Raw genomic sequence first — 57,671 nt, 5'->3', positions numbered from 1 at the left:
AGAGTAATCAGAAAAACGGCTTTAGAGACGATGTACTCTACTCATCTAAACATCGATTAAATTAGTTCATTGACCAAGATACTATGCGGTGGTATAATCCTCCGTTATTACGAATTTAGTCCATTATTTTGATAGGTGAGTTATGAAACGTACATTCCAACCAAGCGTGATCAAGCGTAAACGTACTCACGGTTTCCGTGCTCGTATGGCAACTAAAAAAGGCCGTCAGGTCTTAGCTCGTCGCCGCGCTAAAGGACGTCATCGTCTTACTGTATAATTAGTAGATGACGATGAGCATGGCTAATAGTGCTTGTTGTGTTTCTATTATTTATAGATTGCGATAGTCAATCATCACAACTGACACGTAGCCATATATTAAAAGCGCCCACATCGGCGCTTTTTTTGTCTCTATATTTTATGATTCTTCTGATATTGTCACCCGCTCTGATACTAGGTTGTACTATGTCCAATACTGCTCCAGCTACCTTGACCGCCCGCTTCACTAAACAGCAACGCCTGCTGACGCCTGCAGCTTTCCGTGAGGTGTTTGATGCCCCAGAGCGCAAGCTGCACCAGAGCCATTTGATGGCTTTTATACGTACCAATGCTCACGAGCAGCCGCGAGTCGGTATGGCTATTACCAAGCGTAAAGTACCTACTGCGGTGGCGCGAAATTTAATCAAGCGTCAAATACGTGAGCAGTTCCGCGTAAAATATGCAAAACTAGAAAACAAGGATATTGTTTTCATTGTTAAAAAATCTATTAAAGATTTAGATAATAAAGAATTAATAAATGAGATAAATAATATCTTTAAAAAAATAGAAAAAAAATAAAATGAATTTCATTATTTTAAAAATAAATAAATATTTATTTTCTTTGATTTATTATTTTATTTATTTTTATCAAAAGATAATAAGTCCAATTATCCCTGCCCGTTGTCGCTATTATCCAACTTGTTCTAATTATGGTAAACAAGCGGTAGCGTGGCATGGTGTCTGGTCAGGCAGTTGGCTTTTGTTAAAACGTATTAGCCGCTGTCATCCGTTAGGCGGCCACGGCATCGATTTTGTACCGCTGCCCTTATCCTCTTATTTCTATCAATATTTATCCCCTATCGAGCTAGCGATTGTTAAAGCTCAAGGTTTATATGTTGGTAAAGACACTACAAGCTATGTTTCTCGCCTAAACCATATGATGAGACAGCCGTAAAACGTGTTAGTAACTGGATAACTTGTGGATATCTATTGAGTTACCCACAAGTTATCCACACTGTTGGTATCATTTAGGGTGGATTTTTAGTAAAATGATGCACATTTTATGTAAATGACTGCTAGTACGTTGTCACAGCGCTAATAGATAACGGCGATCCGTGGTCATGACACATGCCCTAATTTTTCATTCCCTAATTTTTTAATCTAGGAAAGGTTTATGCAAAAGATATTTCGGGTGATGATCATCATTGCGATGCTAATCACCGCTTATCTGCTGATTTTGGCATGGCGAGATGATTATGCCGATGCACCAGCTGTAGACACGGCACCAGAAGCTGCAACGTCAGTGGGTGCTGATATTCCCTCTACGACTGGCGCAGCAGGTGATATTCCGGTACAGACGGTGGATAACGTGACAGCCGATAACGGCATTGTGACGGCTACCCCTGCGAAAGATGCTGGGCTGATCACAGTCACCACTGATCGCTATGATATAAAAATCAATCCAGAAGGCGGTGATATCGTTTATGCTGCGCTTAAGCAGTATAACGCGACGCTCGATAGCGAGACGCCTTTTGTACTGTTAGAAAATAATAGTAATCGCGTCTATGTGGCTCAGTCTGGCCTGATTGGTCAAGATGGTATTGACACCGCAGAAGGTCGTGCCAATTACAGTCATACTGCTAATAATTACGTCATGGAAAAAGGGCAGCAAACGTTATCTGTACCGCTTACTTATAAAAAAGACGGCGTGACGATTACTAAGACCTTTACCTTTACGCAAGACAAATATCCGATTGATATCAGTTATCAAATTCAAAATGCCTCTGCCGCTGCTTGGCAAGGGCAGATGTTTGCTCAGTTAAAACGTGATGATAGTAAAGATCCTGGCATGTCTGACAAAGGCGCGCTAAGCATGGCGACGTATTTGGGCGGCGCTTGGGGCACCCCTGATGATCCTTACAATAAGCTGAAATTTGGTAACTTTAGTGATGGTGAGTTGACTACGACCAGTGATAAAGGTTGGGTTGGCATCGTGCAGCATTATTTTGTCTCTGCATGGACGCCTGAAAACTTCACGGGTAAGTTCTTCAGTCGTGAAACGGCTGATGAGTACTTTATCGGCTTTAACAGTCAGCCAGTCAATGTTGCACCAAACAAGCAAGTGACGTTAAATGCAACGCTATATGCTGGGCCAAAGGTACAGTCTGAGCTCAAAGATGTGGCAGTTGGTTTGAACAAAACTGTCGATTATGGCTTGCTATGGCCAATATCAAAAATCTTGTTTGCTATCTTGGAAGGCATTCATAAAGTCATTGGTAACTGGGGTTGGTCAATTATTCTACTGACTGTCTTGGTTAAAATTGCGCTGATGTGGTTCTCAAACAAGAGCTACTACTCAATGGCGAAGATGCGTGCCATTGCACCAAGACTCAAAGTGCTCAAAGAAGAGCACGGCGATGATCGTATGAAAATGTCGCAAGAGATGATGGCGATTTATAAAGAAGAGAAAGTCAATCCGATGGCGGGTTGTTTGCCTATCTTAATGCAAATGCCGATTTTCTTAGCGTTATATTGGGTACTGGTTGAAAGTGTTGAGTTGCGTCATGCACCGTGGATCTTATGGATTCAGGATTTATCAGCGATGGATCCATGGTTTATATTACCATTGCTCATGGGTGCGTCGATGTTTATACAGCAGCAGCTAAACCCGCAGCCCGCTGATCCGATGCAAGCCAAGGTAATGAAGTTTTTACCGATTATTTTTACCGCTTTCATGCTGTTCTTCCCAGCAGGTCTGGTTCTATACTGGACGGTGAACAACTTGTTTAGTATGACTCAGCAATATATTGTGAATAAAAAAGTCGACGAAGAGCAAAAGCGTCGTACCGTCAAGGTGCTTGATTAAGCAAAAAGCAGTCTGCTTTATAATGAATAAAACCATCGCACAAGCGGTGGTTTTTTTATACGTCAAACCTAATGTTTGCTTATGTTGATACGTGTTAAAAAGCGCAAAATACCGCTATTTAAAGTTTGTTTTGTCAGCCTGCGCCGAGCCGTCTATAATGGAGTTTTTAGTTAATGAGAATAAGTGTGGATTCTGTCAAAGCGGCGTTAGACCCAACTGATTCATCTGGATTGGCTACCATTGCCGCCATTGCTACACCGCTTGGGCGCGGGGGTGTTGGGGTTATTCGTCTGTCAGGCGCACGTGCTTATGCTATCGCTTGTCAGCTCACGGGTAAGTCGGCGTTTACCCCGCGTATGGCCAGCTTCTGCCGGTTTTATCAGGCTGATGGCACGACCATTGACGAAGGCTTGGTATTGTATTTTAAGGGCCCACATTCCTTTACTGGTGAAGATGTGATTGAGCTGCAAGGGCATGGCGGCATGATTTTGCAAAATCAGTTACTCGCGCGCGTGTTTGAATTGGGTGCCAAACAAGCCAGTGCTGGCGAGTTTTCTTACCGCGCTTTTGATAACGATAAGCTGGATTTGGTACAGGCAGAGGCTATCGCTGATGCGATTGATGCGACCAGTGCTGCCGCTGCCAGTAGTGCTATACGCTCGCTAAGTGGTGAGTTTTCACAAAAAATCAATGAATTGCTTGAGCAGCTTATTCATCTGCGTTTACATGTTGAAGCCGCCATTGATTTCCCCGATGAAGAAGATGTTGATTTTTTATCCGATGGCGTTATACAGGCCAATCTTGAGAACACGCAACAAAAAATCCAGCAAGTCTTGGCGACCGCAAAACAAGGTCAGCTATTACGTGATGGTATTCATGTGGTATTGGCAGGTAGGCCGAATGCAGGCAAATCAAGCTTACTAAACCGTCTAGCAGGACAAGAGCGCGCTATCGTCACTGACGTCGCAGGCACCACACGCGATACGCTACAAGAGACCGTAGTACTCAACGGTCTAACGCTGCACCTAACCGATACGGCTGGCCTACGTGAGACGCAAGACACCGTGGAGCGTATTGGCATTGAGCGCGCCCGTACCGCTATTACGCAGGCTGATATGTTGATGATGGTCTATGACGTGACCCGCGACCTTGAGGAAGAGAGTACGCCACTACAGCTGGCTGAGCAGTTATTTGGCAAGCTACCAGAGGCTAAGCGATTATTGATTATTGCCAATAAAAGCGACTTATTAAATGATAATAGCGATAAAAAAACACTTTCTGCTTCACAGATCGAAATAAAGAATCGTGGTTATGAACAAGTCAATGTTTCATGTGAAACAGGCGTTGGTATCGATACATTGGTCGAAGCATTGTGTGCTAAGGTGGGTTTTCATCCGCCCGAAAACAGTCTTATTGCCCGTACAAGGCACTTGGATGCACTCAGGCGCACGGCAAATTATTTGACAGAAGCGCACGAGCAGTTAACCGTCTTTCAAGCCGGTGAATTGGTGGCTGAAAGCTTACGTCAAGCTCAGCATAGTTTGGGTGAGATTACTGGTGAGTTCAGCGCTGATGATTTACTGGGTAAAATTTTTGGCAGTTTCTGTATTGGTAAATAGCTTTGTTAAATCTTTTTCTATTGGAAAATAATGGTTAAAAAGTTTCATACATTCATCCTAATTAGCGCTTCAATATGGCTTTAATGTTGCCGCTTTTAATATTAAGACAAGGAAAATAGTATGCATTGCCCGTATTGTAATGCGTCAGAGACCAAAGTGATTGATTCACGGCTTGCAGCAGAAGGGGCGCAAGTGCGTCGCCGCCGTTCCTGTAATAGTTGCCAAGAGCGCTTTACCACGTTTGAGATGGTAGAGGTGGTGATGCCAAGAATTATCAAATCAAGCGGTAAGATTGAGCCTTACGATAACGAAAAGCTGCGCCGCTCTATACTCTTGCCGCTACAAAAGCGTCCCATTACCATTGATGAGCAAGAGGCAATGATTAGTCGTATCGAAAAGCGTGTACGGCAAATGGGTGAGCGCGAAATTAGCAGCAAAGTCTTAGGTGAGATTATTATGAGCGAGCTTAAGACGCTCGATGACGTCGCTTATGTACGCTTTGCCAGTGTGTACCGCGATTTTCAAGATATCGATGCCTTTCACCAAGAAATTGCTAACATTCGTCCCAGCGAAAAAACGGACGACAACGTTAAATAGTTTTAACCCTCTGTTTTGTTATTTATTAAGTGTACCCTCTTTATGACGCTTTCAAACCATAAAATCTCAAATCATAAATTTTCAAACCATGAACAAGATCCCCAAGACCGCTATTTTATGATGCTTGCTATCGAGCAGGGTAAGCATGGTCTCTATACTACTAGGCCCAATCCAGCGGTAGGCTGTGTCATTGTTCAGGCAGAAGATATCGTTGGTCAAGGTTTTCACCCGAAAGCAGGGGAGCCTCATGCCGAGGTATTTGCGCTGAAAGAAGCAGGTACGCGAGCAGTAGGCGCAACCGCTTATGTGACACTGGAGCCGTGTAGTCATACAGGTCGTACGCCGCCTTGTGCGCTTGCGCTGATTGCTGCGGGTGTTAAGCGGGTAGTGATTGCAGGTTTAGATCCCAATCCACAAGTCGCTGGTCGTGGTGTGCGTTTACTAGAAGAGGCGGGCATCAACGTCACTATTGGTGTATTAACGCAGCAAGCAGAAGCCTTAAATCGCGGATTTTTGAAGGCGATGCGTACCCAGATGCCTTATGTACGGCTTAAAATAGCCACCAGTCTTGACGGTCGTACGGCGATGGCGACAGGGGAGTCGAAGTGGATTACAGGTGCCGCTGCTCGCGAGGATGTGCAAAAGCTACGTGCCCGCAGTGGCGCCATTATTACAGGTAGCGAAACCGTCATCGTTGATAATCCTCAATTAAATGTACGCTCAAACCAGTTAGGTATAGCGCTTGAGCAAGTTCCTGCTCCCAAGGTTGTCGTACTCGATAGGCGTCAGCGCTTAGCGCACAGCGTAGAGTCTGATTATCAGTTATGCCGTCGAGCGGATACGATTTATTGGCATGAGGATAACTTAACTGCGTTATTAAACAATTTAGTCAGCGAGCATCAGTGTTATGAAGTATTGGTTGAAGCTGGTGCCAGCGTGGCAGGCAGTTTTTTGAGCCAGCAGTTGGTCGACGAGCTGGTTGTTTATCAAGCGCCTTGTTTATTAGGCGCACAGGCGCGCCCGATGGTGAACTTTAATCCGCTATCGTTGGCGCAGCAGCTGCGTTTTGATATCGACAGTTATGAACAAGTTGGTGCTGATCTTAAACTGACCTTATTGCCTTTATGAAATGAACACTTATAAACAGCTTGCCCACAGTCTGTACTAAATATGTGCTAAGTGTGGATAAGTTAGTAAATTCAAGTGATGTTTCACATGAAACTGTGTATAACTTTGTTTCACATGAAACCAAAAAGACCTTAATTTATATAGAATATATATTAAATCTTTTAAAATCAATTACTTATTATTAGTCTTTAAGTATTTACAGGTTTATTCTTAGACTTTGCTCTACTGTGGATAACTTGGTCAAAACTTAGGTTTTTAACGGTGTATGGGTTGATTTTTCATTACTTATCCACAACTTATCCCATAGTGTGCTTAAAATAAACGCATGTTTCACCAAAAGATAGAGGCAGACAAACGCCTTCTTAATACATACTAATACGTTGTCTATCGCGGCAATATAATAATGAGATGAGGTTGATATGTTTACCGGAATTATAGAAAGTGTCGGAAAGGTCAAATCCATGCAGCCTACAGGTGGTGACATACGCTTGACGATAGAGTCTGATGATTTAGACTTCAGTGATGTGAAACTGGGCGACTCTATTGCTTCTAATGGTATTTGTTTGACGGTTGTGGATTTTGGCAGCAATCATTACTCGGTTGATGTCTCACGTGAAACAATTGCGCATACAGCGTTAGAAGAGCTAAAACCAGGTCATATCATCAATTTAGAGAAGGCGATGTTGCCAACCACCCGTTTTGGTGGTCATATTGTCGCCGGTCACGTCGATGGTGTCGGCGTCGTGTGTAAATTGCAAAAAGACGCGCGCTCTATCTATATTGAGATTGAAATACCGCAAGCGTTGGCGCATTATACAGCGACCAAAGGTTCGATTACGCTTGACGGTATTAGTCTCACGACGAATTTGGTACGCGACAATATCGTCTCTTTAAATATCATTCCGCATACCGCACAAGTTACCAATATTGCTCAGCATTGGTTGGTAGGCGATAAGGTTAATGTTGAAGTGGATATTGTCGCGCGCTATTTAGAGCGGTTGCTAACCAAGCCACAAACTGCAAGTGCGACAGCGCAAAATGCACCAAGTAACATCACTGAGACATTTTTAGCAGATAACGGCTTTATGAGATAGTAAGTGACATTTATCAATACATACTTTCTTTCTGGTTTAAATTGCAAGCCAATTTAAATCGCGAGTGTCAAAGATACCTATTAGGGCATGTCTTCATTTTGATAACGATGAAATGAGGGCACGCCCTAATCTTTAATAAGACTCTGTAATACCGATTGCAGCTTATTTTTATCGATAGGCTTGGTCAAAAATTCATCCATGCCTACCTCAAAGCAAGCATCGCGATCCTCTGCAGTATTATTCGCTGTCAACGCCACAATAGGAATATCATCCCCTTGCGCACGAATCGCTTGGGTCGCTTGTAAGCCATCCATCACCGGCATCCGGCAGTCCATCAAAATAAGAGCAATCTCTTCATGCTGCGCTTGCAGTTGACTCAACGCCTGCTGCCCATCTTCTGCGACCACGGTACGATAGCCAAGCTTGGTTAATATCTTACACGCTATTTTTTGATTGGTCGGACTGTCTTCTACCACCAAAATAAGCGGTGGCGCGGTCTCGTTGGTAGTTTTGTGGTCAGAAATATCTATGGTAGCGCCATCTACCTCGGTGACCAGCGCCCGACTCTCATTATCAAGATTATCATTATCAAGATTATCATTATCAAGATTATCATTATCAAGATTATCATTATTAAGATTATCGGTATCAAATTTGTCAGTATCAGTGCTTTGTGCGGTTACCAACGTCTGCCTGACTGGTAGTGTCAAACGCAGCAGCTCAGATAATAATAAAGCATTGTCTAGTGGCTTAGCCAAAAAACCATCGCATTGATCTAATAGCATAGAAGGAATGCGGCGCTCAGGCTTCATGCTCAATAGTGTCGTTGGTAGCGAGATATTAGCCAATAAGCGGCTCAAGCTCTTGCGTCTACTATCATTGATGTTTTTATCGTCCCCTGCTGCTGGCTTAGGGAATACGATTGCGTTGCTCTCATAATATTCATAATCTAACAGCAGAACGGGTGCCAGTGTTTGCCCATCTTTTGCGAGCTGTTTTGTTAACTGCTTAATAGTTGCACTATTGATAGTGGTATAAATAGAAGCTGGTATAGATAAGTAGTCACATAAACGTTGCAAATGCTCAGCACCAAGCGTTTGATTGACTACTGCAATCAGATGGACTTTGGTCAATTGCTCATTAAGGTGATAGACCGGCTGATAACTTGGACGACGACAAGGCAAATACAAATTGATGGTGCTACAGTCATTATCCGAGCTATTTGACTCAAGGAAGCCGCCCAATAATTGCGCAAAAGTATTGGCTTTGGTGTGTGCAAGATTTGCCTGCACAAGCGGTTGCTGTATTTGGTCATTAGCTGCAACATCAGTTTGCTTAACGTAAGTAAGCGGCGGTGTTTGTTTGCGCGAAGTGTTATCTACAGCTGTATGTTGCAGGCTAAACCTTACCCAGTTATGCGGGTTTTTTGCTGTCATGTCGTCATTGGTAACCAGTACACTGTCATTGACGCTTAGTGGTAAAGCTGCGTCAGCAAAGGCTTCGATCGTTAGGGAAACAGAGCCTGCAAGAGTAGAGGTGATGGCGTTATCCAGTAAGCTCAGTAAGACTTGGCAAAGGCGTTTGCGATCAGTGTCAATATGGCGCGGACAGTCAGGATCAAAAAAATAAAGCAGCTCAAGCCCTTGGCGCCGTGCATCCTCTATGACTAAGTCATTGATGTGTTGTCCCAGTTTATAGATATCAACAGATTCAATCTTAAGGTGCGTTTTTTTGACGTCAATCTCTTCCATGCCCAGCATGTCATTAAGACTCGTCAACATCGCGTCGCTCGACCTCGTTAACGTCTGTAATACAGTATGCTGCTGGATAGAAAAAGTATCAGTATTGACGGCTTCAAGGGTGTCGATTATCGTCTCTAGTGGTTGATGCAGCTCGTGATATATCGCGGGTTTAAGCTCACTAAGTTCATCAATCTTGCCTTGTAGCTGTTGATTTTTTTGCTGCAACTGAGTGTTCTGATTGACAAGCTCATTGACATTATTTAGTAGCACGGTAAAGCCATGTACTTGTCCATGTTCGCCAAACCATGGGGTAATATGCAATTGATAGGCTTGCTGGTTCTCTATACCGCGAACGTTTAGAGTGCGGGTAACGCGCAAGCTAGAGAGTTTTTGGAGCAGGAGCTGAACCGATTCATCGTCAGCTGAGACAAAATCTGTTAATTGGTAGGTGGTATCACTTTGGAATGATGTATCAAATACTCGCTCAAAACGTTGATTAAAAAAGCTAATCTGCCCGTGACGCATAATCATGACCATCGGCAACGGCGCTTGCTCAACCAAACGCTCAAGACGATGTTGCAAGGTTTGTATACGTCGATGGTTACTATGAAGTTGGTAACTGATACGACTGAGCGCGTGACCTAGACGCAAAAACTCAGACGTCGATTTTTTGTCAACAAACGGCGGTGGCAAATAAGCATCCTTTGCTTTGGCACTTAAATTATCGGTATAAACTATCAGTTGTTGCCAGTTAGTCTGGCGATTTAATGTATAAAGTAACGCCATAATAAAGAACATGATCGCCGTCATTAGCGGTAGCCAGTAGCGATAGGAGATCCAGTCTATTTCAAGGGGTTTATGGCGCAATATGATATAGAGCTTATGACCACTCTCAAGTTCAATCGTTCCTGTTAAGTTGCGAGGGTTGAGCGTATAGGCGCCGTAGTTGTTGCTATCAGAGGGCAATGAGGTAATGACATTAGGAAAGGTGACGGTGGGAAATGCACGCTCATTAGGACGGACATAACGATGGATATGAGTCTGCCCTGATGGCATCATAAAAATGATCTGATAACTAATGCCTGCAAAAGACGGCTCGCTCAGTATTTCTTGGATTTCAGAGTTTAGGGGCTGCGCGTGTTCAGTAACGGCATGCTGCAATGTTTCAAAGGTATCTATACTCCGCTGCTTATTGTCTGTCTTAATATCGTCAAACAACGCAAAGTAGTACAGTGACAACATGGTCAATAGTGTCAACGTATAAAAGAGCAGTAAGCGCTGTAAAGACTGAAACTGTTGCATAAAAGCATGACCCTAAGTCGACAATAAGTCGGCATGATGGCAGATCGTAAAATAATGATAAATCTGACAGGTTTGCGTGCTCTGGCTTATTTATGAATAAGTAGCTGAGCTTTTTACTATTATAAAGATAAATAGTGTCATTAGTAACGCTGGATTGTCACTATTACAATCATGGCACAACGTCGTAAACTCACCTATAATGGACGAATTAATCATACATAATGCACCACTATGACCACAATTGCTTCCACCTCTGATTTGTCTACAAATTCTACCCAGCCGCAACAGACATCTACGCTTGCTGAGCAGCAGCGTATCGCTCCCTTAAGAGTGATATTCGCGGGTACGCCTGAGTTTGCTGCTGTCAGCCTTGAGTCGCTTATCAACCAGCAGGACACACTTAATATAGAGATTGTCGCGGTCTATACACAGCCTGATCGCAAAGCAGGTCGCGGGCAAAAGCTATCAGCGTCTGCGGTCAAGCAAGTTGCTTTGGCCAATGATATTGTGGTTGAACAACCAGCTACCTTTAAAAAATCTAGCACCGAAGGCATGGCTGCGCGTCAGACTTTGCGCACTTATCAGCCAGATATCATGATTGTTGCGGCTTATGGTCTGATATTGCCGATTGGTGTATTGACCACGCCTACTTATGGTTGTCTAAATATTCATGCCTCATTGTTGCCACGCTGGCGCGGTGCAGCGCCTATTCATCGTGCTTTATTGGCGGGCGATTCTGAGACCGGCATTACCATTATGCAAATGGATAAAGGTTTGGATACTGGCGATATGATCTACAAAGTCAGCGCTCCTATTAATGCTGATGATACCGCCACGAGCCTGCATGATAAGATGGCTGAACTGGGCGCGGCAGCTATTAGTACCGTGCTACAAGACTTGGTACCTTATCAAGCGCAAGCCGTAGCTCAAGATGACAGTAAAGCCAATTACGCCGAAAAACTGGTCAAAACCGAAGGCGAAATCGACTGGACGCAATCCGCCACGGAGATTGAACGCCAAATTCGTGGCCTGACGCCATGGCCGGGCGCTTATACTTTTTTGGTAGGTCAGCGGGTCAAAATATTGGCCAGTTTGCCTGTGAATGCATCGCAGCAAACCAATGAGCCTGCTGGTACTGTGGTGAGCGTTGGCCGCAAAGCGATTCTAGTCGCTTGTGGTAAAGAGAGTGAAGCTGAATCATCAGCCGCCACTTTAGCCATCACCGACTTACAGTTTGCGGGTGGTAAGCCGATGACCGCCGAGCAAATTTGCCATGGCAACCAATTAAATGATGGTGACCAGTTCACTAAAGAATCAAACTAATTTTTACTTATATTTAACCTACTTGCACAAGGCGCTATCGATTAGGCGTCAAGGAAATCAAATTTAATGAGACAAACCAGCACTGCGCCAAGAAACAACAAGCTCAAACCGTCAAGCAACCTTATAATGAATGGCAGCGTGCGCGTACGCGTGATCCGCACTTTACTGGCTATTCAAAACGGTCAGTCGCTCTCAAGCGTCCTTGATCCATTATTGAATAGTTTGCATGATGGTGACAAAGGCTTTGCTCATGCATTGCTGCTCACGACATTGCGCCAGTGGCATGCGTTGGCACGTTTGCTCGATACTTTAGCAGACAACCCTATTGATGAGGTTGAGGTGCGTACCACCATTCAAGTAGGCTTAGTACAGTTGCTGTATTTAGAGGTGGCTGACCATGCGGCGATTCATGAAACTGTTGAGGCTGCAAAGGAAATTGAGTTTGCTCATTCTACTGGTTTGGTGAATGCTATTTTGCGCAAAGTCGCCAAGAATCCAAGCAAATTCCGTAAGAAGTGCGATAAAAAACACAGCCTACCGAATTGGCTCGCTTATCAGCTTAAGCAAGATTGGAGCGAGCAGTATGATGAGCTGACCCAAGGCTTGCGCCAGCCAGCACCGATGTTTTTACGAGTGAACTCGGCGGTTACTTCGGTAGAGGATTATCAGCATGCGTTGGATGGGGCAGAAATTGATGCAGACATCGTTGAGCTAACGACTGGTTTTAAGGTAGCGAGCTCGTCAGAGTCTGCCGCTGCTACAACGCTATCAACCAAAGGTCTCCGGCTACATCAAAGCACTGCCGTTAACGCTTTGCCTGAGTTTGCTTTAGGGGTTGCTAGCGTACAAGACATGCATGCGCAACTTGCTGCACCGATTATTAATCAAGCATTGATGGCTAAGCTTAGTGCTGAAAAATCTAATACGAAAAATACGAATAATGAGATACATATTCTAGATGCTTGTGCGGCACCTGGTGGTAAATTGGCTCACTGGTTAGAGCTTATAAGTTCTAAGAACGAGTCATCATTGTTTCACGTGAAACGAGATAATGCTGAAACGTCGTCTGCGACTGCTGATATCAAAGTAACAGCTATCGATAACGAAGCACCACGTATTGAGCGTATTCGTGAGAATTTACAGCGCTTAAATCTAAGTCAGCACGATTTGCAGCAAGCAGAGAAAAGTGTCGCACTCAATATCGTCTGTGCGGATGCGACCAGATGGCAGCATGGAAAAAACAAAAAAGCGGCTACCAATGAACCCGTCTTTGATGCAATATTACTCGATTCCCCTTGTACCGCGACTGGTGTGATTCGTCGCCATCCTGATATCAGTATCCTTCGTACCGAAGAAGACATCGAGCAAACGGCACTGTTGCAAGCAGACATCTTGCACAATCTATGGCCACAACTCAAAGCTGGTGGTTATCTGCTGTATGTGACCTGTTCTATCTTAAAGCAAGAAAACGTCGAGCAAATGCAGGACTTTATCACGCATCATAATGATGCAGTAGCGATTGAGTTTACCGACGATTGCAGTTGGGGTATCGAACAAGCAATTGGTCGTCAATGCTTGCCGATTGATAGCGCGAGTGGCGATGGTTTCTATTATGCGTTGCTTCATAAGACAATGGCATAAAACTGCTGAATAAACCGTTTTAAATATTGAATAACCTCATTATAGACAGGACAATCTAATGAAATATATCAGTACCCGTGGTCAGACAGCGCCGATGGATTTTAGTGATGTGCTATTGATGGGGCTTGCGCCAGATGGTGGTTTGATGCTGCCTGAGCACTATCCAAACATTGATAGTACGACCCTTGATGAGTGGCGCACGCTCAGCTATCCACAGCTTGCCATGGCGATTATGCAGCGCTTTGCCACTGATATTCCTGCCGCTGATTTGCAAGATATCATTGAGCGTACTTATACCGCTGAGGTATTTGGTTCTGATGAGATTGTCCCTGTGCGTAAGCTTGAAGATAATTTATATATTTTAGGATTATCGAACGGTCCGACATTGGCATTTAAAGATGTGGCGATGCAGTTCTTGGGCAATGCCTTTGAATACGTACTCAAAAGAAAAGACGCGCGTATTACCATCATTGGTGCGACCAGTGGTGACACGGGCAGCGCAGCAGAATATGCGCTACGTGGTAAAGACAATATCGAAGTCTTTATGCTGTCACCGCACGGCAAAATGAGCGAATTCCAGCGTGCGCAAATGTATAGTCTGACCGATGATAACATCCATAATATTGCCATCGATGGCATGTTTGATGATTGCCAAGATATCGTCAAGGCATTGCAGCAAGATGCCGAATTTAAAGCGGCTTATAACCTCGGTACCGTTAACTCTATCAACTGGGGTCGTATCCTTGCGCAAATCGTTTATTACTTTAAAGCCTATTTTGCCGTTACTACGAGCAACGATGAAAAAATCAGCTTTAGTGTACCATCTGGTAACTTTGGTAATATCTGTGCCGGTCATATCGCCCGAGAAATGGGACTGCCCGTTGACCGTCTAATCGTCGCGACCAATGAAAACGACGTACTAAACGACTTCTTTAATCAAGGTGCTTACCAGCCGCGTCCGACGGAAAAAACTTACGTCACCTCTAGTCCGTCAATGGATATCTCTAAAGCTTCTAACTTTGAGCGCTTTGTTTATCTGCTACTCGACAAAGACAGCGCTCGCGTTCATGAGCTATTTGAGGGGGTGAAATCCGGCCAAGGATTTGATTTGTCTGATTTGATGGAAGCAGTCAACAGCCGTTACGGTTTTGCTGCTGGCAAGTCGACCCATAGCGACCGCCTGCAAACCATTAAAGCGCTTTATGAGCAGCATGGTGAGCTAGTTGATCCGCATACAGCTGACGGTATCAAGGTTGCTAAAGAGCTACAGTTAGAGGGTGAAATCATTGTCTGTGCGGAGACAGCGTTACCCGTCAAATTTGCTGACACAATCGTTGAAGCGATTGGGCCAATAGACATTGCTCGGCCAGCGCATACCGAAGGCTTGGAGAGCTTACCACAGCACGTGGTGGTGCTGGATAACAACGCTGAGCTGGTCGCTGAGCAAATTCGTCAACATGTGACGCCAAATCCAGCCTGAATTAATGCTGGACTTGTTATTAGCTTTGTTTAACCATTAAACAAGCGTCCACATAAAAGTTACGCCATTGTAATAAAGTGTTTATGATTGTGTTATGGTAGATATAATTGTAATATTAGAAACAGCGTCGGCGACTCATCATTTTGCTAGACGCTTTTTTAGCAATCCCACCAGCCAATTACACTGAACAGCTGCCCTATAGGCGTTATGATAACCGTACTGTTAAGCCCTTTTATGCTTGTCATTAATTTTAATAATGCTCAAGGCTTAAGATTAAATAAAGGGTCTAAATGGTATTAATTGTGGCGACAACAGCGGTACATATTGTGGATATAACAATGAAGATGAGCTTAAAAACGATAGCAAAAGCACTGTTGATCACGACATTTAGTAGTGCCATGCTGATGACCACTGCCCACGCTAACAATCCACCACCAACCATCAAAGCAGATGCGCCCAATCGTTATATTGTCAAAAAAGGCGATACCTTATGGGACATTTCAGGACGCTATTTAGACAGTCCATGGCGCTGGAAAGAGATTTGGGCAACCAATAAGCAAATCAAAAACCCTAACCTTATTTATCCTAACGATATTCTTATTCTGTGCGTGATACAAGGTAAGACTTTAGTTGGTGTGGATACAGGTGAAGGCTGTGCTGGTATTGAAAAACAATTAACCGGCACATCAGTCACCACCTCCGTATCAGTCACGTCGACGGCCAATAGCATTCCGCCTATTCCATGGTCTGCGATCCAGCATTGGCTGGATAAAACGATCATTGTTAATCCAGCAGATTTTAATACCACGCCTTATATATTAGCGTCTAAAAAAGGTAACTTAATCACGGCAAGCGGTGACAAAGTTTATGCCAAAGGCGTCTCACTTATCGTTGGACAGCGTTATGGCATCTACCGTGAAGGCGAGATGTATGTTGAGCCAAAAACTCAGCAAGTCATCGGACTTGAAGTCACCCAAGTAGCGACTGGATTGGTTACGTCTACAGAAAGTAATGGCGTCACAAGCTTGCAGCTTACCGACAGCTACGGCAAAGAAGTCCGTGAAGGTGATCGCGTTTTTGTTGAGCTGAACAACTCTATCCCGCCCGTATTTTACCCAACGCCTGCAACCGTTAGCCGTGGCGGTATGATTGTTCGTGTCATGGACTCAATCAGTTCTGCGGCGAAGGGTAGTGTGGTCGCGATTAATTTGGGTCACACTGATGGTGCCAAACCCGGTGATGTATTGACTGTCTATCAAAAAGGGGCGTTGGTACGCGATACCAAAGATAATGATGCCTCTGTACGCTTGCCCAGTGAGCAGAGCGGCATGGTGATGGTGTTCAATACTTTTGATAATATTAGCTACGCCTATGTGCTTGATTCTGAGCTACCGCTCAACGTGGGTGATCAGCTACTACCACCCCCTTATCTATAAGCCAGACTTCTTAAGTCAGTTGAATCCGTAAATGCGAGTCAGACTATTATGACGGCAGTTTCTCCAATGTTATCCGACGAGCAGCGCGCAATATTGGCGCTGTGGACTGAGGTGAACGCGTCATTATCGGCTTATCATAAGCTTATGACTTCTTTTGGGGTAGCAGAGCTTGCTTGGCAAGCCAAAGTAGACGCTTGGCGGCAATTGGGTATTCATCATACGCATCTTGCCCGCCATGAACAGCCAGCGCAAACACAAGCCAGTATCGATAAAATTCAGCAAGCGCTCATCGAGGGGCGCTACGGTCTGCTATTTGCCGACCAGCCTGATTATCCCGCCCAACTCCTACAAATATATGATCCGCCGCCGCTGTTGTTTTATCGTGGCCAGCGCGCGCGTTTGCAGCAAGCACAAATTGCCATCGTCGGCAGTCGCAAACCCACCGCCCATGCGCAAAAAATTACTTTTGATATGGCACAATATTTAGCACAGGCAGGGTATATCATCACTAGCGGTCTGGCCATGGGTGTGGATAAGCGCGCCCATTTAGGAGCACTGGCGCAGACAGATGCTGATTATCAAGGTCGAACCATTGGGGTGATGGGCACTGGTATTGAAGTGTATTATCCCAATCATCATGATAAATTATTTGCGCAAATTATCGAGCAAGGTGGCTGTATTATCAGTGAGCTGTTGCCGGATACGCCGCCGCACAAGCATACGTTTCCACGGCGCAATCGCTTGGTGGCAGGTCTCAGCTTAGCCACTATTGTCACCGAAGCGACTATCCAAAGTGGTTCGTTGATTACTGCGCGCCTAACCTCGGAGCAGGGCAAGCAAGTCTTTGCGATTCCCAGTCATATTGATAATAGCAATGCTGAGGGCTGCCACCATCTGATACGTGAAGGCGCGACGTTGATTTATCATCCTCAGCAAGTCATTGAGGACGTCAATGGTCAGCTGGCTTATGGCAATAATGGCTATCGACCAACAGCACAGACGACCAACTCAAACCATAAGCCCTCGACTAACAGTCAGTCTGCTAATGCTGCAGAGACAGATTCTGTGCCAGCGGTGAGCCAACCGATACCGTCTAATATCAAATCTCCTAAAAGCGCTATCGTCGCCCCTGAGCATTTAACGCTGGTTTATGAGCAGCTTGATTGGCATGGACAAGATTTAGATGCGTTGTTAGTCAGTACCAAGCTTACGCCACCGCAGCTGATTGGACAATTGATGGAGCTTGAGTTACTAGGCGTCATCAGCGTGCAAGGTGGGCGTTATTTACGCGTATAGGCTATTTGGGTGTTTACAACGATAGCTATGCTTTGATATTTCTAATGGTGCTAAGGTCAGCCCAATTTTATAAATATTTAAATGTCGCTCACTTAGTCAGCTTCTCTCCTATGTTATTATTAATGCTTAAACTCCTACCTTTTCGAAGCCTTCAAGTCATGAAAAAATCCGCATCCTTTACTACTGATTCTGTCGTTCAAGCTGCCAAGTGGCTAAAAGAAGGACAGTTACTTGCTTATCCAACCGAAAGCGTTTGGGGGATAGGTTGTGATGCTTATGATAAGGCAGCCGTGCAGCGTATTTTGGATATCAAGCAGCGCCCAAAAGCTAAAGGTATGATTGTCGTTACTGACAGTGCTGAGCGTTTAGCGCCCTTATTAGATACTTTAGAAGACAGTCAGCGCCAACAAATCATTAATAGCTGGCAGACGGATAGTGACAATATAAAGCTACAATGCAAACAAGCGCACACTTGGTTGTTACCCATTCCGCAGGCGCTGATTACTACTATTCCTCCTTGGATAACCGGGCAGCATCGGACAGTTGCGGTCAGAGTTATCGCTCACCCCATTATCCGTCAGCTATGCCAGCAGTTGGTCAGCGCGCATAATCCCTTTGGACTGTTGGTTTCTACAAGCTGCAATCCATCAGGGCAACCGCCTGCTATGACTCTTACGGATGCTTATGGGTATTTTGACGAGCAAATCCGCTACTTACAGGCGGAGACGTTAGGCTATACCTTACCCAGTCAAATACGTGATGCAATCACAGGTTTAATCGTCCGTTAGAGCATGGCAATCAAGCAATAGATATTACTCTCTGATTTCATTATTGACAGAAATAAAAGAATGATGCAATATGAACTAAGAAATTAGCCAAACTATATGAAATATTAAGCGAATAAATACTATGAAACTAAATCCTGTGACCGAAAAATTTATCTTACATTGGGGTGAAATGGGCTCACAGTGGGGTGTCAATCGCACTATGTCACAGATTCATGCATTGCTTTATATCATCGGTAAGCCGCTCAATGCGGAAGAGATTACCGAGACGCTTGGCGTTGCGCGCTCTAATGTCTCAAACAGTATTAAAGAGCTACAAAACTGGGGGCTAGTACAGAAAGTATCGATATTGGGCGATCGTCGCGATCATTTTACGACTAATACCGACGTTTGGGAGTTGGCACGTATTATCGTCGTTGAGCGTCAAAAACGTGAGCTTGAGCCAACGGTGCAGTTCTTACAAGAACTTATGGACAGTCCTGAATTTGAGCATGAAAATAGCGAAGTAAAAGCGCGGATAAAGGATACCCAAGAGTTCGTCAACACGCTGACCACATGGTCGTCTGAGATGCTGAAGCTACCCACAAGTATCCTTAAAAAAGTCCTCAAATTGGGCGCTAGTATTAAAAAGGTTTTACGTTAATAGTAAGCTGTGTGATCTAAAATAAAAAATTTAAGTAACTATTTCTGTTTAGACAGAAATTTATGTAATAGATATAAAGTCCAGCTAAGTTTAAGTGATACGAGTTTCAATAAAAATATCAATGACAAATGGATGTGTAAAATGACAGTCAATCAAACACACGCTAATAAAGAGCAAGTCATTAAAAAGGCTATTGCTTCAATCGAGTGGCAAGACTTGCGTCAGTTAACGCGCGGTCAAATCGCTTACAATGTTATTTTGCCATATCCGTTCTTACTACTGTCTTGGTGGTTCGCCAGCCAATCATGGTATGTACTGGCATGCGGCGCTTCTTATTTGTTTTTTGCTGCTGCATTCCGTCAAGCGCACGATGGCTATCATCATAGTTTGGGGACAGGTAAGCGTACGACCACTGCCATATTATTATTGCTTAGCGTACTATTAATGACCAGCTTGCACAGCATTCGAGCCACTCACATGGCACATCATCGTGATCCGCTGGGCGATAGTGATATTGAAGGCAGTCTGGCAAATGTGTCATGGTGGCAAGCACTGCTCGGCGGGATAACTTATCGGCTCGCTATCTATCGGCAAGGACTGCGTTTAAGCAGCCGTCGCAATCAAAGCTTGGCTTGGCTAGAATTTGGCTTGATTGCTTTAGTCGTCTTGGTTGCCCTCGTACTGACCGTATTTACTGTCGCTGTTCCTGCTCTGACCATGTTAGCGCAAGTATTGATGTACCACATACTGACCATGATGTTGGCCAATGCTAGCGTTGGTATCATTGCTGTGTGGGGCGTGCACCATGATTGTGATGAGACAATCGCTCGCACCGAGCGTAATCCAGTGATCAATTTACTAACTTTTAACCTGTTATATCACGCAGAGCATCATTTTTTCCCTGCTGTACCATCCAACCATTTACCTGAATTAGCCAAGCGTTTAGATGAGGCAGCATCACACTTGACCAAAGCGCATGTATTGCCAAATACTGCTGTTGCGATGGACTTTATTAATCATCGTTGGAACAAATTAAAGAATAAATCTCAAAATAATAATGATAGTGAGTGTCCTATTCGTAAACGTTTTGCTTAATCAGTAGACTAAATGAAATCAAGATACTTATTACTTATCCACCCATTATCCACAGTAATTTCACTGGCTTTGCCAACGTCGTATTTATACTCAATTAACGACCAATGTTAATAGGATAAATATCATGAAAACGAATAACAATGTAGGTGCTTACCCTTACTTATCAGTGATTATTTTGTTTGCAGGGCTTGGTAGTATGGTTGGTGGAGTGATTGCAGAGCTAGGTTTGTTATTCATTTTTAGGAATGCGGATTTTGCGCAGATTGGTTATCAGCCATTGCTATATGTTGGTCTGCTTGGTTTTATTCCTGCTTTATTGACGGGTATTCTTGTCGCTTATAAGAATATATGGCGCGGTGATCATAAGAGTCTACGCACGACATTTTTGATTGGGTTTATAACGTCAGCAGGTTATATGGGCGCAATCATCCTATATTTAGGCATAAACTCATTGATAGAGGTTGGGGTGCTACTGGCCTTTATGATTGGTATAGGACTATTTGGCGCTATCAATGCAGCTATCGCTGGCTGTATTGCTTTACCAAAAGCATGTAAAAGTCGTTTTGATATAAAAGTTAAAAAAGAAGACGATGACTATAGCGAATTAAGTTTTACTAAACGATAAGCAAAAAATATAGGGAATAGGACATGAATATTTTAATCAGTGGTGGCTCAGGATTTTTAGGCAGTGCCTTTAGTAATGAGATTATGGCGCGTTACCGTGCCCAAAATAAAGCGCTGCACATTACTTGGCTGACGCGTGATAGCAGCCAAGCCCATCCGAATGATATCGACATGATGACTTATGATGAGCTGGCGAGCTCAGATAAAAGCTTTGAGGTTGTTTTAAACCTAGCAGGGGCAGGTATCGCTGACTCGCGCTGGAGCGATGCGCGCAAAGAGCAATTGCTCGCCAGCCGTATTAAGCCTACCGAATCTCTATTGGCATTTATTAAGCGTACCAGTATTAAACCCAAGCTAATGGTCAACGGTTCAGCGATTGGTTGGTATGGGACTCAAGGTGACAAACCTCTTACCGAAAGCAGTGGTTTTGAAACCGATTTTGCTCATCGATTATGTGATGAATGGGAGCAACTGGCGTTGACAGCAAACGATTATGGCGTGTCTGTGGCTATCGTGCGTACTGGTGTTGTCATTCATCCTAAAGGCGGCATGCTCGGTAAACTATTAACCCCGTTTAAGATGGGCGTCGGTGGACAATTGGGTGATGGTCAGCAAATCATGAGTTGGGTCAGCCGTGAGGACTGGGTAGGGGCAGCGATATTTATCATTGAGAAGCATCTAGCTGATGATGTGAGCACTCAAGCCATGCATGAAAACACCCAACAGACTACAAATGACACAACAGCGGTTGTGTACAACTTAACCGCACCCAATCCCGTGAACAATCATACTTTCACCAAAACACTGGGGTCATGGTTACACCGTCCGACATTCTTTACCCTACCGAATTTCTTACTTAAGCTGATGTTTGGTGAGATGTCGACGCTACTAATAGATGGGCAAAAAGTATTACCGCAAGCGTTATTAGATGCAGGGTATGAGTTCCAGCAGCCGACACTTAAACAAGCATTAGAACAGCAGAAGTCGTAAGTGAGTGGCATGTTTCATGTGAAACAGTATTATTAATTATATGATATGTTGTTTCATGTGAAACAACATAGAGGTTTTTATGAGTGATATTGAGTTTAGTACAGTCAAAACACCTAGCTATCCTAAAGGTAAAGTAATAAATCAATATGCACAATTTGGCGGGGCACTGGGTGGGATATTTCTATGGTTAAGCGTAGCAGTACCTGATGTCTTGTTTAATGACTATAATTTTGGTGGTTCCGAAATATTCAATATTACTAACGCCTATTTTATCACTGTATTTAATATAGTTTGGCTGCTAGGGTTTGCGCTGATTTTCTATATAATTTTTGGATTTATATTAGGACTGTTATCTTCATTATTTACAGGCTGGATTCTTGCGCAAGTAAATGCTCACTGTAATTATAAAGGCCTTCTTATCTCTTTAATTACGGGTGGTTTTATGGGCTTTGCCTTTCTATCTTTACTAGAGCTACCTCTTATTATGCAGGTTTTGACAGGTGGTATCAGCGCTGTGATTACGGGTCTTATCGCATTACCTAAATACAAATAAAATTTAAATAGTTATTTCACTTTTGACAGAAATAAAGTAAAATGAAATTATAATTACTAAACAAGTGGTTGCTTAATTTGAGTCGCTACTGCTTATCACAAAGCAAGGAGAACATCATGCGTCATCCTTCGTTAGCCAATATTGAATGGCAAGATTTGCGTCAGCTCAAGCCCACTGAGACGGTTTATAATATCTTTTTATCGTTACCATTTTTATTATTGTCATGGTGGAGCGCGTGGCAGGGATTTTGGCTACTTGCGCTGGCTGCAACGTTTTTCTTTTTTACCGCCGCACTTAGACAAGCCCATGATTGCTATCACCGTACTTTAGGTGTGAGTAAAGTCGCCACAAAGCTCATGCTATTTATGCTGAGTATCACTATGCTTTGTAGTACGCATGCCATTCGGCATACTCATCTTAATCATCATAGAGATCCGCTGGGAGAGAGTGACGTTGAGGGTAATTGGGCACGTCTGCCTTGGTATAAAGCGATATTAGGCGGCGGAATTTTTTCGATAGCGATTCAGTGGTTTGGCTTAACGCATGGTAGCCGCCGCAATCGTATTCTTGTTGCCCTTGATATGTTGCTTATTTTCGCAGTGATTGCCACCGCTTTTATCACGATGCATCCTATATTGATGTATCACGTATTGGTAATGATATTGGCCAATACGATGGTGGGGTTCTTTGCTGTATGGAGCGTCCATCATGGCTGTGATGAGATAGTATATGCCCGTAGTGAGCGTCATCCATTGATTAATTTACTGACTTTTAACTTGCTCTATCACATCGAACATCATCTGTTTCCAGCGGTGCCGACCAACCATTTACCGATGCTGGCCAAGCGTTTAGATGCTATTGCCCCGCAGTGGACGCAGCAGCCAGTAATTCCCTTTTTAGCCCCAGTCAATCAGTATCAAGAGTCTAGGGTGACTGAAAAATCCAATGCCCATTCGCATCACTTTGATGTTTAGCCATAGTCGGTTCAATATAATTTGGATACAAGGAAGGCGAGTGAAAGTACTACAAATAGTAGACTAAGCGAGCCTGACACCGTATCTGATTTATATAGGATTGACTATATCACTCAGAAAGGAGTCATAAGATGATTATTCAAAATCATATCAACAGTTATAGAGAGCAAGCACATTTATCCATCACCATGTACTACGACGATGCATGCGTCATATGTAGCACCGAGGCGCACAATATGCAAGTGCGTCAGCCGGAGAAGATACGCTTAGTTCCTGTGAAAGAGGGGCTTGATAATTTAGCCGCCGCAGGATTTAGCCGTGAGGATGCGATGACTTATATGTGTGTGCAAGACAGCTACGATAACTGGTATACGCACATGGATGCCGTACGACTGCTCTACAGAACGGGCGGCGTGAAATGGTCACCCTTGTTATTTTTGCCAGTGATCAAACAACTGGGTGACTTTGCTTATCCGTATGTCGCGCGCAATCGTTATAGAATTCCGAATTGGATGACCAAGTTGCTCTATGGCAAAGCGCTGATGCAAGCTTGTGACAATGGCGTCTGTAAAATAGCACCAGACAAACGTTAAAGGGCTTTTATTGGCCACTATTTAGTTTTGTGGCAATAGCACTTTAGAGGCAAAGCATATGAAGTTTTTGTGGAAAAAAAGACAATACATTCAGAGCATCCAGCTTTTGACGTAAGATAGCGTTATCTTTATCTGATTAGACCTTACTATGTGGTTCTTCATCGTTTTTACTCAGTTGCTAGCTGTTATGACCAGCGTTCTTATTTGCTGGTTTGTAAAGCCAAAAACTACTGCTGCAAAAGCTGCACTGGTAGCAGCTGTCTTTGTTATTAATAATAGTGCTCTCATTTATGGTTTGACTGAGTTTTGGGGTGAGCGCTTTCATGTCTATCTAGTCGTCAGTATTTTGCAAGGTTTTATGCTTTATGCTGGTCTGATAACGGCTGCGGTGGCGCTACTCGTTTATCAGCTTTTTAAGCGAAAATCTCGTCCAATACTCTTGCGTACCTTTGCCATTACAGTTTATGTCGCCATTGTTAGCTTAGCGGTATTTAATGCTTATTCGCCCGTCGTACATCGTTTAACAGTCACTATAGATAAGACGCTGGATAAGCCAATGGATATCGCGCTTGTCTCTGATACGCATCTGGGCAGATGGTTTGGCAATCGACAGATAAAGAAAATGGTAAGCCTTATCGATGCGCAACATCCCGATGTCGTGGTTATCGCTGGCGACATTATGAATGACAATACCATTGCTTACGATAATACGAATATGCATGAGCAGCTATCAAAGCTAAAGGCACCGCTTGGCGTTTATGCGACTTTAGGTAATCACGATTATTTTGGTTATGAAAAGCAGATCACTCAAGCGGTGGAAGAGGCTGGCATCAAAGCGCTTGATAATGAGAGTGTACTATTAAATGACTCAGTATGGCTGGTAGGGCGCTCAGATGACATCGATCGTACCAGACTGTCAGCTGAGGAGTTATTAACGCAAGTACAGACAGATAAACCAGTGCTATTTTTAGAACATCGTCCTAGCGCGATGGATGAGGTCAGCGCCCTGCCAGTCGATTTGCATCTGTCTGGGCATACCCATGGCGGGCAGATATTCCCGTTAACGACGCTGATGGATTGGTTGACACCGCTAAACTATGGCAGCAAAAAAATAGCCGATACGCAGTTTTTGGTGACCTCTGGTTATGGCATCGGTCCCGTACCATTTAGACTGGGTACGCGTTCTGAGGTTTGGATAATTACGTTGCAGTCTGGTGTATGAGCTATTTAAATAAAAAGTGTTACCCTTATGATAAAGCCTCTACCATATCTAAATGGTAGAGGCTTTTATTTGCTGTTAGGCTGGTTAATAGCTACTTTGCTTGTCTGGTTAGCTAAAAACATACTGCATTGACACCATCATACTCAGGGATTCTTCATGCGCTACGCATTTTTCATTACCATTTTTGCGCTATTGCAGCTCTTTAGTGTCGGCGCTGCTCTAAGCGTGCAATGGTGGTTACAACCTTGGCAGACAGCAGGTTTGCAAACTTCGGTATGGGTCATCATATTTGTTATTACTAATGCTTTGCTGCTACTCAGTGTCAATAGAGCATTTGCCAATAGCTATCGCTGGATCAGTGGTTGGATGTTGGCCATGCACTTTATGCTATTGACGGCTTTAGTTACCAGCTTATTTTATGGTGGCTATTGGCTAATCACATTGCTAACCGGTGATGTGCTGGCTACATCGGCTACCGTCGATTTTGGGTTGCGCATATTGGCATTGGCAGTATTTATCGGGTTATTTGTTTATGCTCTATACAGCGCTTATGCGCCTGTGGTGCGTGAGTTATCTATTGATATTGATAAGCCTTTGGTCAAGCCGCTACGTATTGCGGTCGCTAGCGATTTGCATATCGGGAGATTGTTTGGGATTGGCGCAATAGATAGGCTGCATCGTCTTATTGTGCAGCATAAAGCAGACATATTGCTGATGCCAGGCGATATCATGGATGACAATATACAGGCATTTACCACATATAAAATGGCAGAAAACTTGGCTGAGTTATGCAAAAGCCTGCCGTATGGGGTCTATGCAACTTTAGGCAATCATGATTTGTACGGGCACGAGCAGCCAATTGTCCAAGCGTTGCGTACTGCTGGCGTGCAGTTGTTAAATGATGAAGTTATACGCCTCACGCACCAAGGGCAAGCGTTTTGGTTGATGGGACGCTTCGACAATCATAAGCGTCAGCGCGTCCCGACGACTGAGCTACTGGCGCAGGTCAATAGCGCTGAGCCGCTGATATTGTTAGACCACAGACCAAGTGATATTGCTGAGCACAGCCAAATGCCGATTGATTTGCAGCTCTCTGGGCATACCCATAACGGTCAAATATTCCCCGCCAACTTCATTGTTAGTTCCATCAACCGCTTGGGTTATGGCTATGAGGTCATCAATGACAGTCACTTTGTGGTGTCATCTGGTTACGGCTTTTGGGGCATTCCGTTTCGACTGGGCTCGCGCTCAGAGATTTGGCTCATCACCCTCACTGGTCAGTAGGTCTTGCACAAAACAAGCAAACGCCTTGATAATATAGCTTGTCTGATTGCCAAGACCTTGATGGACACTCATCAAGTTAATAAAACCATGCGGTGCGCCTAGCACTGTATAGGTTTCTACCTTAACGCCTTCTTTTTGCAAAAGCTCAGCATAAGCCAGCCCTTCATCTCGCAAGATATCTAATTCCGCAACGACGACATAGCTGGGACACAGGTGCGCATTGTCACCGTGCATGACTGAGATAAGCGGGTGAGACTGCGCTAGACCACTATGCTGAGTGTAGGCAGTATTAAAGACGTTTGCATCGTTGTGATCGAGCAGCAAGCCTTCACCATAAAGCTCCCAACTCGGATATTCAGCCTCATAATCAGTGACCGGATATAGCGGTAATTGGGCTAAAGGTCGCGGCAAATCAGCCAGTGAATTTTTAAAAGTATCATTGGCTTTTTTATCAGTCTCAGCAGTTTGATTATTATCTTGCCATAGTGCATCGATAGGCTTAATAACCTGCTGCGCAACCAGTGCTGCCAAGCAACCACCCGCACTATCACCAGACAATACGATGCGCGATGGCAATGCACCAAGTGACTGAGAATGTTTAGCCAACCAAGCATACGCCGACAGACAGTCTTTAAGGGCTGTTGGCGCTGGATATTCAGGTGCCATGCGGTAGTCGACGCTCACGACTGCCCAGCCATTTTGGGCGCAGACCGTATGACAAAACTCATGGTGCGTGTCGATATCACCAATACAAAATCCGCCGCCATGAAAAAACAGCATGGCGACTTCATCCGCACTTTTTCCCTCATTATTCTGCTTCGTCTGCTGGTAGCAGCGCACGGTCATGTCACCACCGTCAGCGTTGGCAATGGTTCTATCTTGCCAGCTGACGGCGTTCTCTGAATTTCCTGAGACATTCGCATTTTGTTGCCAAACGCTAGGCGCTTGCAACGACACCGCATCTGTACCAAATTTCTGCCGTAGGTTGGGTAGCTTATCCAGTGCTAATGGGCGCTTGAGCTTATTACTGACCGCAAGTATCAGGCGCAGATGGGCGTCAGCGAGGGGATATTGCTCCGCTGTAGACGCTTTTAATTGGTGATTAACTCGTTCGAGTAGCGGCGTTGGCAAATTATCCAGCCCTTTTAGCGTATGGTGCAAAATATGATGCTGGTGCGCATTTTTAGCGGCTGTTGTTTTGACGGTCTTAAGCGTTTTTGTCAATAAAGCATTGAGCGATGGCACTGGTAAAATAGGCATAAACCCTCTCTTGTAATCGATGTTTAAACAAAGTTAATCGGCTTTATAAGTGAACGATTAATATAGCAGTTAATCATAAGATTTATATGAGGGTCTGTTGAACATTCAAATATTAGGACTGCTGATCGCTAAAATCGCATCAAACTAGGCGTAAACCGACGAGAATGTCGAGACCTTAGCTAGGTTTACAACAACGTTTGGGGTGGTTTTAGCATCAGCCCTTTGGGGCAGGGCTATTTTTTGCCAATACATGGCGAAATTATCTAACCTGGAATGACTAGGCGTCAAAAATTTCACTGCGTATTGTCTAAAAAATAGCCACTGCCAGTGCCACATTTGAGTGTTCAACAGACCCTACATTCCAATCTATCTTAAAAGCTGTTCACCATAAAGTTAAGCGTGGCTCGGTGACAAAAACATCATCATTTGTACCCGTCATTTATCTTAACGTTGAGTGCTTTTTATAGTGTTAGTGACGATAATCCCTACGCCTTGCAATGATTTATCCTGCTAAAACAAAAAATTCCTTAGGTTAGGCTTGAAATTTATGCTCATCACCTTTATCAAGCAGCTATTGAAGCGCATTTACAAAAAGAATGAACGAAAACAGTTAGGCCATTAATAACAGCACAATGACCAGTGTTTGGTCAGTTTATCGTGCCTTAAAACCAACCTTTATTATTAATAATCCTAAGGAGCTACCATGAGCGAGCAGAATAACAATCACGAATCCCCTGAGCACAATGTGTCGCATGACAATATTGAGCATGCTGAGAGTATTTTAGAAGAAACCATGAAAGAATTTGATCCAAAAAACAACTCAGACGCTGATGCCAATGAGACGATCGAAAATGACATCGATATCGACACCTTTAAAGCGCGTATCGCTGAGTTAGAAGGCGAGGTTAAGCAGGCCAAAGAAGGTACCGCCCGTGCCAATGCTGAAGCCTATAATGCGCAAAAACGTATGGAACAAGAAGCGGATAAAAGTAAAAAATTCGCCTTACAAAAATTTGCCAAAGAGTTGTTAGAAATCGTTGATAACTTAGAGCGTGCTATCGAAAGTGCGAATGCAAATGATCCAGTCGCCGAAGGGGTGCAACTGACTCACAAAGCATTGGTCGCTGTCTTGAATAAAAACGGCGTAGAAGTGGTTGAACCACAAGGTGAAAAGTTCAACGCTGATTTTCATGAAGCGGTAGGCATCGACCCAGACGCTGAAGCGGATACCGTCGGTACAGTACTGCAAAAAGGTTATAGCTTGAATGGCCGCCTCTTGCGTCCTGCGATGGTTCGTGTCGGTCAATAGGACTTAACACTTGATTTTAAATGGTTAAACCTTACTTAAATTAAGGGTTTTGACAAAAAATCACACAAAAGACTGTGTTTGCGTGGTTATTGACTTGAAAAAATGTACGGTCAAACCGATATAAAGCAACAAGTGACCGGCTATGGTCTGATATGCAAAGGTTTGATATGTAAAGTTCCGTATGGTTCATACAGCATGGCTGAATAAGTGCAGGCAACCCATACGGTTAGCAATACAAACATTTATATTTAAAAACAAATTAGGAGCAATTGATTATGGGTAAAGTAATTGGTATTGATTTAGGTACAACCAACTCATGTGTGGCAGTGATGGAAGGTGACAAGGTTAAAGTCATCGAAAATGCTGAAGGTACTCGTACTACACCATCGATCGTCGCCTATAAGGATGACGAAATTCTCGTTGGTCAGTCAGCCAAGCGTCAAGCCGTCACCAACCCAAACAATACTTTGTTTGCGATTAAGCGTCTGATTGGTCGTCGTTTTGATGACAAAGTCGTGCAAAAAGACATCGGCATGGTGCCTTACAAAATCGCCAAAGCAGACAACGGTGATGCATGGGTAGAAGTCAACGGCAAAAAACTAGCGCCACCACAGGTTTCTGCTGAAATCTTGAAAAAAATGAAAAAAACAGCTGAAGACTATCTTGGTGAAAGCGTGACTGAAGCAGTAGTAACGGTACCGGCTTACTTCAATGATTCACAGCGTCAAGCAACCAAAGATGCGGGTAAAATTGCTGGTCTTGATGTAAAACGTATCATCAACGAGCCAACAGCAGCGGCCCTTGCTTATGGCATGGACAAAAAGCAAGGCGACAGTACGGTTGCTGTATATGACTTAGGTGGTGGTACTTTTGACGTATCAATCATCGAAATCGCTGATGTCGATGGCGAGCAGCAGTTTGAAGTACTAGCAACCAACGGTGATACTTTCCTTGGTGGTGAAGACTTTGACTCAGCATTGATTGATTACTTAGTAGACGAGTTCAAAAAAGACCAAGACGTTAACCTAAAAGGTGACTCTCTTGCGATGCAGCGTCTAAAAGAAGCCGCAGAAAAAGCGAAAATTGAATTATCAAGTGCGCAAAGTACTGAAGTAAACTTGCCGTATATCACTGCTGATAGCAGTGGTCCTAAGCATTTGGTCGTGACTATCAGCCGCTCAAAACTTGAGAGCTTAACGGAAGCGCTAGTACAACGTACCATGGGTCCTTGTAAGATTGCCCTTGAAGATGCTGGTCTAAAAATCGGCGATGTCGATGACGTCATCTTAGTTGGTGGTCAGACTCGTATGCCATTAGTACAACAAAAAGTACAAGAGTTCTTCGGTCAAGAGCCACGTAAAGATGTGAACCCTGACGAAGCAGTCGCTGCTGGTGCGGCCATTCAAGGTGCGGTATTGTCTGGTGACAAAACTGATGTCCTATTGCTTGACGTAACGCCATTGACCCTTGGTATCGAAACAATGGGTGGTGTGATGACGCCAGTGATCGAGAAAAACACCATGATTCCTACTAAGAAATCACAGGTATTCTCAACCGCTGAAGACAACCAGCCAGCAGTAACCATTCAGGTGTATCAAGGTGAGCGTAAAATCGCCAACCAAAACAAACAGCTTGGTCGTTTTGACTTGACGGACATTCCACCTGCGCCACGTGGTCTACCGCAAATCGAAGTCACCTTTGACATCAACGCTGACGGTATCATGAACATCTCAGCAACGGACAAAGGTACTGGTAAAGCACAAAGTATCCAGATCAAAGCGGATTCTGGCTTGTCGGATGAAGAAGTTGAACAAATGGTTCGTGATGCAGAAGCCAACGCGGCTGAAGATGAGAAGTTCGCTAACCTAGCGCAAGTACGTAACGAAGCAGATGGTCGTATCCATGCGGTACAAAAAGCACTAAAAGAAGCTGCAGATAAAGTCACTGATGAAGAAAAGTCAACAGTAGAGACGGCTATCACTGAGCTTGAAGCAGCGGCAAAAGAAGACGACCATGATGACATCAAAGCCAAGCTTGAAGCGTTAGACAATGCTTTCTTGCCAGTCAGTCAGAAGATTTATGCTGATGCAGGCGCTGGCGCCGAAGGTATGGATCCAAGCCAGTTCCAACAAGGTGCTGACGGTGCAGCAGATAGCAGCCAAGCCGACGATGACGTAGTCGATGCTGAGTTCACTGAAGTAGACGAAGATAAAAAATAATACGGCTACTAACTAGTTAGATTAAAAAACGCATCCTTCGGGGTGCGTTTTTTTATGGCTATAATTTCTGTTTGTAGGGTCTGTTGAACATTCAAATATCCGCAATACCGTCGCGTTTTTAGGATATTTTGACTATATAGCTGATTTAGGGTTTAAACGCACTCACGGTCAGTACTTCATACGTCAAATTGACGCAAGGCTGGCCACCTTCGTTTTGTGCAGAAAAATGCTGCCAATAATCTGACTCAAACTGTTGTAAACGCGCTTTCGTCCATCTAAAAGGTTGCGTGTTCCTTGACGATACTTGCGTTTGACTGGTTGAGACACCCGTAAGTTTCATATGCTTCAACACAGCATAAGGGCTGATAAATGGTAAGTCGAAACGCTCAATTGAAAGCTCGATATGCTCAAAGCCAGCATTCGTTAATACTGACTGCCATTCAGTGATATCTGGGTAATCAAGGCCTTGACCCGTTAGCGCTTTAATTTGCAAAAAATTATTGGGCGTAAAGGTGCTGAAGAGTAGTTGACCTGAAGTCTGTAGACGGTGTGCTGATTGCGTGACAAAATTCAACGGATTATCAAACCACTGCACTGCATTGGCACTGACTATCAAACTGTGTATTCCTTCCAAGTCCATGGTTTCACCATCGCCAATCGCTATGTCAGCCGTTGGTAAAATTGATTGCAAGGTAGCTGCTTGTTCAGCGCATAATTCATTGATCAGCCAATGCTGACTTTGAACATGTTCAGCCAGTAGTCGTGTCATTTGACCGGTACCCGCACCGACTTCTAATACACTGCTTTGTTTGGTATGAGCAATGTTTTCTAGTAAATACTGACAGACTGTCTGCTGAATACTGGCATGCTGGTCATAGTCGCTGGCACTGGCAAAATGGCGAGCGATGATTTGTTTCCTAGCACTGAGGTCATTAGGTATGTCGAGTGTTTTCATACGGCTTATTACATCCAAGTAAGTCCATTATCGGTCGATAGTAGGACTGACATCTCGGTTAGATGACAGACTTATAATTGTTCTATCAACTGCTCGCAGTCTTCGTTGGTTAGTTTGGCATTCATGACCAAGCGAATACGAGCGGTGTTCGCAGGAACGGTAGGTGGTCTGATGGGCAGCGCGTAAAACCCTGCTGCTTGTAATTGTTGCGCTTTGGCAATAGCACGTCCATTATCGCCCAGTATATAGGGGATAATGGGTGAGTCGTAGCGGATATGTTGAGTGATTGGCGAGGTGTGATGTCGTTGTGCAATGGCTTGACTGAGCTTTACAGAGATCTGAGCCAAGTGGGCACGTTGGTCAATGAGGTTTGGCATTTTTGCTAAAATAAAGCGCGTCCAGGCGTGATTGATGGGCGGTAGGGCGGTGCTAAAAATCAGCGGACGCATGGTGTTAATGAGCCATTGCTTGACGATGTCATCGCACAGGATATAAGCGCCAACTGACGCAAACGCTTTACCAAAGGTACCGACCAAATAATCAATATCCGCCAACGTCTGTGTTTCTTCTGCGAGCCCCAATCCGGTATCTCCTAAGACACCAATGGCATGTGCCTCATCGACATACAACTCAATGCGGCTGTCTGCGGCTTTTAGTTGTACCAATTGCTGTAAGTCGGCACGGTCACCATCCATACTAAATATACTCTCGGTGACAATGATGATGCGTTCAACCGTCTCGTCTGCTTGTTCAATAAACTTGGCTAAATGCTCGTAATCGTTATGACGGTAACGACGATAGGTGACAAGTTTACTTTGGCTCAAGCGCATCCCATCGATAATGCTGGCATGCACTAGCTTGTCAGCCAAAATGAGTGTTTTGACTGGCAAAGTTGTTAATGCTGGCAAGATACCTAGGTTGGCGTGATAGCCACTATTTAAGACCAGCACCGACTTTGAATCGGTCAAACTCTGTTTTTCTATGGCGCTTTGATACCAATTTTGCAGTTCTTCTTCTAGGGCTTCTAACTGTATGTCGTTGCCTGTCAGTAGGCGTGAGGAGGTGGCACTCATTTTAGGTCGCTTCACCACTGGTAACTGTTGTATCTGCTCAAGGAACTCAGTTTGCAGCTCAGTATCACCACCCAAGCCTAAGTAGTCGTTACTGGCAATGTTCAGCAGTGTCTTGCCTTGGCTGACGACATAGCGCCCTTGATGTTCTAGGCTTGGCAAACAACGATATTGCTGCTGGGACTTCAAATGGATCAATGATTCGTGCAGCTGCGCCACTATAGAACTTGCCATATTGAAATATTCCTTCTTTTATTTTTGGCTTTTTGGCATGAATAGAGTGCTTGATGAGTAGGAAGTATTGCACAAATTGGCTACTTGTAACAAAAAGTTTCATATCTAAGCCTTTGTAACCCACACACTGATAAACACTTTCAAATCTTAACTTTCGTACCATTAAACACTGACAGAGTGTCTGAAATAGTTTGTTACTATGTATTCATCGTTAGCAGACAAGGCGATAGGGCCATAAGGCCAATATAAATAAATAACTTGTTTGTCCACATAAGTTGAAGGAGCTAATAATGAAAACTCTACAAAAAACTCTATTTGCACTAGCAGCTGGTTCTTTACTAACGGTCAGTGCACAAGCAGCGGTCTCTTATGGCAACGGTTATACCGGTCAACCATATGTAGGTGTCAAAGTCGGTCAGTTTGACTTAGACGTCGATAATGCTGATGACCCAACTGCTTATGGTGTATACGGTGGTTATAACTTCGATCCTAACTTTGGTATTGAAGCAGAATATATCGGCTCAGATGATGCTGATTACCGCAATGGCGACCTTGATGCCAAGACTTACGGCGCATACGGTACTTACCGTTATCAGTTTCCAAACACAGGCCTCTATGCCAAAGGTAAACTCGGTGTCGCCAAAACTGAAGTAGAAGGTGACTATACTGCTGGTCCAGTGAGAGTGTCAAACTCTACAAGTGACACAGGTATCGCTGGCGGTGTCGGTCTAGGCTACTCAGTAAACCCTGACTTCGGTATCGAAGCTGAATACGCGATGATGGACAGCGATGTTGATGCCAAGTTGCTAACCGTTGGTGCACATCTAAAGTTCTAATTCACAAAGTTTAAAGTTATAAAGTTTTAAGCCATCGGGCAGATGGCTGATTCATTATAAAAATAAGAGATAGCTATTCTTATGGTCGTCTCTTACCATCACAATCCATATAAAAGCAATTAATAAAAAAATCTTAGGAGAATACAATGAAAATTCTACAAAAAACATTACTCGCACTAGCCGCTGGTTCTTTAGTAAGCATGGGTGCACAAGCCGCCGTCTCTTATGGCAATGGTTATACTGGTCAACCATACGTAGGTGTTAAAGTCGGTCAGTTTGACCTAGACGTCGATGGCGCTGATGATCCAACCGCTTATGGTGTGTACGGTGGGTACAACTTTGATCCTAACTTCGGTATCGAAGCAGAGTATGTCGGCTCAGATGACGCTGACTACCGTGGCGGTGATATCGATGCTAAAAGCTACGGTGCGTACGGTACTTACCGTTACCAGTTCCCAAATACGGGCCTATATGCCAAAGGTAAATTAGGGGTTGCTAAAACTGAGATAGAGGGTGACTTTACCCGCAATGTTGGTAACACTGAAATCAGAACTGAGACTTACTCAGAAAGTGATACGAGTCTTGCTGGTGGTGTCGGTCTTGGTTATTCAGTCAACCCTAACTTTAGCGTAGAAGCTGAATATGATAAGTTAGGTAGCGATGCAGATCTTATGACAGTTGGTGCACATCTAAAATTCTAAATGCTTGCTAGTCAATTATAGAATAAAAAACGATCGCTTTGGCGGTCGTTTTTTTTGTACGAAAAAAATACGGTTGAAGTCACTAAAAAAGAATGCATTAAAAATAATCTTCTGCTAGAATCGCGAATTCAACAATAGTTCAGCTCACTTATGTGCTCTGTTATGTCCACTCAGGCTACATTTTAGTTTTATTTAATAGGAAGACAGATGAATACTTTACAAAAAGCTTTGATCGCATTATCAGTTGGTTCTTTAATGAGTATTAGTGCGCAAGCAGCCATCAACTATGCTGGTCAGCCATACGCTGGTGTAAAAGTTGGTAAGTTCTTGGTAGATGCTGATGATCTAGACGATCCTACTGCTTATGGAGTTTATGCTGGTTATAACTTTGATTCTAACTTTGGTGCTGAAATTGAGTATGTAGGCTCTAATGACGCTGATGTAGATACAGGTGTGAGTGGTATTAAAGGTGAATATGACCTTAAAACTTATGGTGCTTATGGTACTTACCGTTATCAATTCCCTAATACTGATATATACGCCAAAGGTAAACTAGGGTTTGCTAAAGCTGAGATTGATGTCTCTCTAAGCGACGCTTTTGGAAACTCTGATAGCGATAGTGATAGTGATAGTGGTGTCGCTGGTGGTATTGGTTTGGGTTATAACTTCAACCCTAACATGAGCATTGAAGCTGAATATGATTATGTTGCTGAAGATGTTACGCTATTAACTATTGGTGCAAATTATAAATTCTAGTATAAATCTATAATTTTAACTTTGATATTTATAGAGTTGAATCAGTTAAACAAAAAAACGATCACATATGTGGTCGTTTTTTTTGTTTCAGGCTTTCATGAGCACTTATTGAGCTTTTGTTTCTACTCAGGGAAGCGGTAGCAGTATATTAATGATTTTTAAGGCATTATCACGCTAGAAATGTGCTACATTGAAAGCTAGAATGACAAAGACAGGGAATATATCAATGATGGAGACTCTCTGGATGATTGAACCGTGGCATTGGCTGGTATTGGGTTTTGTGCTGCTGATTGTTGAGATGTTCGTTCCGACATTTGCCAGCCTTTGGTTTGGCGCTGCTGCTATCATCGTCGCGGCACTGTCGTGGCTATTACCTATTTCGTTAACTATCCAGATTGTGATTTGGCTGATACTTTCTGCGGTGTTTTTATTGGCATGGTTTAAATTTATTAAACCTCTGTCAGTGGATCGTACCAAAGCGGGATTGGGTGGCAGCGTCATTATCGGTGAGACCGGTATGATTATCGTGCCACCGCAGCCTGAGAGAGCGGGCATGGTACGGTTTAGTGTGCCTATCGTTGGGGCCGCTGAATGGATGTGCCGCACGCAAGGAGAACAAGTGGCCGTCGGTGATCGGGTAATCGTGACCGATATCGTTGGTAATGAATTGGTTGTCAGTAGTATGAAGTCGCAGGCAGCGATATCTAAGAGTACGCAAATATAATAACAGGGGTGGAATGTGGAAAGTTTTAGTATTGTCATGATCGTTTTGATCGCGCTGGTAGTGTTTACCGTATTTAAAGGCGTGCGGATCGTACCGCAGGGGTATAAGTGGGTCGTGCAGCGTCTCGGTAAATATAGCCAAACCCTAGAGCCTGGACTCAATATTATTATTCCTTATGTCGATAATGTCGCTTATAAAGTGACCACCAAAGACATCGTGCTCGACATTCCCTCACAAGAAGTGATTACCCGTGATAACGTGGTTATTATCGCGAACGCTGTCGCTTATATTAATATTGTGCGCCCTGATAAGGCAGTATATGGTATCGAAGATTATGAATATGGTATTCGTAATTTGGTGCAGACGTCTTTGCGTTCCATCATCGGTGAGATGGATTTGGATAGTGCATTATCTAGCCGTGATGAAATCAAAACCAAGCTAAAGCATGCCATCTCAGAAGATATTGCAGATTGGGGTATTACCCTAAAAACCGTAGAGATTCAAGATATTAACCCATCGCAAACCATGCAAGCGTCAATGGAAGAGCAAGCGGCGGCAGAGCGCCTACGTCGTGCGACAGTGACCCGTGCTGATGGTCAAAAGCAAGCCGCTATCCTAGAGGCAGACGGTCGCCTAGAAGCCTCACGCCGTGATGCTGAAGCGCAGGTAGTACTGGCAAAAGGGTCAGAGGAGTCGATTCGTTTGATTACCGCGGCAATGGGCACAGAAGAGATGCCAATTGTCTATTTACTCGGTGAGCAATATATCAAGTCGATTCGTCAGTTAGCTGAATCTAACAATGCAAAAATGGTGGTATTACCGGCTGACATCCTCAGTACAGTCAAAGGGATGGTAGGCGATAAGCTTAAGGTTTAGTGCTTAAATTATGAATCATATCATTCAAGCTTAAGCTTGGTAGTTAACAGCCTTTATGCTAAACCAAAAAAAGACCTCGCTTGAGGTCTTTTTTATTGCTCATAATCAACTCAAGAACCAGTCTAGTTAGATAACTTTAGAAAAGCGATTTTGCTGCTTATTTGTCAGATACTCATCAAACACCATCGCGACGTTGCGACCAAGCAGGCGACCTTTTGGTAAGACTCGAATTCCAGCAGCATCCATATCGACGAGCTTATCGTCTTGCATCTCACCCAATTGCTGAATCTCATCAATGAAGTAAGTAATCGCATCGATACCGAATTTCTGATTCACGTCTTTAAAGTCGATATAGTCATGACAGAGTAGCTTCATAATCACATATTCACGCAAGCGATCTTTAACCGATGTCTTGATAACTTTTACTGCTGGCATGACAGCAAGATTGCTTTTTGCCGCATCGATATTGGCTTGATATGCTTGTAAGTCTGTCTCATTTTGCAAAATGTAACGGGTATTGGCATTGGCAATTTGACTGATGGATGAGACGCCAAAGCCTATCAAATCGCAGTCACCCATGATGGTATAGCCTTGAAAGTTACGATGTAGCTTACCTTCGCGCTGCGCTATGGCTAACTCGTCATCAGGCTTAGCAAAGTGATCAATACCGATATATTGATAGCCCGCCTCGGTCAGCGTATTGATGGTATTGCCGAGCATCCCAAGCTTAGCCGCTGGCTCTGGCAGGTCTGCTTCTTTGATTTGACGCTGGGCCTTAAAGCGTTCTGGCAGATGCGCGTAGTTAAAGACTGATAGACGATCTGGTGACATCTCGATGATGCGGCGTACGGTTTTATCCAAGGTCGCAGGCGTTTGATGCGGTAGGCCATAAATCAGATCCACATTGATAGAATGAAAACCAAGCTCTCGCGCTTCAGTGAGCACATTTTCGATCATTTCTGCCGAATGCACGCGATTGACCGCGATTTGTACCGTTTCGTCCAAGTCTTGCACCCCTAAGCTGATGCGATTAAAACCAAGATTGCGTAGCGTTTTTAAGGTGTCATCACCCAGCTCGCGCGGGTCAATTTCAATAGAGTAGTCGCCTTCATCTTCAGGTAAGAATTCAAATTGTGTCTGCAAAAACGCCCACAGTTGACTCATCTCTTCATCACGTAAAAATGTCGGCGTGCCACCACCCAAATGCAGCTGCTTAACGAGTGGTTTACTGCTGCCCTCTGGCGTGGTCAATAAGTGTCGTTTGTGCTTAATTTCCGCGATGAGATATTGCAGATAATCGCCTGAGTCGCTGTTTTTTTTAGTGATAATTTTATTGCAAGCACAGTAATAGCAAAGATGGCGACAGAATGGAATATGAAAATAGAGCGATAATGGCGCGCGCGCTTCACGATTCTGCAGAATTTTTATTTCTAAGTCATCAGGGATTGGGGAGAACTCTAAAGCAGTCGGATAAGAGGTGTAACGAGGCCCTGAACGATTGTATTTATTAATAATCGCTTCATCAAATGCAGGTAGCTGCTTGGTCATAATACTGCCGCGCGTACTGGCATAAGGGTTGTCTGGCTGCATAACAGGGCGTGTGGTCGTCGGCTGCTCTCCGGCACGATTATAAGGTTGCTCAGTGTTTGGTTCGGTATATTCTGTCATGCGGCATTCCTCGTGTTGACCATATATATTGCTGTTTATTTATCACAAAGTGCACAGCCATATTTATGTCTAAATAGATAGACGCTAGTATAGCAAATCCTTGTGAACAGTAGGGTGTTTGACCCTTGTTAATCTTCTTAAGATTTCGTTGTTGTCTATTCATTGTTTTCTAAAAAGACCGTTAGTTTCTGCCGCTCACTGGCTGTTAACTCGTCAGCGATATCTATCAAAAATACCTGTTTTAGCTGCATTAATACTTCGTCTACGCTTGTCAAAATGCTACTTTTACTGGGTTTGCCCACTTGATGTCGCTGATATTTATGGTTCAATAGAGTATGCCTTACGCCGTCATTATCAAGCCTTGAAGCCATAAGTCTGCGTTTAAAAGGGGAGTTAGGGTAAGTGGAGATATACCAACTGCCGACCACCATATCTATTTTAATTTGTGGTAATAAGTCAAAGACGTAGAGCATCTGCCATTCTGACTTAACCTCACAACATAAGAGGTAGCGTTCATAGTTTACTTGGGCATGTGGCAATATGGGATTTTCGATTTGATTTTCAAAACTGTTGTCTTTGATGATTTTATAACGACCATGCGGTGTGGTTTGTATCTGCGAAGCATTTTGACTGTCGTTATTTTTTTGATTAGTGTCTTCTTGGTTATAAGTGAACAGCAACGGCGCGCTGGGCACTAGGCCACCATAACCCACATCAACCAAATAGTTTTGGCCATCGATGCTCACCATAATGGCCATGTGCGTGCGAGCATTGTGCCTCTCAAGCTGATTGTTGATGGTCACTACCCCAGTAATGATTCTCGCCTCATAACCCAAGTGGCGCAGCAGCGCCAAAAATAAGCCATTAAGCTCATAACAGTATCCGCCAGCACGGCGCTCAATGAGCTTGTCATAGATTGAGCGGTCTTCTAAATCAACGGGTCGGTCTACAAGGGTGGTTAAACTTTGAAACGGAAACTGGGTTAAATGCGTAAGCTGTAGGCGTTTTAGGTGTTCTAAGTCGGGTATGATTGGCTGATCAATCTCTGATGCTGTAAACCCAAGTTGTTGCAGATAATGGCTGTAATTAATATTGGTCATAAATAATCCTAGCGTAGTTTCTTTTAAGGAATATCTTCATTTAGATGGCTACAGTGAATGAAAAGTAATATCGATACATCAGGCACTGCTGACATCCATTTTTCTTGCTTGCTGTGCCTGTGTAGACAGAGGCTACAAAAAATTGATATCAGCAATACCGTCGCGTTTTTAGGATGTTTTGACTATATATTTAGATGATTATAGATTGAACTGAAAACATACCCCCGAATAATATTAGCAAAAAACCCCAGAATTTATCTGAGGTCTTGTGTATACGTTTACCGATAGTTACTGCAAATGATCCTCAGATTATTCTCTTAATTCAATCTTATCACCAACTGCTTGCGCGGATATCTCGCCAGCACTAAAGGGGACACGAATCCAATCTTTGGCAGAGTAGCGACGCGTCTGATCACGGTGATAAGGCCGCGTGCTATCTGCTGATTGTGAGTACGCTAATAACGCTTCTACGATCGGTCCTTTGTCATCAAAGGTCACTGTCTGCATATAGGTGGGGCCATTAATAATGGGGCCGTAAGTACCGTCACTGTTTGTTGTGGTTGTCGTCTTAACGCCATTTCTAATGATTTCTCTACCTCGAGACTGTGCGACATTGAAAGCCCCTTCACGACCAAGTCCGCCATGCATAGAGATTTTTTCGTTACTCTTACCGGCATCAATCACGTACTGCAAATCAGCCAAACTTGCATCGAGGGCTATGTTTTTGCTAGTAAAGTAAGCAATCGAATCACCTAGGGCGGTACGCGTATTTTCGTTAATGATGAGATCGCGTGGCGTATTGACGGGGTCGTTGACGTCGAATTTGACCTCAAATGCGGTGTCAGTGGTTTCGATGAAGTTGACATTGTTCCAGAACTCTCTAAAGACGTGTGCACCTTTGCTATCAAGGTTGTCACGGCGGTCCCAGTTGCTTAAAACCGTACAGGCTTGCGTGGCATCGATACTGCCGCCACTGGATAGCGGTAACATAGCGTTGTCATTACAATCTGCCAATACATCATCGAGTACCAGCTCCGCCACGTAGCTACGGTTGCCATAGACGACTTCTTGCATATTTTCCAGATTAAAAGTATTGCCGCCAAGCTCGTCTTTATTGCTTAGTCGATCCAATATTTGAGTAAGTCCCATGCGAGTACGCATCAGTAGGGGAACGCCATCTACGGGATTAGGCCCTAAGAAAGGTACTAAACGCCGACGTAATAATGGCGAGAATCCGGTCAATGGCTCCTCAGGATTGCTCAACCAGTAGCTGTCATTTGAGTTTTCGACATAGTCATCACGAATCAAAAATGGCAAGTTTGAGCGACCAAAAATACCCGCTTGTGGCGAGTCCGCATCAGTGCCCCATTCGCAGGCAGCATCGCTACCGTTTAGTGCTGGCAAGTCTGCTGCGACCAAAGCCCCAAGGAAAGGCCCTGCATTGGCACTACAGGCTTCTAGCTGCTCTTTAGTCACATGCGGCACGGTTGAGATATCAGCATAGAGCGCCTTGCCGTAACGGTCAGTCGCGATGGTATTGACGAACCCAAGACCAAGGGTGTCCTGCATTCTATCGACCAGATCTTCTACACTAGTGGCTTGGTTCATACTGCGCCATTGATTTAACGCACGTGGATTTTCTGAAGCGGCATCGCGAATCGTATAAGCCAGATTGTTAGCGCCCCACGTTGGCAAAAGATCACTAAGGGTATTGGCCGCTAGCATAGGTCCATATTGTGATAAGTATATGGGTCGGACTAGGGTCTGATCATCAGGGAGCTGGATGGTCACATCAACGGCTTCAATATCACGCTGCTCAAGGGCACCATCACTGTTTTTATAGATATACTTCATCGGATCACCAGCCACCAGATTGAGCTGGTAAAGGGTGAAGCGTTTGGCGGTAGAGACGGTATGGCTCCACGCGACGTCCTTATTAAAACCAATATTAGGGAAGGGTTGACCTTGCTGACCGACCCCCATCACGTCAAGCTTGCCTGGCATTGTTAAATGAAACTCATAAAACCGCTGAACGCCTTCCCATGGCTCATGAGGATTGCCATACATTACGCCACTGTCAGTGCCGGTGACCTCGCTACCAAAGGCATAAGCATTACTACCACCATCCATCACATTAATCGTCGTCATATCGAATTTTGGCGCGGATTCTACGACTGGATCTATGTTAGCGCTACGCATTCTAGAGCTGCCCATTACGCTATTTTCTACCGGCGGTGTCGCGGCCACAATCGCGCCGACGAAGTTAGAAAGCCCACCGCGTAGATTGGCTTTGCCATAAAGTGTGAGCAGATCATTGATATCGATTTCGCGTACCCACTCGGCACCCGCACAATCGGGATCAATATTGTCAACGCCTGTATCACGCAGATAGCGACTATAACCTGCCGCATAGCCTGTTACAGCATCGATAACCTCTGGATCTTGCGCCGCTAAAAAACTGCTGCGCCTCTCTGGAGAGTTATACCAGGTATAAAATACATCGCTGGCCATATTGCCTTCATCGCCCAAATACAGCATGCTCTGACCACTACGATTTCATGTGCGAGCGAGCAGATATTATCTTCAGCGAAAGCATAGCCGACACCATAACCCAGCCCCTTATAATCCTTGGCAGTAATATGGGGGATACCAAACTGGGTACGCTGAATATCGGCCTCATATGTCGCGGCAGGGGTATCGATATCGTCATCGTTAAAGCTATTGTCATTATCCGAGCAGCCGAATAACGCTAAGGACACGGCCATTGTGAGTAGCGTGAGCGTGGGCGCTCGCTGATTTCTAATCAATATATTCATTGTTTTCACCATCCATGGTTAGTTTTTACGATTTAAGGCGCTGATAATCCATTTATCTAGCATGCTTTAAACGCTCAATAAATTGCTATTGTTGCTTTTAGTGTACAAATACTCACTAATCATATACCCAAAAGAAAACACTTTGGTAGTCAGTTAACAAAATTATTTGTCAGACAAAAATAAAAGTTAATAATTATTTTATTCTTTTAAATCATAGTGTTAATAATTAAAAAACCAATAGGTGAAATTTATTAAAAAATAAAAGCGTGAAATAGCTAATCAATATCTCGATATTATCTGCGCTGTTTTCCTTGTTTGACTGTAATTTACCTCCTTTTTATCACTATTTTTAAAATGAGGGCACGGTCTAGGATGCGTACTAGAAAATAGACGTTTAGCAGCAATCAAGCCATTCGAATGATAAAAAACACGACATTTGCGCGTTGATAAATAATGCTCTATTATCAATAGCTCCCTGTATCAGGAAACGCTGATGTCGTTTGCCCAAGTCTATACCCGTTCAGTCGTCGGTTTGCATGCGCCAAAAGTCATTATTGAGGTGCATTTGTCACAAGGCTTGCCCGCATTGACCATCGTCGGTCTGCCAGAAGCTGCTGTGCGCGAGAGTAAAGATAGAGTGCGCTCAGCGATTCTTAATTCTGGATTTCAGTTTCCCAATCGTCGCCTGACGATTAATCTAGCACCAGCAGACCTGCCAAAAGATGGCGCACGGCTGGATTTGCCTATTGCTATTGGCATCTTGGCAGCCAGCGATCAGTTGGATCCAGAGGTACTAGCAGGGTTTGAGTTTATCGGTGAGCTTGCATTAAATGGAAATTTGCGGCAAGTCACTGGCAGCTTGGCCGTTGCTAGAGCCATAAAGGCGGAAGTGTTGGCGTCCAAAGTATTACAGACAGCAGATAATGATGAATCAGAATTGACGGAGCAGGATAAAGAACCACAAACGCCGCAGTTAATCGTGCCGCTCGATAATGGTGCTGAAGCTAGCCGTGTCGAGGGTGTAGAGATATTGGCAGCGGATAGTCTAAAAGCCGTTTGCGATCATCTGCAATCTTTGACCAATCCAAATGCTACTTATGAGCGCTTAGCGATTGTACCGCCAGCTGCGATAGAAAAACACACGGGTTATAAAGTGGACTTGGCTGATGTCAAAGGCCAACATCATGCGAGGCGAGCCTTAGAGATTGCCGCTGCTGGTGGACATTCGCTGTTGTTTACAGGCCCTCCCGGTTCAGGTAAGACGTTGATGGCCTCGCGGCTACCGACTATTTTGCCAGATTTGAGTGCTGAGGATGCGTTAGAAGTTGCTAGCACCTATTCGGTCGCAGACAGTGATTATGATTATGGGACAAGGCCATTTCGCCAAGTTCATCACACCATATCAGCCGTGGCTTTGGTCGGTGGTGGCTCACGTCCCAAACCGGGTGAGATTACCCTTGCCAATAAAGGCGTGTTATTCCTTGACGAATTACCGGAGTTTGATCGTACTGTGTTGGAGGTGCTGCGCCAACCATTAGAGGCGAAGCAAATTACCATCAGTCGTGCCAACTCGCAGATGACCTTTCCAGCCAACTTTCAATTGGTGGCAGCGATGAACCCGTGCCCATGTGGCTATGATGGTGACGGCTCAGCAAGATGTCGTTGTCGTCCCGAGCAGATTAAGCGCTATCAAGATAAGCTATCAGGCCCATTACTCGATCGCATTGATTTGCATATTACTGTGCCGGCGCTACCTATCGCCGACTTGCAAAATGCTCAAGCGGGTGAAACCTCCGAGCAAGTGCGAATTCGGGTCGCTGCCGCCCACAAACATCAATTAAAGCGGCAAAAAAAGGTCAATAATGAGCTAAGTCCTAGCGAGATTGATCAATATATTCAACTAGGAGAGGGCGAGCAGCAGTTATTGCAGTTGGCTCAGCAACGCTTGAATTTATCTGCTCGTGGTTATCATCGAGTTTTGCGCGTTGCTCGTACCATCGCAGACCTCGCTGACAGTACCGATATCACAAGTGCCCATGTGTCTGAAGCATTGAGCTATCGTAGTAAGTAGCTGGCGTGATGTTCAGTAATTTATCATTTATCCTTGTAAAAGATAATCAACCAGTGTGGCAAAGTCATCAAACGCTGCGGTAGGATTGAGCTCACGAATATCCTGCCCATAGTTATAACCATAAGACAGTCCAAGAGTGTCCATATTAGCGTTTTGTCCTGCCAATATATCGTTTCTTGAGTCACCAATCATGACTGCTTGTGCTGGAGTTACATCTAAAGCGTCGCAAACATGCAGTAGCGGCGCGGGGTCTGGTTTTTTAACAGCTAGACTATCACCGCCCAGCACTTCAGCAAACAAATCCTGCCAGCCAAAGGATTGTAATATTTTGGGAACAAAGCGAATCGGCTTGTTGGTCACTAATGCCAACGTATAGCCTGCATCTTTCAGCTTCTTTAGTCCGCTATCGACATATGGGTAGGCAACAGTTTTGCTACCGCTAATATTATTGTAAGCCTCAAAAAATACCTGCTCGGCATGATCAGCTTCCTCGACCGTCAACTCACCTTCTAACACCTCTACCTTACCCACCATCGCGCGCTCGACCAGCATTCTTGAGCCATTGCCGACCCAATTACGTATGCTGTCAATAGGGTAGGTCTCTTTGCCGAGCGTGGTCAGCATCGCATTGGTCGCATCAGCCAAATCTGGTACGCTATCGATTAAAGTGCCGTCGAAATCAAAAATTAAAAGTTGCTTATCCATTATTCCTCACTATTGAAAGTCGTTATATTTATTATGTTTGGTATATCGTGCCATACCTTAGCACAGTAGTGTTTTGAGACCAGTCAATTTAGTTATTTACTGTTCTTAATATCATAAACATCAGCAGTCACTCGATATCTTTGTAGCGTTCACGATGCTCTTTTTTCATTTTTAGATACTCTTTGTTCTCGCGGCACTCATCCCATTTTTGTTTAAAAATACGCGCGGACTCTGCTTTAATCGGATCTTCCTCTTGCCGTGGTAGCTCTGCACGACCATGTGCGCCGCTTTGGCCTTTTTTATCATCAGGTACTGGGCCTTTATATTTTTTACCGCCTTTATGATTGGCATAGCGACGGGCGCGGGTATAACCCATTTGGATAAATTTGCGCGCCATATCGGCACCGACAAAGTCATCGGCAGCCAGATAATCTAAAAACATTTGATAAATTGTCTCGCTGCTTTCAGTTGCAATATCAGGCGTGGCGAAGCGCCAGTGCGGCAGTATCTCAGACTTATAAGGCTCTACCAATAATACGCCTTGCTCACCGCGACCGACGCGATACAGCTCAGGCTGCGCCCGCAAGTCTAGGTTTTTATAATCCAAATCATAATCAAACTCTCTCATCGCTTATCCCTATTAGCATTTATCTGTCTTATTTAGCATTATCATTGCTATCGAGTATACTGAGCACTGCCGTCTAAAAAACAGCACAGAAATGTTATGCAACCGTGACAGTAAGCGTTTAGCATAAGTAGCATAGCGAACAGAATCAATCATTGAGCAGGTTTGAGTAGGTTAAGGTCATGACAGTTAATAAAAATATCCTAAATAAAATCAGCTTAGCTGGCGCGACTTTTGCGATGTCGTTAAAAAGGGTACTTATGATATCAGCGCTGCTGCTGATAAGTGTGCTAAGCACCAATGTTGCCCATAGCGCATGGTTTGAGCGTTTGGTTCCGCAAGGTGAGACCTATACGGTACGCGAGATAGATCGTGATTTGGCATTCGTCATTGATGGTTTTATTTATGACGCGCGTACTTCTTGTTTTTTAGCCGTGGGCGATCGGGTGGTGTTTTTTGAAGGCCGTCACGGTATTGATTACCGTGCCACTATTTATGACTTGGATTCACGCGAGCGTTGCGAGGTGTTGTTGCGTCGGCGACTCTGATAACAGATGCTATGGATCAAACAATAAATGCTATTAACGACAGCCATAAAAAAAGCCCCAAACATTGCTGTTTGGAGCTTTTTAGAATTCTTAAACGAATGGTGGCTCGAGGCAGGTTCGAACTGCCGACACACGGATTTTCAATCCGTTGCTCTACCGACTGAGCTATCGAGCCGTCTTCGTTGAGGCGCTATTAAACTAAATATAGACGTTACTGTCAAGTGATTTTTGCATAATAGGCGATAAAAAGGCATAAATAGTCAAATATAAGGTTTTAACCTTAAGATTAATCCTTAACGCGCAGTAGCTCATACTCGCTCATAATACGATGAATATCCGCATCAACAGGGACGAATTCACGCACGCCTTTTTTTACTTCGGCATCATAAACCAGTTTAATAAACTTGGCATCGATAGCACGACCACGATTTTGGCTATGAACAGTAAGATATTGCAAGCGCTTGGCATTGGTCTGTCCATCGTCAAAGCAGGCAACAGCAGCGATGGGCTTATCATTGAACATACCGACGTAAAGCGTTTGACCACGCTTAAAACCCTGCTCAACGAGGCTTAATACCTCGAGACCACTTGGCTGGTTATCATCGCTGTCATACAAATCATGCAAGCGCTCCGAGAGTTCATTCTCACGTGCAGGTTTTTTGATAAGTGGCGCATCCAAACGGTTGATGGCAATCGCTTCTAAGGGCATAATCGGTTCCTATAATGTGAGACAGCACAATGTCATGGAGTGTAGGGCCGTAGAGTATGGGTTCTCAGAGTCGGCGCGAGTAATGATTGATAAAACTGAATCCACTATTTTAGCAGAATGACACGATTTTGTGCGTGGTTTACTGCTCGGTCGTGGCAGGAGTGGTTAGGGTTTGCTATGATGATGATAGACAGTGCTTTATGTGCATAAAGTCTAGGGCGTGTCCTCAATCCAAGCGATTGTATCTAAATAGGCTAAAAATGGCTAAACTTTACCAAACATCGTCAAATAACTGATTAATATCCCGATATTATTTGCGCTATTTTCCTCGTTTGACGGCAATTTATCTCATTTTTATGACCATTTTTAAAATGAGGACACGCCCTAATATTTTGGCTTTTTTAATAAGAATTTTTAGTAAAAATTCTGAATGTTCAACAGACCCTAAGCTTAATTGTTTTATTTTTATTTGTTTTAGACGCTAGTAAGAATGATTTGGGCGCTTTTTCGTCCTATTTTATTGACCGCTTTTCATTAATAGAGAGTAGCCATGACCGCCAATTCAACAACGACAGCCAATACAACTGGGCAAAACCAATCTTCCAATGTAAACCTACACGGTCGCCCTGAACGTATCGCCACCGTTGAGCGTATTACTGCAGAGACGCAAGTTACCTGTACCGTTAATCTTGATGGTACGGGTCAAGGCACGGTAGACACTGGCGTGCCATTCTTGGATCATATGATTGATCAAATCAAGCGTCACGGTTTGTTTGACTTAGATATCAAATGTACCGGCGATACTTTCATTGATGATCATCATAGTGTAGAAGATACGGGTATCACGCTTGGTCAAGCCTTTAATAAAGCTTTAGGCGATAAGAAGGGCATTCGTCGTTATGGGCATTTTTATGCGCCACTCGATGAAGCCTTGACGCGTGCAGTCGTTGATCTATCAGGTCGTCCGGGTTTGCATATGGACATTCCTTTTACTCGCTCACACGTGGGCAAATTCGATGTGGATCTATTTAGCGAATTCTTCTACGGCTTCGTCAATCACTCGTGGATGACGGTGCATTTAGACAACCTCAAAGGTAAAAATAGCCATCACCAGATTGAATCAACCTTTAAAGCCTTTGCTCGTGCGCTACGTATGGCTTGCGAATATGATGAGCGCGCTTTGAATACCTTGCCGTCGACCAAAGAGGCGTTCTAGATGAGTAGAGCTACAAAGATTGCACTATTAGATTATGGCATGGGTAATTTGCACTCTGTCAGTAAAGCACTGTCGAGCGTTGGCGCAGAAGTCTCTATCACTAATGACCCAAAAATCGCAGCGGTGGCGGACAAAATAGTCTTCCCCGGTGTCGGTGCCATGCGCGACTGTATCGCTGGCATGCATGAAGCAGGCATTGATGAGGTTGTACGTCAGGCGATATTCAACAAGCCTGTCATGGCCATCTGCGTCGGTATGCAGGCGTTATTTGAGCAGTCATCTGAGAATGGTGGTACAGATTGCCTTGGTATTTTAAAAGGTAGCGTAGAAGCGTTTGACCCGACGTGGCAAGACGAACAAGGTGCGACTATTAAAGTCCCGCATATGGGTTGGAATACCATCAGCGGTATGGATGTTGATCATCCATTGTGGCATGGTATCGAGGACAACGCCCATTTTTACTTCGTGCACAGCTATTACTGTGCGCCTGCCGACAGCTCACAAGTGGCGTCTATCTGTGATTATGGTCAACCGTTTTGTGCCAGTATCATTCAAGACAATTTATTTGCGACCCAGTTCCATCCAGAGAAAAGCCACACTGCAGGTTTGCAACTGCTCAAAAACTTCGTCGAATGGAATATTTAGAGAGACGCTAAACGTGAAATGAATATTTATTTTAGTATGAGGGTAGATTATCAATTGTATAATCTGCCTTTTTTATGTTCAGTTATAAATTTTTAGCTATACTCTCAGTTATTTTCTACTTGCTTATATTTGGAATACTCTAGTGGATTTCACCACCTTTAAAATCGATATTATTGAAGTAACCGGACTGGCTAAAGATGCTCTGCATATCTATGTCGGTGTCGGCGTCTATCTTTTGTGTCTGCTTGTGCTGCTGCCTATTATTAAAAAGCAAGGTATTAAGTCCTTTATAGCTTTAATCGTCGTCACGGGTATTGCTTTATTGGGTGAGTATTTAGACAACCGCCATATCATTAGACCGAGAGGGCTTTTTGCATTAGGAATGGTAGACATCAAGGCAAGTCTCCATGATTTGATCAATACTTGCCTGATACCTTACGTGCTCTATGGGTTGAATAAATGGACTAAGATTTTTCGTCCCACCGCACCTGCGCCACCCGTTAGATTATTAAAAAAACGATCTTAGTTGATTATCATAAAAATAAGGTAAATTAATGCGGTTGTTTCTCAAACCTGAAAGAGGCGCTATGACTATATCTATCTCCACAAAGTTTCAGCCTTACGCTGCTAACCTTCTTCTGGTAGTAACCGCTTTGCTACTTAGCTTTGGCAGTTATCATTCGGCAGTAGCTGCTCAGAATGTCATTAAATCGACAAACCCCTCCATTAAAAAACCATCAGCCCACGCAACACCTGTACCTGTCAAATTACTTGATACTAATGAGTTAAATCGAATAACGCATTTGTCAGTAGGCAAAAAAGATCAATTTTTTCCAGCTGGCAAAGTACTCAATGACTATCTTAAAATTGAATTAATAGATAAAGCCTTTTTTGAGAAAAAACGTGCGCTCGCTGTCGATTATTTATCACATAAAAACGCGATTAAAAAACAAGATGGCGTTATATCCATTCAACTGGTTAAGGACTCTTTGAAACTAGTAGATATCGATAGTGACGATGATGGCGAAACGTATAGATATATCGGCCAAATAGATGCCTTAGATCAGCATCTGGTTGAAGTACTGCGTTGGGAGAGTCAGAACTATCAAATGTTTGATCAAGTTGAAGGGTTCTTAACTCAAGAGTTTTCAGCTTATCCTTATCTCTCACCAAATAAACGCTATATCATCTCAGCTTATGCCAACCCATACGAGGGTCATACCGATCTCGGACTCTATAAAGTTAAAGGCAGAGAGATCATCCCTGTTATGAATGCAGGCTTTAAAAATTGGATGCCTATCACTGATCCTGCTGATATATTTTGGGCGAGAGACGGCTATTTATATGTAGCGGTGACTCATAGCGCTAGTGCCATGCAGATAGGCGGTCGCGTCAATGCACAGACGCAGTATATTAGGATAAAAGTTGATTTATAGAGTGGTTAGTTGTTAGATAGAAAACTCTGCAACTTAACAACCGACCCCTTACAAAGCTTACGAAACATAAAAACTCTCCTCTATTTAAGCCCTCCTTAGTTTGCTACCTTACTCTCAGACAATAGCCAAATCGATATGCCTATCAGGTTTATCGATTCAGCTATCTATGACTATCAATAATAAAAAACTATCAAAAAGGAGTCACTATGAATATCCAAGACCTATTAGATAAAGCTAAAGATACGTTGGGTTTAGAACCAATACAAATTGAGGAAGGAGTTTATATTCCCTCCGTATCCTCGCTCAAGATAGCAGCACCGAGCAAAACTAACTATGATAATACCGATTATGACACGCCTTATACAGGTAATAAAAAAATCATGATGGTCTGCACCGAGCAGCAATACATGACCATGACCAATGATAAAAAGTTCGATACAGGCAATCATCCAGTTGAGATGATGGTTCCGTTACTGCACTTTAAAAAGGCAGGCTTTGAGGTAGATGTATTTACCCCAACTGGTGAGCCGGTAAAGGTTGAGCAGTGGGCCATGCCAGACAAGGATGACGACGTCAAAGCAATCTATAGCGAATACGAGTCTAAGCTGAATAAGCCAAAAGGTATCGATGACTTTGTCAAAAATGACATGGCTAAAAGTGACGACTACGCCGCTATCTTCATTCCCGGCGGTCATGGTGCGATGTTAGGCTTACCTGAAGATTATAGTCTTGGTGAGTTGCTGCGTTGGGGTCATGAGAAGGATCTATTTACCTTAGCCATCTGTCATGGACCAGCGGCTTTATTGGCGGCTAATTTAAAAAGTACTGATAGCTCAGATGCAGACAATAACGCTAATAAAGACTTTATTTTTAAAGGCTATGAGATGGTCGCGTTCCCAACGGTTATGGATAAGCAAATGCCAAAAATCGGTTATTTGCCGGGACCTATGCCGTGGTACTTTGCAGAAAAGTTAGAAGATTTGGGCGTTACGATTAATAATAAGCTGGCCTCAGGACAGACGCATCAAGATAGAAAGCTGATCTCAGGTGATGGGCCATTAGCGGCTAATGACTTTGGTAAGATCAGCGCTAAAGCTTTGCTAAAAGAGCTTGGCTAAAAGGACTTCGCGACGTCAGTTTGAAGTACTATATTTTGATTTTGCAAAGTTGCAATGCTGGGCTAAAGCGCCAGCCTACGACATAACTTAGCTTGTTAGTACAAAGTATCTTAAGCAATGACTTATAAGATACATAAGATTTGACTTAGCAATAATATAGTTAAAATCGCGTAGGCTGTGGCTTCAGCCCAGCAAATAGTTATACAATATTACACTATTTGGTAATGAAACTTAGTTTTGAAACTTAATTAAAGGTGATTTTGATAACAAAAAAACGGACTACTAAATAGTCCGTTCTTTAGTTTCTACAATGGAAAATTATTATTTAGACTCATCATAAAGCTTTCTCACCACCTCACCAATCACTGCAATACCTTTAGTCAACGTGTCTTCATCCGCCGCAATACTCATGCGGATACACTCATGTGCATGTTTATAATCGCTGATATCGACACCAGGGAAGAAGTACTCACTCGGCACGATAAGCGTACCTTTTTCTTTGAGAGTCTCATAAAGCTCAGAGGTGCTAATCGGCAAATCCTTGAACCATAACCACAGAAATATCGCGCCCTCTGGCTTATGAATCACTAGCGGATAATCGCCCAACGCTTCTTTTAATAGCTTCACTGCTGTCTTAGCTTGCTGCTGATAAAAAGGCTTGATCACGTCATCGGAGAGTTGCTTGATACGATCATCCGCTACTAGTGGCGTCGCAATCGCCGCGCCAAAACGTGTCGGTGCTAAATTCACCACCGCATTCATGGCGCTGACCGCTTCGATCACTTCGCTATCGGCGACGATAATACCGGTACGCATACCGGGCAGGCCAATCTTAGATAAGCTAAAGCACAGTATCGTATTATGATCCCAATTGAGATGCGCGTCTGAATAAATGATATTAGGGAAGGGCATACCGTAGGCATTATCGATAATCAGTGGTATCTCGTAACGCTTGGCAATCTGAGCTAACCGCGCCATTTCCTCATCGGTCAGTACGTTACCCGTTGGATTGGTCGGACGCGAGCAGCAAATCGCGCCAATACGACCTTCCTTGAGCGCGGGCAAGTTCTCTAACGCTTCAAAATCCACCCGATATTTAAAAAATCCGTCCTCGCCATCATGAGTCACTTCGTCGATATGTGGCAATACTGCGGCAAAATGCTGACCTTCGACATGCACATCGCTATAGCCAATATATTCAGGCGTTAGCGGTAGTAGGATAGATTTGTCTATAGATTCGCTCTGTTCGTCAGCGAAAGCACCACCAAACAAGTTAAACAAATAGAAAAAGGCATTTTGCGAACCATTGGTCAAAGCGATATTTTCTGCGGTCAAATTCCAATCATAATGACGATTAAAAAAGCTGACCAAAGCCTCGATAAAAGCCGCATCGCCCTGCGGATTAGAATAATTCGCCATACTGATGATTGAGGTGCTATTCGCTTCGCCTGTATCATTATCATTGCCAAGCTCTCGATAAGTCTGCAAAAACAGCTCATTCACCGCCTCAATCTTGGCAGGATTACCGCCGCCTAACATATTGACTGGCTGATCGCTTTTTAGCGCATCGCCCAAGTCATCCATCAATTGCGAGATACCAGTGGGCTGGGTAAATTTCTGACCGAACTTTGAGAATTTCATAAGAGTACCGTGGGGCTAATGAGGGGTAGGAGTTATTTGTGTGCAAAGTGGCGCTATTATAGCAAATGCGGGGTACGCGTATAAGCGTAATAAAAAAACGCCCGCCAAATCAATAGCGAGCGTTTCGGATTTGCTGTTTTAGGGGCTTGGGGTTTTGGAGCCAAGATACCAATTCAATCAGTGCTGAAAAGCCTTGTTACTGAAAAGTTCTTTAAGATAATTAAAAACTTAATCTAAATGAATTAGAATGCGCAATTTCTAACATATTTATTTAAATTTGTTATTTAACTGTTCTAGCAGATAATCAGTAAACTCTTTACTTTTTGCAATGTTGATTAGATTTTTCTCTGAATTGGCTAGTAAGTAATTATCAATGCTATTAGCTAGAAAATTTATTGCTTCTTCGAAAATATTTTGAGTAATCAGAGATAGATCAATAATAGATATATCTTCAAAAGAAACGTTTGTCTTCTTAAAATAAATTCTAGAAATTATCATACCTAAGTGTAATTTAAAATTCGATGTTTTACTCTTCTCTTTACTATCAGAATGCTTTAGCCAATAACTATGCCCTTTCTTATATATAAGACAGCAGTTGAACATCGGTTTAAAATCCTTCTTAGGATCAAATATTTTATTATAATTAGCTTCCGTTTTTAACAAAGAGGTTGGACGCGATCTAGCTGTATGTGGATCGTTATAAGCAATAGATTGAACCGCTTGAGCTGTTAGTTGAATACTAAATATTTTCGTCGCTGGTTTCCCTTGATTTTTATAGTAGTTTTTCCGTCTATCATAATAATAGCCTTCATTTAAGAAAAATAATTCCAAATGTCTTTGTACGGGTTCTGTTGCACGTAACAAAGTAGCAGAGACAGGGTTTTGACTATTGGTGGAAGCGATAATATGGTCAGTCGTTTCTTTATTTGTATTTATTATGACTTTAACTAGAACTGATCTATTATCATCCATATCTAGGTTATGATAGTTGTATATAGAGTAAGAAGTTTGTAAGCCATTTACTATCTGTATGTTTTCAATAGATAATTTCTTCCCTACTTCTTTTGGCTCTTCTGCAATAATGGTAATACCATTATTTAACCACCAGAAATCCTCATTCGAAGGGTTTTCTATTGATTCCCGTATCCGCTTATTTACATCTACTGATCCTTGAAAGTGTCTAATATTACTTTCAAAAAGATCATCACGAATACCTCCGTTTTCTGCTGTTAAAAACTCCTTGTAGTTTCCTAACTTAACAGTCCCAATATACCCAATACCATAATTATCAAATTCTGTCGATAATGGTCTATCTTTAAATTCTATAGTATTACGATTGGACTTCTGCTGTTGGTATAATTCGAGTAGCTCTTTAGAGCTATAGACAGAAAAATTTATATCGGAAGTGCTAAATATTTTCTGAGATATTTCGACTAACTGCTCTGCCTTTTGAGAAAAAACTGTATTAAAATTTTTGCTAGGAGCATTTGATATATAGAGATAATCTAAAGATATCTTTCCTCCACTGGTAGCAGTTTTTTTCCAAACTTCAGTTAATAACAATGCTTGATTAACTAAATCTGAATTGAAACGAGATAGTAGTAGCTCTTCCTCGTTTTCTAGGTTGAATAAAACGGGAACTGTAGTGATAAGTTTGTCAATTATACCTTCTTTGAAGGAGCTTGCTTTCTTACATTGCGAAATAATGAATTTAGCATTAGTTTTGTTAGTAAAATTGAAGTTATCTAAATTATAGTGTATTAAATATAAAAATGTTATAAGATAAAACATCTCAACAGATATACTCAATTATCATGACTTACTCACTAGATTATCGCAAACAAGTTCTTAAAAGCTTAGCAGGTGGCATGACTTTTGCCGAGGCAGCCTCTTTTTATGATATTAGTCCAACCACCATTCAAAAGTGGAAGAAACGGCTGCATAGTAAGAGCACTCGCAATGTTACGCCATCAAAAATACCAGATGATGCACTACGTAAAGACGTTGAGCGTTACCCTGATGACTATCACTATGAGAGAGCAAGACGGTTCAACTGTACTGCCCCAGCCATTTGTGAGGCTTTAAAACGCCTAGGCATCAGTCAAAAAAAAGACCTTAGAGCATCCAAAAGCATGTCCAATAAAAAGAGCGGCGTATCAGAGTAAGCTTGATAACTTTAAACAGCAAGGTTATCCCATTGTGTATATGGACGAAAGCGGTTTTGAAAGCCAGACCATTCGTCCTCATGGTTATGCACTGATAGGCAAACCCTGTATCGACAGCTACAACTGGCAAGGTAAAAAGCGAACCAACGTCATTGGGGCTCTATATGAAAAGATGCTATTTGCACTGGATTACTTTGAACACAACATTAACAGCGGCATATTCTACGATTGGTGCAAACACACCCTAATCCCAAGCCTTAAAACCAAATGCGTGATTGTCATGGATAACGCTCGGTTTCATAAAAGTAGACGTATCCAAAAATTACTGAACAGGCATGGTCATCGTATCCTATGGCTGCCGCCGTACAGCCCAGACTTGAACCCTATTGAGAAAAAATGGGCTCAAGTGAAGTTTCTACGCCAAGGGTGGATGGAAAACGACTTATCCAAATTATTTTATGATGTTTGTCCTAGCCATAACACTTTTGTTTTGAACTGACTATATCTATATTATCTATGTATTCATCATTAATAAAAATCATAATGGAGTCGATACCACCATCATTACTACCATCGACAATTGAAGATAATATATTTTCGTATGTCACGCTACTATCTTTATGGATTTGAGTTAATGAAAAAATCTCGAATAATTCACTATCAGACAAATCAATCTCATTACTCTCTTTAAAAGCTTTAATGCAGCCTTCAAGTATTATTTTTTCATTGCTCATGATAGAACCTTTTCTTACATTTTGGATTAATTTTTAAAGTCAATATCTTACAACAAAATCGCTCCCGAAGGAGCTTTTTAGCTCTGATAGCAGAATTTATCATAACGGGCTGATTAATTTTCGATAGTTAAGCTTTGAGGTAGCTACGTGCCAAGAGACGCACCAAGGTGTATTCGTCGTCTAGCTCAGAAAAATAAGTAATATAAAGTTAAAAACCCTCAATTAAGGGGTTTTTGCATAAAGCCAAAATTGAATACACCTAAACCATAGCCCGAACCCTTGCCATAATCCCACGCCCAATCACCAATCTTACATAAATAATCGCAATACCTAGCAGCAAGGCGAGGAGCAATCCGCCACCAATAGCTAGATTTACCCACGGCACGCTAAAGCGTAGATTGAACCACTGGGTAATGGCAAACCACGCGCCAACACTAGCGATAGTCATCGCAAACACCGCTGCGCTAACGCCAAGTACGCCAATCTCCAAGATATTGAGCTTATATAAATCAGACTTCTGCATCCCTAATAATCGGAATGAGGCGCTTTCTTGCATCCGATCTTGTGAAGTGGAGAGTAGCGAGCTGATAAGTACCATAATCCCAGTCAATAACGCCAGTAGCGTAAAGACATAGACCAAGCGACTCATCTGCATCACTAAGTCTTGGATTTGCTCCGCGATAGCGGTACCATCGATGGTGGTTACCGCAGGGAACTGGCGTACTAGCTGACCTTGCAGCTCTGGAATACTGGCCTCGGCTACATGCGCCGTAGCGAACTGGATTTGCGGCGCCGCAGACAAAATATCTGGCTCAAACAAGAAATAGAAGAACGGACTTGGGCCACGTTCAAACCTTGAGCGGATACTAGTGATTTGACCCGTCAGCTCGATACCTTGAATATTGAAGACGACTTGATCGCCCATGCCAACATTAAGCATATCGGCTGCGGTATCTAAGATAGATAGTGGCTGTACTTGTTGTAGCTTTGAG

54 protein-coding genes and 1 tRNA gene (1 of these 55 running past the window's edge) are annotated in these 57,671 nt (G+C 43.5%); 39 read left to right on the top strand and 16 right to left on the bottom strand.

The window, feature by feature from the left end; translation table 11 throughout:
- Positions 1–142: 142 nt before the first annotated feature.
- The 8 genes from rpmH to ACSUPM_RS13905 all read left to right on the top strand — a co-directional run bounded on the left by rpmH (position 143) and on the right by ACSUPM_RS13905 (position 7,559).
- Positions 143–277 (top strand): 50S ribosomal protein L34, encoded by a 135-nt coding sequence (gene rpmH, locus ACSUPM_RS13940; protein WP_007394757.1) that lies wholly within the window; start codon positions 143–145, stop codon positions 275–277.
- A 185-nt stretch (positions 278–462) separates the two neighbouring features.
- The gene (gene rnpA, locus ACSUPM_RS13935; protein WP_025651992.1) at positions 463–834 is read left to right on the top strand and encodes a ribonuclease P protein component; all 372 of its coding nucleotides are present in this window, start codon (positions 463–465) and stop codon (positions 832–834) included.
- A 1-nt stretch (position 835) separates the two neighbouring features.
- Entirely contained in the window at positions 836–1,210 is a 375-nt protein-coding gene (gene yidD, locus ACSUPM_RS13930) for a membrane protein insertion efficiency factor YidD (protein ID WP_025651991.1), read from the top strand.
- A 219-nt stretch (positions 1,211–1,429) separates the two neighbouring features.
- A complete protein-coding gene (yidC, locus tag ACSUPM_RS13925; RefSeq protein WP_173239054.1) occupies positions 1,430–3,121 on the top strand; it encodes a membrane protein insertase YidC in 1,692 nt (563 codons plus the stop codon).
- Between the two features lie 173 nt (positions 3,122–3,294).
- Positions 3,295–4,740: a tRNA uridine-5-carboxymethylaminomethyl(34) synthesis GTPase MnmE gene (gene mnmE / locus ACSUPM_RS13920; protein ID WP_436880036.1), complete on the top strand. Its 1,446-nt coding sequence runs from the start codon at positions 3,295–3,297 to the stop codon at positions 4,738–4,740.
- Positions 4,741–4,860: 120 nt separating this feature from the next.
- Complete coding sequence (gene nrdR / locus ACSUPM_RS13915; protein ID WP_025651988.1) at positions 4,861–5,337, top strand: transcriptional regulator NrdR; 477 nt, start codon at positions 4,861–4,863, stop codon at positions 5,335–5,337.
- 42 nt (positions 5,338–5,379) lie between these two features.
- Positions 5,380–6,465 carry a bifunctional diaminohydroxyphosphoribosylaminopyrimidine deaminase/5-amino-6-(5-phosphoribosylamino)uracil reductase RibD gene (gene ribD, locus ACSUPM_RS13910; RefSeq protein WP_436880035.1) on the top strand — a complete coding sequence of 362 codons (1,086 nt, stop codon included), beginning with the start codon at positions 5,380–5,382 and terminating at the stop codon, positions 6,463–6,465.
- A gap of 419 nt (positions 6,466–6,884) precedes the next feature.
- Entirely contained in the window at positions 6,885–7,559 is a 675-nt protein-coding gene (locus tag ACSUPM_RS13905) for a riboflavin synthase (RefSeq protein ID WP_025651986.1), read from the top strand.
- Positions 7,560–7,684: 125 nt separating this feature from the next.
- Here the strand turns inward: ACSUPM_RS13905 and ACSUPM_RS13900 are convergent, their stop codons facing one another.
- Positions 7,685–10,603: a response regulator gene (locus ACSUPM_RS13900; protein WP_201567487.1), complete on the bottom strand. Its 2,919-nt coding sequence runs from the start codon at positions 10,601–10,603 to the stop codon at positions 7,685–7,687.
- Between the two features lie 231 nt (positions 10,604–10,834).
- On the opposite strand from ACSUPM_RS13900, the gene fmt reads away from it, so the two are divergent.
- From fmt to ACSUPM_RS13825, 15 genes are all read left to right on the top strand, one after another.
- Positions 10,835–11,926 (top strand): methionyl-tRNA formyltransferase, encoded by a 1,092-nt coding sequence (gene fmt / locus ACSUPM_RS13895; protein ID WP_025651984.1) that lies wholly within the window; start codon positions 10,835–10,837, stop codon positions 11,924–11,926.
- Between the two features lie 66 nt (positions 11,927–11,992).
- Positions 11,993–13,567 (top strand): transcription antitermination factor NusB, encoded by a 1,575-nt coding sequence (locus ACSUPM_RS13890; RefSeq protein WP_025651983.1) that lies wholly within the window; start codon positions 11,993–11,995, stop codon positions 13,565–13,567.
- A 58-nt stretch (positions 13,568–13,625) separates the two neighbouring features.
- Complete coding sequence (gene thrC, locus ACSUPM_RS13885) at positions 13,626–15,047, top strand: threonine synthase (protein WP_025651982.1); 1,422 nt, start codon at positions 13,626–13,628, stop codon at positions 15,045–15,047.
- 338 nt (positions 15,048–15,385) lie between these two features.
- Positions 15,386–16,483, top strand: coding sequence for a LysM peptidoglycan-binding domain-containing protein (locus ACSUPM_RS13880; protein ID WP_350588207.1), 1,098 nt, complete (start codon positions 15,386–15,388; stop codon positions 16,481–16,483).
- A gap of 48 nt (positions 16,484–16,531) precedes the next feature.
- Entirely contained in the window at positions 16,532–17,779 is a 1,248-nt protein-coding gene (dprA, locus tag ACSUPM_RS13875) for a DNA-processing protein DprA (protein ID WP_025651980.1), read from the top strand.
- Positions 17,780–17,937: 158 nt separating this feature from the next.
- Entirely contained in the window at positions 17,938–18,567 is a 630-nt protein-coding gene (locus ACSUPM_RS13870) for an L-threonylcarbamoyladenylate synthase (RefSeq protein WP_025651979.1), read from the top strand.
- Between the two features lie 121 nt (positions 18,568–18,688).
- Positions 18,689–19,207 (top strand): GbsR/MarR family transcriptional regulator, encoded by a 519-nt coding sequence (locus ACSUPM_RS13865; RefSeq protein ID WP_025651978.1) that lies wholly within the window; start codon positions 18,689–18,691, stop codon positions 19,205–19,207.
- A gap of 141 nt (positions 19,208–19,348) precedes the next feature.
- Entirely contained in the window at positions 19,349–20,302 is a 954-nt protein-coding gene (locus tag ACSUPM_RS13860) for a fatty acid desaturase family protein (RefSeq protein ID WP_201582697.1), read from the top strand.
- Positions 20,303–20,426: 124 nt separating this feature from the next.
- Entirely contained in the window at positions 20,427–20,927 is a 501-nt protein-coding gene (locus ACSUPM_RS13855) for a hypothetical protein (protein ID WP_201577131.1), read from the top strand.
- 23 nt (positions 20,928–20,950) lie between these two features.
- Entirely contained in the window at positions 20,951–21,916 is a 966-nt protein-coding gene (locus ACSUPM_RS13850; protein ID WP_201566650.1) for an epimerase, read from the top strand.
- A gap of 79 nt (positions 21,917–21,995) precedes the next feature.
- Positions 21,996–22,469, top strand: a complete 474-nt coding sequence (locus tag ACSUPM_RS13845) for a hypothetical protein (RefSeq protein ID WP_025651973.1) — start codon at positions 21,996–21,998, stop codon at positions 22,467–22,469.
- A 116-nt stretch (positions 22,470–22,585) separates the two neighbouring features.
- Entirely contained in the window at positions 22,586–23,443 is an 858-nt protein-coding gene (locus ACSUPM_RS13840) for a fatty acid desaturase family protein (RefSeq protein WP_025651972.1), read from the top strand.
- 131 nt (positions 23,444–23,574) lie between these two features.
- Positions 23,575–24,036, top strand: a complete 462-nt coding sequence (locus tag ACSUPM_RS13835; protein WP_201566652.1) for a thiol-disulfide oxidoreductase DCC family protein — start codon at positions 23,575–23,577, stop codon at positions 24,034–24,036.
- Between the two features lie 187 nt (positions 24,037–24,223).
- On the top strand, positions 24,224–25,258 hold the full coding sequence (locus ACSUPM_RS13830) for a metallophosphoesterase (protein ID WP_227687610.1): 1,035 nt from the start codon (positions 24,224–24,226) through the stop codon (positions 25,256–25,258).
- Positions 25,259–25,414: 156 nt separating this feature from the next.
- Entirely contained in the window at positions 25,415–26,542 is a 1,128-nt protein-coding gene (locus tag ACSUPM_RS13825) for a metallophosphoesterase (protein ID WP_436880034.1), read from the top strand.
- On the opposite strand, the gene ACSUPM_RS13820 is transcribed toward ACSUPM_RS13825, so the two are convergent.
- Positions 26,507–27,802: an alpha/beta hydrolase gene (locus ACSUPM_RS13820; RefSeq protein WP_427647004.1), complete on the bottom strand. Its 1,296-nt coding sequence runs from the start codon at positions 27,800–27,802 to the stop codon at positions 26,507–26,509. The genes ACSUPM_RS13825 and ACSUPM_RS13820 overlap by 36 nt on opposite strands.
- Positions 27,803–28,505: 703 nt before the next feature.
- Between ACSUPM_RS13820 and grpE the strand changes: the two genes are divergently transcribed.
- A complete protein-coding gene (gene grpE / locus ACSUPM_RS13815) occupies positions 28,506–29,111 on the top strand; it encodes a nucleotide exchange factor GrpE (protein ID WP_025651967.1) in 606 nt (201 codons plus the stop codon).
- A 275-nt stretch (positions 29,112–29,386) separates the two neighbouring features.
- Entirely contained in the window at positions 29,387–31,330 is a 1,944-nt protein-coding gene (dnaK, locus tag ACSUPM_RS13810; RefSeq protein ID WP_025651966.1) for a molecular chaperone DnaK, read from the top strand.
- A 145-nt stretch (positions 31,331–31,475) separates the two neighbouring features.
- On the opposite strand, the gene ACSUPM_RS13805 is transcribed toward dnaK, so the two are convergent.
- Both ACSUPM_RS13805 and ACSUPM_RS13800 read right to left on the bottom strand, forming a co-directional pair.
- A complete protein-coding gene (locus ACSUPM_RS13805) occupies positions 31,476–32,285 on the bottom strand; it encodes a methyltransferase domain-containing protein (protein WP_201566658.1) in 810 nt (269 codons plus the stop codon).
- A 71-nt stretch (positions 32,286–32,356) separates the two neighbouring features.
- Positions 32,357–33,589 carry an 8-amino-7-oxononanoate synthase gene (locus tag ACSUPM_RS13800; protein WP_436880033.1) on the bottom strand — a complete coding sequence of 411 codons (1,233 nt, stop codon included), beginning with the start codon at positions 33,587–33,589 and terminating at the stop codon, positions 32,357–32,359.
- Positions 33,590–33,879: 290 nt separating this feature from the next.
- Between ACSUPM_RS13800 and ACSUPM_RS13795 the strand changes: the two genes are divergently transcribed.
- The 5 genes from ACSUPM_RS13795 (at position 33,880) to ACSUPM_RS13775 (ending at position 37,482) form a co-directional block, all read left to right on the top strand.
- Positions 33,880–34,425, top strand: coding sequence for a porin family protein (locus ACSUPM_RS13795; protein ID WP_025651963.1), 546 nt, complete (start codon positions 33,880–33,882; stop codon positions 34,423–34,425).
- Between the two features lie 146 nt (positions 34,426–34,571).
- Positions 34,572–35,126, top strand: coding sequence for a porin family protein (locus tag ACSUPM_RS13790; protein WP_025651962.1), 555 nt, complete (start codon positions 34,572–34,574; stop codon positions 35,124–35,126).
- Between the two features lie 207 nt (positions 35,127–35,333).
- Positions 35,334–35,882: a porin family protein gene (locus ACSUPM_RS13785; RefSeq protein ID WP_201577672.1), complete on the top strand. Its 549-nt coding sequence runs from the start codon at positions 35,334–35,336 to the stop codon at positions 35,880–35,882.
- Positions 35,883–36,108: 226 nt separating this feature from the next.
- Positions 36,109–36,606 (top strand): NfeD family protein, encoded by a 498-nt coding sequence (locus ACSUPM_RS13780; protein WP_201577675.1) that lies wholly within the window; start codon positions 36,109–36,111, stop codon positions 36,604–36,606.
- A 36-nt stretch (positions 36,607–36,642) separates the two neighbouring features.
- Positions 36,643–37,482, top strand: a complete 840-nt coding sequence (locus ACSUPM_RS13775) for an SPFH domain-containing protein (RefSeq protein ID WP_413786533.1) — start codon at positions 36,643–36,645, stop codon at positions 37,480–37,482.
- A gap of 126 nt (positions 37,483–37,608) precedes the next feature.
- Here ACSUPM_RS13775 and hemN read toward each other — a convergent pair whose 3' ends face one another.
- From hemN to ACSUPM_RS13755, 4 genes are all read right to left on the bottom strand, one after another.
- Positions 37,609–39,150, bottom strand: a complete 1,542-nt coding sequence (gene hemN, locus ACSUPM_RS13770) for an oxygen-independent coproporphyrinogen III oxidase (RefSeq protein WP_201577681.1) — start codon at positions 39,148–39,150, stop codon at positions 37,609–37,611.
- A 155-nt stretch (positions 39,151–39,305) separates the two neighbouring features.
- Positions 39,306–40,250: an arylamine N-acetyltransferase family protein gene (locus ACSUPM_RS13765; RefSeq protein ID WP_101211860.1), complete on the bottom strand. Its 945-nt coding sequence runs from the start codon at positions 40,248–40,250 to the stop codon at positions 39,306–39,308.
- A gap of 309 nt (positions 40,251–40,559) precedes the next feature.
- Positions 40,560–42,761: a penicillin acylase family protein gene (locus ACSUPM_RS13760; protein ID WP_436880032.1), complete on the bottom strand. Its 2,202-nt coding sequence runs from the start codon at positions 42,759–42,761 to the stop codon at positions 40,560–40,562.
- Positions 42,701–43,066: a penicillin acylase family protein gene (locus ACSUPM_RS13755; RefSeq protein ID WP_265088745.1), complete on the bottom strand. Its 366-nt coding sequence runs from the start codon at positions 43,064–43,066 to the stop codon at positions 42,701–42,703. Before ACSUPM_RS13755 ends, ACSUPM_RS13760 begins: the two co-directional genes overlap by 61 nt.
- A gap of 493 nt (positions 43,067–43,559) precedes the next feature.
- On the opposite strand from ACSUPM_RS13755, the gene ACSUPM_RS13750 reads away from it, so the two are divergent.
- Positions 43,560–45,137, top strand: a complete 1,578-nt coding sequence (locus tag ACSUPM_RS13750; protein WP_101211858.1) for a YifB family Mg chelatase-like AAA ATPase — start codon at positions 43,560–43,562, stop codon at positions 45,135–45,137.
- A 27-nt stretch (positions 45,138–45,164) separates the two neighbouring features.
- Here the strand turns inward: ACSUPM_RS13750 and ACSUPM_RS13745 are convergent, their stop codons facing one another.
- Positions 45,165–45,842, bottom strand: coding sequence for a phosphoglycolate phosphatase (locus ACSUPM_RS13745; protein ID WP_025651955.1), 678 nt, complete (start codon positions 45,840–45,842; stop codon positions 45,165–45,167).
- Positions 45,843–45,969: 127 nt separating this feature from the next.
- Complete coding sequence (locus ACSUPM_RS13740) at positions 45,970–46,470, bottom strand: DUF4385 domain-containing protein (RefSeq protein WP_201577890.1); 501 nt, start codon at positions 46,468–46,470, stop codon at positions 45,970–45,972.
- 179 nt (positions 46,471–46,649) lie between these two features.
- Here ACSUPM_RS13740 and ACSUPM_RS13735 point away from each other — a divergent pair, with 179 nt between their 5' ends.
- Positions 46,650–47,015 (top strand): hypothetical protein, encoded by a 366-nt coding sequence (locus ACSUPM_RS13735; RefSeq protein WP_350588211.1) that lies wholly within the window; start codon positions 46,650–46,652, stop codon positions 47,013–47,015.
- Positions 47,016–47,114: 99 nt separating this feature from the next.
- Here ACSUPM_RS13735 and ACSUPM_RS13730 read toward each other — a convergent pair.
- Positions 47,115–47,190: transfer RNA gene (locus tag ACSUPM_RS13730), tRNA-Phe, on the bottom strand.
- 111 nt (positions 47,191–47,301) lie between these two features.
- Positions 47,302–47,724, bottom strand: coding sequence for a hypothetical protein (locus ACSUPM_RS13725; RefSeq protein WP_173239079.1), 423 nt, complete (start codon positions 47,722–47,724; stop codon positions 47,302–47,304).
- A gap of 550 nt (positions 47,725–48,274) precedes the next feature.
- Here ACSUPM_RS13725 and hisB point away from each other — a divergent pair.
- The 5 genes from hisB to ACSUPM_RS13700 all read left to right on the top strand — a co-directional run bounded on the left by hisB (position 48,275) and on the right by ACSUPM_RS13700 (position 52,139).
- On the top strand, positions 48,275–48,940 hold the full coding sequence (gene hisB / locus ACSUPM_RS13720; protein WP_101211854.1) for an imidazoleglycerol-phosphate dehydratase HisB: 666 nt from the start codon (positions 48,275–48,277) through the stop codon (positions 48,938–48,940).
- The gene (gene hisH / locus ACSUPM_RS13715) at positions 48,941–49,585 is read left to right on the top strand and encodes an imidazole glycerol phosphate synthase subunit HisH (protein ID WP_173239080.1); all 645 of its coding nucleotides are present in this window, start codon (positions 48,941–48,943) and stop codon (positions 49,583–49,585) included.
- Positions 49,586–49,727: 142 nt separating this feature from the next.
- A complete protein-coding gene (locus tag ACSUPM_RS13710; RefSeq protein WP_350588213.1) occupies positions 49,728–50,111 on the top strand; it encodes a hypothetical protein in 384 nt (127 codons plus the stop codon).
- A 61-nt stretch (positions 50,112–50,172) separates the two neighbouring features.
- Positions 50,173–51,021, top strand: coding sequence for a hypothetical protein (locus ACSUPM_RS13705; RefSeq protein WP_350588214.1), 849 nt, complete (start codon positions 50,173–50,175; stop codon positions 51,019–51,021).
- 206 nt (positions 51,022–51,227) lie between these two features.
- Entirely contained in the window at positions 51,228–52,139 is a 912-nt protein-coding gene (locus tag ACSUPM_RS13700) for a DJ-1/PfpI family protein (RefSeq protein WP_350588215.1), read from the top strand.
- Positions 52,140–52,460: 321 nt separating this feature from the next.
- Here the strand turns inward: ACSUPM_RS13700 and ACSUPM_RS13695 are convergent, their stop codons facing one another.
- Both ACSUPM_RS13695 and ACSUPM_RS13690 read right to left on the bottom strand, forming a co-directional pair.
- A complete protein-coding gene (locus tag ACSUPM_RS13695) occupies positions 52,461–53,780 on the bottom strand; it encodes a valine--pyruvate transaminase (RefSeq protein ID WP_350588216.1) in 1,320 nt (439 codons plus the stop codon).
- A 267-nt stretch (positions 53,781–54,047) separates the two neighbouring features.
- A complete protein-coding gene (locus ACSUPM_RS13690) occupies positions 54,048–55,589 on the bottom strand; it encodes an AIPR family protein (protein ID WP_436880031.1) in 1,542 nt (513 codons plus the stop codon).
- A gap of 5 nt (positions 55,590–55,594) precedes the next feature.
- Here ACSUPM_RS13690 and ACSUPM_RS13685 point away from each other — a divergent pair, with 5 nt between their 5' ends.
- Together ACSUPM_RS13685 and ACSUPM_RS13680 are read left to right on the top strand one after the other, a co-directional pair.
- On the top strand, positions 55,595–55,945 hold the full coding sequence (locus tag ACSUPM_RS13685) for an IS630 transposase-related protein (protein ID WP_025652499.1): 351 nt from the start codon (positions 55,595–55,597) through the stop codon (positions 55,943–55,945).
- Positions 55,920–56,444, top strand: a complete 525-nt coding sequence (locus ACSUPM_RS13680) for an IS630 family transposase (RefSeq protein ID WP_156915621.1) — start codon at positions 55,920–55,922, stop codon at positions 56,442–56,444. The genes ACSUPM_RS13685 and ACSUPM_RS13680 overlap by 26 nt, the downstream gene beginning before the upstream one ends.
- Here ACSUPM_RS13680 and ACSUPM_RS13675 read toward each other — a convergent pair.
- Positions 56,416–56,679, bottom strand: a complete 264-nt coding sequence (locus tag ACSUPM_RS13675) for a hypothetical protein (protein ID WP_436880030.1) — start codon at positions 56,677–56,679, stop codon at positions 56,416–56,418. The two genes, ACSUPM_RS13680 and ACSUPM_RS13675, sit on opposite strands and share 29 nt — an antisense overlap.
- Positions 56,680–56,938: 259 nt before the next feature.
- Positions 56,939–57,671: the 3' end of an ABC transporter permease gene (locus ACSUPM_RS13670; RefSeq protein ID WP_025652995.1), read on the bottom strand. Its footprint extends 1,910 nt past the window's final position; 733 of the gene's 2,643 nt are visible here — the last part of the coding sequence; its start codon lies off the right edge, out of view — the gene reads right to left on this strand; it ends in the stop codon at positions 56,939–56,941.

Source organism: Psychrobacter okhotskensis (assembly GCF_965638355.1).
Taxonomy (GTDB): domain Bacteria; phylum Pseudomonadota; class Gammaproteobacteria; order Pseudomonadales; family Moraxellaceae; genus Psychrobacter; species Psychrobacter okhotskensis.
The sequence above is the reverse complement of the archived record's forward strand: the minus strand, read 5'-3'. Positions and strand labels throughout refer to the sequence as shown.

What these genes read in the sequence shown, in the direction of transcription:
- rpmH (WP_007394757.1), top strand. Translation starts at nt 143, where the DNA reads ATGAAACGTACATTCCAACCAAGCGTGATCAAGCGTAAACGTACTCAC.
- rnpA (WP_025651992.1), top strand. Translation starts at nt 463, where the DNA reads ATGTCCAATACTGCTCCAGCTACCTTGACCGCCCGCTTCACTAAACAG.
- yidD (WP_025651991.1), top strand. Translation starts at nt 836, where the DNA reads ATGAATTTCATTATTTTAAAAATAAATAAATATTTATTTTCTTTGATT.
- yidC (WP_173239054.1), top strand. Translation starts at nt 1,430, where the DNA reads ATGCAAAAGATATTTCGGGTGATGATCATCATTGCGATGCTAATCACC.
- mnmE (WP_436880036.1), top strand. Translation starts at nt 3,295, where the DNA reads ATGAGAATAAGTGTGGATTCTGTCAAAGCGGCGTTAGACCCAACTGAT.
- nrdR (WP_025651988.1), top strand. Translation starts at nt 4,861, where the DNA reads ATGCATTGCCCGTATTGTAATGCGTCAGAGACCAAAGTGATTGATTCA.
- ribD (WP_436880035.1), top strand. Translation starts at nt 5,380, where the DNA reads ATGACGCTTTCAAACCATAAAATCTCAAATCATAAATTTTCAAACCAT.
- ACSUPM_RS13905 (WP_025651986.1), top strand. Translation starts at nt 6,885, where the DNA reads ATGTTTACCGGAATTATAGAAAGTGTCGGAAAGGTCAAATCCATGCAG.
- ACSUPM_RS13900 (WP_201567487.1), bottom strand. Translation starts at nt 10,603, where the DNA reads ATGCAACAGTTTCAGTCTTTACAGCGCTTACTGCTCTTTTATACGTTG.
- fmt (WP_025651984.1), top strand. Translation starts at nt 10,835, where the DNA reads ATGACCACAATTGCTTCCACCTCTGATTTGTCTACAAATTCTACCCAG.
- ACSUPM_RS13890 (WP_025651983.1), top strand. Translation starts at nt 11,993, where the DNA reads ATGAGACAAACCAGCACTGCGCCAAGAAACAACAAGCTCAAACCGTCA.
- thrC (WP_025651982.1), top strand. Translation starts at nt 13,626, where the DNA reads ATGAAATATATCAGTACCCGTGGTCAGACAGCGCCGATGGATTTTAGT.
- ACSUPM_RS13880 (WP_350588207.1), top strand. Translation starts at nt 15,386, where the DNA reads ATGAAGATGAGCTTAAAAACGATAGCAAAAGCACTGTTGATCACGACA.
- dprA (WP_025651980.1), top strand. Translation starts at nt 16,532, where the DNA reads ATGACGGCAGTTTCTCCAATGTTATCCGACGAGCAGCGCGCAATATTG.
- ACSUPM_RS13870 (WP_025651979.1), top strand. Translation starts at nt 17,938, where the DNA reads ATGAAAAAATCCGCATCCTTTACTACTGATTCTGTCGTTCAAGCTGCC.
- ACSUPM_RS13865 (WP_025651978.1), top strand. Translation starts at nt 18,689, where the DNA reads ATGAAACTAAATCCTGTGACCGAAAAATTTATCTTACATTGGGGTGAA.
- ACSUPM_RS13860 (WP_201582697.1), top strand. Translation starts at nt 19,349, where the DNA reads ATGACAGTCAATCAAACACACGCTAATAAAGAGCAAGTCATTAAAAAG.
- ACSUPM_RS13855 (WP_201577131.1), top strand. Translation starts at nt 20,427, where the DNA reads ATGAAAACGAATAACAATGTAGGTGCTTACCCTTACTTATCAGTGATT.
- ACSUPM_RS13850 (WP_201566650.1), top strand. Translation starts at nt 20,951, where the DNA reads ATGAATATTTTAATCAGTGGTGGCTCAGGATTTTTAGGCAGTGCCTTT.
- ACSUPM_RS13845 (WP_025651973.1), top strand. Translation starts at nt 21,996, where the DNA reads ATGAGTGATATTGAGTTTAGTACAGTCAAAACACCTAGCTATCCTAAA.
- ACSUPM_RS13840 (WP_025651972.1), top strand. Translation starts at nt 22,586, where the DNA reads ATGCGTCATCCTTCGTTAGCCAATATTGAATGGCAAGATTTGCGTCAG.
- ACSUPM_RS13835 (WP_201566652.1), top strand. Translation starts at nt 23,575, where the DNA reads ATGATTATTCAAAATCATATCAACAGTTATAGAGAGCAAGCACATTTA.
- ACSUPM_RS13830 (WP_227687610.1), top strand. Translation starts at nt 24,224, where the DNA reads ATGACCAGCGTTCTTATTTGCTGGTTTGTAAAGCCAAAAACTACTGCT.
- ACSUPM_RS13825 (WP_436880034.1), top strand. Translation starts at nt 25,415, where the DNA reads ATGCGCTACGCATTTTTCATTACCATTTTTGCGCTATTGCAGCTCTTT.
- ACSUPM_RS13820 (WP_427647004.1), bottom strand. Translation starts at nt 27,802, where the DNA reads ATGCCTATTTTACCAGTGCCATCGCTCAATGCTTTATTGACAAAAACG.
- grpE (WP_025651967.1), top strand. Translation starts at nt 28,506, where the DNA reads ATGAGCGAGCAGAATAACAATCACGAATCCCCTGAGCACAATGTGTCG.
- dnaK (WP_025651966.1), top strand. Translation starts at nt 29,387, where the DNA reads ATGGGTAAAGTAATTGGTATTGATTTAGGTACAACCAACTCATGTGTG.
- ACSUPM_RS13805 (WP_201566658.1), bottom strand. Translation starts at nt 32,285, where the DNA reads ATGAAAACACTCGACATACCTAATGACCTCAGTGCTAGGAAACAAATC.
- ACSUPM_RS13800 (WP_436880033.1), bottom strand. Translation starts at nt 33,589, where the DNA reads ATGGCAAGTTCTATAGTGGCGCAGCTGCACGAATCATTGATCCATTTG.
- ACSUPM_RS13795 (WP_025651963.1), top strand. Translation starts at nt 33,880, where the DNA reads ATGAAAACTCTACAAAAAACTCTATTTGCACTAGCAGCTGGTTCTTTA.
- ACSUPM_RS13790 (WP_025651962.1), top strand. Translation starts at nt 34,572, where the DNA reads ATGAAAATTCTACAAAAAACATTACTCGCACTAGCCGCTGGTTCTTTA.
- ACSUPM_RS13785 (WP_201577672.1), top strand. Translation starts at nt 35,334, where the DNA reads ATGAATACTTTACAAAAAGCTTTGATCGCATTATCAGTTGGTTCTTTA.
- ACSUPM_RS13780 (WP_201577675.1), top strand. Translation starts at nt 36,109, where the DNA reads ATGATGGAGACTCTCTGGATGATTGAACCGTGGCATTGGCTGGTATTG.
- ACSUPM_RS13775 (WP_413786533.1), top strand. Translation starts at nt 36,643, where the DNA reads ATGATCGTTTTGATCGCGCTGGTAGTGTTTACCGTATTTAAAGGCGTG.
- hemN (WP_201577681.1), bottom strand. Translation starts at nt 39,150, where the DNA reads ATGACAGAATATACCGAACCAAACACTGAGCAACCTTATAATCGTGCC.
- ACSUPM_RS13765 (WP_101211860.1), bottom strand. Translation starts at nt 40,250, where the DNA reads ATGACCAATATTAATTACAGCCATTATCTGCAACAACTTGGGTTTACA.
- ACSUPM_RS13760 (WP_436880032.1), bottom strand. Translation starts at nt 42,761, where the DNA reads ATGGCCAGCGATGTATTTTATACCTGGTATAACTCTCCAGAGAGGCGC.
- ACSUPM_RS13755 (WP_265088745.1), bottom strand. Translation starts at nt 43,066, where the DNA reads ATGAATATATTGATTAGAAATCAGCGAGCGCCCACGCTCACGCTACTC.
- ACSUPM_RS13750 (WP_101211858.1), top strand. Translation starts at nt 43,560, where the DNA reads ATGTCGTTTGCCCAAGTCTATACCCGTTCAGTCGTCGGTTTGCATGCG.
- ACSUPM_RS13745 (WP_025651955.1), bottom strand. Translation starts at nt 45,842, where the DNA reads ATGGATAAGCAACTTTTAATTTTTGATTTCGACGGCACTTTAATCGAT.
- ACSUPM_RS13740 (WP_201577890.1), bottom strand. Translation starts at nt 46,470, where the DNA reads ATGAGAGAGTTTGATTATGATTTGGATTATAAAAACCTAGACTTGCGG.
- ACSUPM_RS13735 (WP_350588211.1), top strand. Translation starts at nt 46,650, where the DNA reads ATGACAGTTAATAAAAATATCCTAAATAAAATCAGCTTAGCTGGCGCG.
- ACSUPM_RS13725 (WP_173239079.1), bottom strand. Translation starts at nt 47,724, where the DNA reads ATGCCCTTAGAAGCGATTGCCATCAACCGTTTGGATGCGCCACTTATC.
- hisB (WP_101211854.1), top strand. Translation starts at nt 48,275, where the DNA reads ATGACCGCCAATTCAACAACGACAGCCAATACAACTGGGCAAAACCAA.
- hisH (WP_173239080.1), top strand. Translation starts at nt 48,941, where the DNA reads ATGAGTAGAGCTACAAAGATTGCACTATTAGATTATGGCATGGGTAAT.
- ACSUPM_RS13705 (WP_350588214.1), top strand. Translation starts at nt 50,173, where the DNA reads ATGACTATATCTATCTCCACAAAGTTTCAGCCTTACGCTGCTAACCTT.
- ACSUPM_RS13700 (WP_350588215.1), top strand. Translation starts at nt 51,228, where the DNA reads ATGAATATCCAAGACCTATTAGATAAAGCTAAAGATACGTTGGGTTTA.
- ACSUPM_RS13695 (WP_350588216.1), bottom strand. Translation starts at nt 53,780, where the DNA reads ATGAAATTCTCAAAGTTCGGTCAGAAATTTACCCAGCCCACTGGTATC.
- ACSUPM_RS13685 (WP_025652499.1), top strand. Translation starts at nt 55,595, where the DNA reads ATGACTTACTCACTAGATTATCGCAAACAAGTTCTTAAAAGCTTAGCA.
- ACSUPM_RS13675 (WP_436880030.1), bottom strand. Translation starts at nt 56,679, where the DNA reads ATGAGCAATGAAAAAATAATACTTGAAGGCTGCATTAAAGCTTTTAAA.